General features: G+C 59.3%; 48 protein-coding genes, 1 tRNA gene and 2 pseudogenes. 26 read left to right on the top strand and 25 right to left on the bottom strand.

The window, feature by feature from the left end:
• A pseudogene (locus tag GOB86_RS09190) lies at positions 1 to 90 on the top strand (IS5/IS1182 family transposase); the annotation flags it as partial.
• Between the two features lie 78 nt (positions 91 to 168).
• Positions 169 to 4443 (top strand): autotransporter domain-containing protein, encoded by a 4275-nt coding sequence (locus tag GOB86_RS09185; RefSeq protein ID WP_165992037.1) that lies wholly within the window; start codon positions 169 to 171, stop codon positions 4441 to 4443.
• A gap of 64 nt (positions 4444 to 4507) precedes the next feature.
• Here GOB86_RS09185 and GOB86_RS09180 read toward each other — a convergent pair whose 3' ends face one another.
• Together GOB86_RS09180 and GOB86_RS09175 are read right to left on the bottom strand one after the other, a co-directional pair.
• A complete protein-coding gene (locus GOB86_RS09180; protein ID WP_165992036.1) occupies positions 4508 to 5020 on the bottom strand; it encodes a hypothetical protein in 513 nt (170 codons plus the stop codon).
• 137 nt (positions 5021 to 5157) lie between these two features.
• Positions 5158 to 6273: a THUMP domain-containing class I SAM-dependent RNA methyltransferase gene (locus GOB86_RS09175; RefSeq protein ID WP_165992035.1), complete on the bottom strand. Its 1116-nt coding sequence runs from the start codon at positions 6271 to 6273 to the stop codon at positions 5158 to 5160.
• Between the two features lie 144 nt (positions 6274 to 6417).
• Here GOB86_RS09175 and GOB86_RS09170 point away from each other — a divergent pair, with 144 nt between their 5' ends.
• A complete protein-coding gene (locus GOB86_RS09170; RefSeq protein ID WP_165992034.1) occupies positions 6418 to 6888 on the top strand; it encodes a c-type cytochrome in 471 nt (156 codons plus the stop codon).
• A 114-nt stretch (positions 6889 to 7002) separates the two neighbouring features.
• On the opposite strand, the gene GOB86_RS09165 is transcribed toward GOB86_RS09170, so the two are convergent.
• The 3 genes from GOB86_RS09165 to GOB86_RS09155 form a co-directional block, all read right to left on the bottom strand.
• Positions 7003 to 7764, bottom strand: a complete 762-nt coding sequence (locus GOB86_RS09165) for an SDR family oxidoreductase (protein WP_165992033.1) — start codon at positions 7762 to 7764, stop codon at positions 7003 to 7005.
• 178 nt (positions 7765 to 7942) lie between these two features.
• Entirely contained in the window at positions 7943 to 9358 is a 1416-nt protein-coding gene (locus GOB86_RS09160) for a cryptochrome/photolyase family protein (protein ID WP_165992032.1), read from the bottom strand.
• Between the two features lie 41 nt (positions 9359 to 9399).
• Positions 9400 to 9987, bottom strand: a complete 588-nt coding sequence (locus tag GOB86_RS09155) for a hypothetical protein (protein ID WP_165992031.1) — start codon at positions 9985 to 9987, stop codon at positions 9400 to 9402.
• A gap of 489 nt (positions 9988 to 10476) precedes the next feature.
• Here GOB86_RS09155 and GOB86_RS09150 point away from each other — a divergent pair, with 489 nt between their 5' ends.
• The 3 genes from GOB86_RS09150 to GOB86_RS09140 all read left to right on the top strand — a co-directional run bounded on the left by GOB86_RS09150 (position 10477) and on the right by GOB86_RS09140 (position 13761).
• Positions 10477 to 12084, top strand: coding sequence for a DUF4852 domain-containing protein (locus GOB86_RS09150; RefSeq protein WP_165992030.1), 1608 nt, complete (start codon positions 10477 to 10479; stop codon positions 12082 to 12084).
• 69 nt (positions 12085 to 12153) lie between these two features.
• Positions 12154 to 12507, top strand: coding sequence for a DUF4282 domain-containing protein (locus tag GOB86_RS09145; protein WP_165992029.1), 354 nt, complete (start codon positions 12154 to 12156; stop codon positions 12505 to 12507).
• Between the two features lie 9 nt (positions 12508 to 12516).
• Positions 12517 to 13761 carry a hypothetical protein gene (locus tag GOB86_RS09140; RefSeq protein WP_165992028.1) on the top strand — a complete coding sequence of 415 codons (1245 nt, stop codon included), beginning with the start codon at positions 12517 to 12519 and terminating at the stop codon, positions 13759 to 13761.
• Positions 13762 to 13830: 69 nt separating this feature from the next.
• On the opposite strand, the gene GOB86_RS09135 is transcribed toward GOB86_RS09140, so the two are convergent.
• Positions 13831 to 14358, bottom strand: coding sequence for a glycine zipper family protein (locus GOB86_RS09135; RefSeq protein WP_242012578.1), 528 nt, complete (start codon positions 14356 to 14358; stop codon positions 13831 to 13833).
• On the opposite strand from GOB86_RS09135, the gene GOB86_RS09130 reads away from it, so the two are divergent.
• Positions 14357 to 14575, top strand: coding sequence for a hypothetical protein (locus GOB86_RS09130; RefSeq protein ID WP_165991999.1), 219 nt, complete (start codon positions 14357 to 14359; stop codon positions 14573 to 14575). The genes GOB86_RS09135 and GOB86_RS09130 overlap by 2 nt on opposite strands.
• Before the next feature lie 199 nt (positions 14576 to 14774).
• Here the strand turns inward: GOB86_RS09130 and GOB86_RS09125 are convergent.
• Together GOB86_RS09125 and GOB86_RS09120 are read right to left on the bottom strand one after the other, a co-directional pair.
• Positions 14775 to 14851: transfer RNA gene (locus GOB86_RS09125), tRNA-Arg, on the bottom strand.
• 111 nt (positions 14852 to 14962) lie between these two features.
• On the bottom strand, positions 14963 to 16105 hold the full coding sequence (locus GOB86_RS09120; protein WP_165992027.1) for an alpha/beta fold hydrolase: 1143 nt from the start codon (positions 16103 to 16105) through the stop codon (positions 14963 to 14965).
• 58 nt (positions 16106 to 16163) lie between these two features.
• Here GOB86_RS09120 and GOB86_RS09115 point away from each other — a divergent pair, with 58 nt between their 5' ends.
• Together GOB86_RS09115 and GOB86_RS09110 are read left to right on the top strand one after the other, a co-directional pair.
• Entirely contained in the window at positions 16164 to 16379 is a 216-nt protein-coding gene (locus GOB86_RS09115; protein WP_165992026.1) for a zinc-finger domain-containing protein, read from the top strand.
• A 93-nt stretch (positions 16380 to 16472) separates the two neighbouring features.
• A complete protein-coding gene (locus GOB86_RS09110; RefSeq protein ID WP_242012577.1) occupies positions 16473 to 18869 on the top strand; it encodes a protein-disulfide reductase DsbD family protein in 2397 nt (798 codons plus the stop codon).
• Positions 18870 to 18952: 83 nt separating this feature from the next.
• Here the strand turns inward: GOB86_RS09110 and GOB86_RS09105 are convergent, their stop codons facing one another.
• From GOB86_RS09105 to GOB86_RS09065, 9 genes are all read right to left on the bottom strand, one after another.
• The gene (locus tag GOB86_RS09105) at positions 18953 to 19288 is read right to left on the bottom strand and encodes a DMT family transporter (protein ID WP_165992025.1); all 336 of its coding nucleotides are present in this window, start codon (positions 19286 to 19288) and stop codon (positions 18953 to 18955) included.
• Positions 19289 to 19324: 36 nt separating this feature from the next.
• Entirely contained in the window at positions 19325 to 20593 is a 1269-nt protein-coding gene (gene serS, locus GOB86_RS09100; protein WP_165992024.1) for a serine--tRNA ligase, read from the bottom strand.
• Between the two features lie 3 nt (positions 20594 to 20596).
• Complete coding sequence (gene tatC, locus GOB86_RS09095) at positions 20597 to 21430, bottom strand: twin-arginine translocase subunit TatC (protein WP_165992023.1); 834 nt, start codon at positions 21428 to 21430, stop codon at positions 20597 to 20599.
• A complete protein-coding gene (gene tatB / locus GOB86_RS09090) occupies positions 21427 to 22245 on the bottom strand; it encodes a Sec-independent protein translocase protein TatB (RefSeq protein WP_165992022.1) in 819 nt (272 codons plus the stop codon). Before tatB ends, tatC begins: the two co-directional genes overlap by 4 nt.
• Positions 22246 to 22319: 74 nt before the next feature.
• Positions 22320 to 23075 carry an SMC-Scp complex subunit ScpB gene (gene scpB, locus GOB86_RS09085; RefSeq protein WP_165992021.1) on the bottom strand — a complete coding sequence of 252 codons (756 nt, stop codon included), beginning with the start codon at positions 23073 to 23075 and terminating at the stop codon, positions 22320 to 22322.
• Positions 23072 to 24040, bottom strand: coding sequence for a segregation and condensation protein A (locus tag GOB86_RS09080; protein ID WP_165992020.1), 969 nt, complete (start codon positions 24038 to 24040; stop codon positions 23072 to 23074). The genes scpB and GOB86_RS09080 overlap by 4 nt, the downstream gene beginning before the upstream one ends.
• Before the next feature lie 22 nt (positions 24041 to 24062).
• Positions 24063 to 25070 carry an SPOR domain-containing protein gene (locus tag GOB86_RS09075; protein ID WP_165992019.1) on the bottom strand — a complete coding sequence of 336 codons (1008 nt, stop codon included), beginning with the start codon at positions 25068 to 25070 and terminating at the stop codon, positions 24063 to 24065.
• Positions 25070 to 26869 carry an arginine--tRNA ligase gene (gene argS, locus GOB86_RS09070; protein ID WP_165992018.1) on the bottom strand — a complete coding sequence of 600 codons (1800 nt, stop codon included), beginning with the start codon at positions 26867 to 26869 and terminating at the stop codon, positions 25070 to 25072. The genes GOB86_RS09075 and argS overlap by 1 nt, the downstream gene beginning before the upstream one ends.
• A 40-nt stretch (positions 26870 to 26909) precedes the next feature.
• Positions 26910 to 28100, bottom strand: coding sequence for a deoxyguanosinetriphosphate triphosphohydrolase (locus tag GOB86_RS09065; protein WP_165992017.1), 1191 nt, complete (start codon positions 28098 to 28100; stop codon positions 26910 to 26912).
• A 137-nt stretch (positions 28101 to 28237) separates the two neighbouring features.
• Between GOB86_RS09065 and GOB86_RS09060 the strand changes: the two genes are divergently transcribed.
• From GOB86_RS09060 to GOB86_RS09015, 10 genes are all read left to right on the top strand, one after another.
• The gene (locus tag GOB86_RS09060) at positions 28238 to 28609 is read left to right on the top strand and encodes a HesB/IscA family protein (protein WP_165992016.1); all 372 of its coding nucleotides are present in this window, start codon (positions 28238 to 28240) and stop codon (positions 28607 to 28609) included.
• Positions 28606 to 29391 (top strand): exodeoxyribonuclease III, encoded by a 786-nt coding sequence (locus GOB86_RS09055; RefSeq protein ID WP_165992015.1) that lies wholly within the window; start codon positions 28606 to 28608, stop codon positions 29389 to 29391. The genes GOB86_RS09060 and GOB86_RS09055 overlap by 4 nt, the downstream gene beginning before the upstream one ends.
• Entirely contained in the window at positions 29342 to 30091 is a 750-nt protein-coding gene (locus GOB86_RS09050; protein ID WP_242012576.1) for a GNAT family N-acetyltransferase, read from the top strand. Before GOB86_RS09055 ends, GOB86_RS09050 begins: the two co-directional genes overlap by 50 nt.
• A gap of 81 nt (positions 30092 to 30172) precedes the next feature.
• A complete protein-coding gene (pqqA, locus tag GOB86_RS09045; protein WP_035370857.1) occupies positions 30173 to 30253 on the top strand; it encodes a pyrroloquinoline quinone precursor peptide PqqA in 81 nt (26 codons plus the stop codon).
• Between the two features lie 87 nt (positions 30254 to 30340).
• Positions 30341 to 31252, top strand: a complete 912-nt coding sequence (gene pqqB / locus GOB86_RS09040; RefSeq protein ID WP_165992014.1) for a pyrroloquinoline quinone biosynthesis protein PqqB — start codon at positions 30341 to 30343, stop codon at positions 31250 to 31252.
• On the top strand, positions 31249 to 31989 hold the full coding sequence (pqqC, locus tag GOB86_RS09035) for a pyrroloquinoline-quinone synthase PqqC (protein ID WP_165992013.1): 741 nt from the start codon (positions 31249 to 31251) through the stop codon (positions 31987 to 31989). Before pqqB ends, pqqC begins: the two co-directional genes overlap by 4 nt.
• Positions 31986 to 32285, top strand: a complete 300-nt coding sequence (gene pqqD, locus GOB86_RS09030) for a pyrroloquinoline quinone biosynthesis peptide chaperone PqqD (RefSeq protein WP_242012575.1) — start codon at positions 31986 to 31988, stop codon at positions 32283 to 32285. Before pqqC ends, pqqD begins: the two co-directional genes overlap by 4 nt.
• On the top strand, positions 32282 to 33370 hold the full coding sequence (gene pqqE / locus GOB86_RS09025) for a pyrroloquinoline quinone biosynthesis protein PqqE (protein ID WP_165992012.1): 1089 nt from the start codon (positions 32282 to 32284) through the stop codon (positions 33368 to 33370). Before pqqD ends, pqqE begins: the two co-directional genes overlap by 4 nt.
• 198 nt (positions 33371 to 33568) lie before the next feature.
• Complete coding sequence (locus GOB86_RS09020) at positions 33569 to 34516, top strand: DMT family transporter (protein WP_165992011.1); 948 nt, start codon at positions 33569 to 33571, stop codon at positions 34514 to 34516.
• A 133-nt stretch (positions 34517 to 34649) separates the two neighbouring features.
• Positions 34650 to 35000: a zinc ribbon domain-containing protein YjdM gene (locus GOB86_RS09015; RefSeq protein WP_165992010.1), complete on the top strand. Its 351-nt coding sequence runs from the start codon at positions 34650 to 34652 to the stop codon at positions 34998 to 35000.
• A gap of 195 nt (positions 35001 to 35195) precedes the next feature.
• Here GOB86_RS09015 and yghU read toward each other — a convergent pair whose 3' ends face one another.
• The 3 genes from yghU to GOB86_RS09000 form a co-directional block, all read right to left on the bottom strand.
• Positions 35196 to 36065, bottom strand: a complete 870-nt coding sequence (gene yghU, locus GOB86_RS09010; protein WP_408737360.1) for a glutathione-dependent disulfide-bond oxidoreductase — start codon at positions 36063 to 36065, stop codon at positions 35196 to 35198.
• 222 nt (positions 36066 to 36287) lie between these two features.
• Positions 36288 to 37301, bottom strand: a complete 1014-nt coding sequence (locus GOB86_RS09005; protein ID WP_165992009.1) for a ferritin family protein — start codon at positions 37299 to 37301, stop codon at positions 36288 to 36290.
• Positions 37302 to 37431: 130 nt separating this feature from the next.
• The gene (locus GOB86_RS09000) at positions 37432 to 38115 is read right to left on the bottom strand and encodes an ATP-dependent Clp protease proteolytic subunit (protein WP_194301147.1); all 684 of its coding nucleotides are present in this window, start codon (positions 38113 to 38115) and stop codon (positions 37432 to 37434) included.
• A 95-nt stretch (positions 38116 to 38210) separates the two neighbouring features.
• Here GOB86_RS09000 and GOB86_RS08995 point away from each other — a divergent pair, with 95 nt between their 5' ends.
• The 5 genes from GOB86_RS08995 to recJ all read left to right on the top strand — a co-directional run bounded on the left by GOB86_RS08995 (position 38211) and on the right by recJ (position 44911).
• Entirely contained in the window at positions 38211 to 39320 is a 1110-nt protein-coding gene (locus GOB86_RS08995) for an OmpA family protein (RefSeq protein WP_194301146.1), read from the top strand.
• 124 nt (positions 39321 to 39444) lie between these two features.
• Positions 39445 to 40680 carry an LL-diaminopimelate aminotransferase gene (locus GOB86_RS08990; protein ID WP_165992008.1) on the top strand — a complete coding sequence of 412 codons (1236 nt, stop codon included), beginning with the start codon at positions 39445 to 39447 and terminating at the stop codon, positions 40678 to 40680.
• Entirely contained in the window at positions 40677 to 41990 is a 1314-nt protein-coding gene (locus GOB86_RS08985; protein ID WP_165992007.1) for a homoserine dehydrogenase, read from the top strand. The genes GOB86_RS08990 and GOB86_RS08985 overlap by 4 nt, the downstream gene beginning before the upstream one ends.
• 68 nt (positions 41991 to 42058) lie before the next feature.
• Positions 42059 to 43057 (top strand): class II fructose-bisphosphatase, encoded by a 999-nt coding sequence (glpX, locus tag GOB86_RS08980; protein ID WP_165992006.1) that lies wholly within the window; start codon positions 42059 to 42061, stop codon positions 43055 to 43057.
• An 18-nt stretch (positions 43058 to 43075) separates the two neighbouring features.
• Positions 43076 to 44911: a single-stranded-DNA-specific exonuclease RecJ gene (gene recJ / locus GOB86_RS08975; protein ID WP_165992005.1), complete on the top strand. Its 1836-nt coding sequence runs from the start codon at positions 43076 to 43078 to the stop codon at positions 44909 to 44911.
• A 163-nt stretch (positions 44912 to 45074) separates the two neighbouring features.
• Here recJ and rpoH read toward each other — a convergent pair whose 3' ends face one another.
• Together rpoH and GOB86_RS08965 are read right to left on the bottom strand one after the other, a co-directional pair.
• On the bottom strand, positions 45075 to 45959 hold the full coding sequence (gene rpoH, locus GOB86_RS08970) for an RNA polymerase sigma factor RpoH (RefSeq protein WP_165992004.1): 885 nt from the start codon (positions 45957 to 45959) through the stop codon (positions 45075 to 45077).
• Between the two features lie 321 nt (positions 45960 to 46280).
• Positions 46281 to 47234, bottom strand: coding sequence for an RluA family pseudouridine synthase (locus GOB86_RS08965; protein ID WP_165992038.1), 954 nt, complete (start codon positions 47232 to 47234; stop codon positions 46281 to 46283).
• A 272-nt stretch (positions 47235 to 47506) separates the two neighbouring features.
• On the opposite strand from GOB86_RS08965, the gene GOB86_RS08960 reads away from it, so the two are divergent.
• Positions 47507 to 48559, top strand: coding sequence for a FecCD family ABC transporter permease (locus GOB86_RS08960; RefSeq protein WP_165992003.1), 1053 nt, complete (start codon positions 47507 to 47509; stop codon positions 48557 to 48559).
• Positions 48556 to 49362: an ABC transporter ATP-binding protein gene (locus GOB86_RS08955; protein WP_165992002.1), complete on the top strand. Its 807-nt coding sequence runs from the start codon at positions 48556 to 48558 to the stop codon at positions 49360 to 49362. Before GOB86_RS08960 ends, GOB86_RS08955 begins: the two co-directional genes overlap by 4 nt.
• Before the next feature lie 14 nt (positions 49363 to 49376).
• Here GOB86_RS08955 and GOB86_RS08950 read toward each other — a convergent pair whose 3' ends face one another.
• The 3 genes and pseudogenes from GOB86_RS08950 to GOB86_RS08940 all read right to left on the bottom strand — a co-directional run.
• Positions 49377 to 50993: a hypothetical protein gene (locus GOB86_RS08950; protein ID WP_165992001.1), complete on the bottom strand. Its 1617-nt coding sequence runs from the start codon at positions 50991 to 50993 to the stop codon at positions 49377 to 49379.
• A gap of 16 nt (positions 50994 to 51009) precedes the next feature.
• On the bottom strand, positions 51010 to 52323 hold the full coding sequence (locus GOB86_RS08945) for an NAD(P)/FAD-dependent oxidoreductase (protein ID WP_165992000.1): 1314 nt from the start codon (positions 52321 to 52323) through the stop codon (positions 51010 to 51012).
• A gap of 49 nt (positions 52324 to 52372) precedes the next feature.
• Positions 52373 to 52473 (bottom strand): annotated as a pseudogene (locus GOB86_RS08940) (IS5/IS1182 family transposase); the annotation flags it as partial.

The raw sequence follows: 52473 nt of genomic DNA, 5'->3' as shown, positions 1-52473 counted from the left end.
AAGGACTACGAACAGCGGATCGACGTCGCAGAGGCCATGATCCACATCGCCATGGGAAGCCTCATGCTACGCCGAAACGCTCATCCGTGAATTTCCAAAAGGGCTCTTACCACGGGAACAATCCGTAGTACATTTGGGAATACTGGAGACATTACAAACTCCGGTTCCATGACGCTGGCAGGTACATCCACCCTGAATGTTACAAACCAGCAGGGTGGCACATTCTCAAGCCTGTCTGGCTCTATTGCCGGAGATTTTGATAATTCTGGCACTGCCAAAATTTCATCATCTCCAATTTCTGATGGTGTTATAAACCGCGCAACTGGTAATTTTACAACCAGTTCAACAATAGGTAGCACGGTCGATAACTCCGGCATATTCAACCTGAACGGTGCGGCCATGGTGCAGGGGGATGTTGTAAATAATGCAGGCACCCTCACGCTCTCGGGGATGGGAGTTTATATTGTGGGCACCCTGGATGCCAAAGGGGGCACGTTTCATGTTATTAATGGGATGGTCAATTCCCTGTCCGGCACGGCAAATGGAACCCTGAGCGGCACTCTCACTATCAACCGGGCCGCAAATACTGTTTATTCAGGTGTTATGTCCGGGACTGGTGGGATTTCCATCAGCAGCGGGGTCCAGACCTTTTCGGGGCAGAATACATATACTGGCACCACCACCGTAAATTCGGGTGGCGCTCTACATTTATCAGGCTCAATTGCAGGTAGTCTGACAAACAACTCCAATGCAGCCAACCCGACCATCATCTCCAGCGGGGGCGAGGTCTATGGGAACGTGCTCAACACCGGGCATCTCAGTGTTAACGGGACCGTTGGTGGGCAGGTTAACAATACGAATTCGGGAGTTATTGACGCATCGGGTAACGCGGTCTTTGACCAGTCCTTTATAAACTCAGGCACAGCGACTCTCAGCAATTCTTCGGTTATAAAAGGGGATTTGGACAATGCGTCCCAATCAACTTTCAATCTGGCCAGTTCTTCCCAGATCATGGGGAACGTCAACAATGCTGGCACAACAAACATGACTACAAACTCTGAAGTTTTGGGGAATTTTACCAATTCGACTACGTTAAACATGGATTCAGCAACCATACAGGGCGCAGTCTCCAACATTGGGGTCATGAACATCCAAAATGGTTCTACGGTTAACAGTCTGGAAAACAAAAGTGGCACCGCTACTTTTTCCGATAGTAAAATCAGTAATGCTGCGGTTAATGATTCTGGCGGCACGCTTACAGTCAACGGCGGCACCATAGGCAGTGCAACCAATGCTGGCATAATGACATTAGCAAAAAACAATACTGTCCTGAACAATGTCACCAACACCTCCGGATCTCTGACACTGGATGGCAACACCATAGATGGGCAGCTTCTGGCCAATGGTGGCACGTTTACCGTTACCTCAAATGGAACAACCATTGGCACCTTGAACGGTTCGGCCAACGGAACCTTGAATGGTCTGCTGGACCTGACTGCGGCAGATAATACCTATTCCGGCATACTTTCCGGTTCAGGCGGTGTGCTTATTAATACAACGGGGACACAGCTTTTTACTGGCGATAATACGTATACCGGAACAACTCAGGTCAATTCAGGCACCCTTGCTGTTAATGGCGACCAGAGCAGTGCCGCCGGAGATACACAGGTAAACGCCTCCGCCAATCTGTCTGGCACCGGCACCTTGGGGGGGAATACAACCATAGAACAAGGGGGCACCCTGACCCCGGGCGATATTGCAAGCCGTGTTGGCACCCTGAACATTGCACAGAACCTGACCTTGACGAGCGGATCATCGCAGAACTTTTATCTGGGGCAGACCGATGTGTCCGGGGGGGCGTATAACTCCCTTGTAGCGGTTGCGGGAGACTTACAGCTTGGCGGTACGCTGGATATTACCCCCAATACGGCAGGGCCAAATGTGCATAACAACACTCTGGACCCCGGCCTTTACCGTTTGTACACATATGGTGGAACATTGAGCGGTGTTGCAGACCAGACCATGGGCACAACAAGTGTAGCCCCCGGCGCGACCGTGTCCTTGCAAACATCCATTGCAAATCAGGTTAATCTGATTGTTAATTACGGCAGCCTGACTTTTTGGGATGGTGGAAATACAAGTAACCAGAACAACAAGACCGTTGATGGTGGTTCGGGCACATGGACCGCACAAACGGGTGCTAGCGACCTGAACTGGACCGATAAAACAGGGGATGTGAATGGCCCGTGGGTTAACGGGCAGTTTGTTGTTTATGCAGGCAACGCCGGAACGGTAACCGTGCAGGACACAAGCAACGGCCAGAGCTACAATGTGATTACCAGCGGCATGCAGTTTGCCAATAATGACGGTAAAATATACCAGATTACGGGGGATGATCTTTACGCGGCAAGTTCCTCCACCACCATTCGTGTGGGGGATGGCACCACAACGGGGGCCTCCATTACCGCTGTGCTGGATACCGTGTTGAATGACCAACTGGTTTCTGGCGGCACGTCCCTTGTCAAAACTGATCTGGGTACCCTGATCATTACCAAGGACCAGACGTATCAGGGTTCAACCACCATTAATGATGGCGTCTTGCAGTTGGGTAATGGCGGCACGGCGGGGACCCTTGCGGCGGGCACAGCCATACACAACAACGCCACGCTCGCCATAGACCACAGCGGCACGTTTACGCTGGCACAAAGCATAGATGGCACAGGCGGTCTGACCCAGAATGGTTCTGGCACAACAATACTCAGTGCCAACAATACTTACACGGGGGATACCAACGTAACCCAGGGCACGCTGGAAGTGGACGGCTCCATTGCCAGCTCAACCGTGATAATCGGAGATGGTGGCACCCTGACCGGCTCCGGATTTGTAGGGAACACCGTTGTTGAGCAAGGTGGCACCCTTGCCGCCCCCGGTGTGCAGAACAGTGTGACCGTTCAGGGCAATTTGCAGACAAACCAGAACTCCACCCTTACGCTGGACGGCACGGACCAATTCTCTGGCAAAACAATGACCCTTCAGGGCTCGCAGTACCAGCAGTTACAATCCAATACGATCAACGTTACGGGGAGTGCGGCACTTTCTGGCACGGTGGTGTTGAATGTTACACCCTCCATTCAGCTAAAACTGAATGAATATTATACCATTATGACAACTGGTAGCGGGTTTACGCAAAAGACCCAATCCTTGCAAACTGACCTGACCAGCCCTTACACTTTTATCACCCCATCGCTGTTCTATAACGGGAATGACCTTGATGTGCTTCTGGCGCGCAACAGCATGGCCTTTGCCTCCGTCACCAATAGCCGCAATGAGCGCGAAACCGCGCAGATGCTGGACCGCATGCCACAAGACAACGCCATTGTCGGGGCTATGGGACTGTTAAACCCGGCAGAGGCGCGCAGGGGTATGAACACGCTCTCGGGGGAGGTGCATGCCTCCGCCCGCACTGCACTTGTTCAGGATAGTCTGTTTGTGCGCCAAGCGGTCATGGACCGGCTTGATACAGCCGAATGTGGCAGCGGACATGTAGACGGCACCCTGCACACAGCATCGCTCAAAACCGGGCGTAAGGACGAAGGTTGCCTTGATCAGCAGGCTGTTCTGTGGGGGCAGGCCTATGGCAGCCTTGGCCATAACGGGGGCGATGGCAATGCCGCCGCACTGCACCACTCCTCAACCGGTTTTATTATGGGGGTGGATACGCCCATAAAAGACAACACATGGCGCATTGGCGGCGTGCTCAGCTATGGCCGCTCCATGTTTGATGTGCAGAGCGGACGCAATTCATCGGGGCATAGCAATAATGTCAGCGTTGGTGGGTACGCGGGAACGCACTGGGGTGCATTAAACCTCAAACTGGGGGCTGCCTATACGTGGAACATGCTGAGCATGCAACGCAATGTTGCTTTTCCCGGTTACGCGGACCGTCTTTCCAGCAGCTATCTGGCAGGCACCGCGCAGGGGTTTGGCGAGTTGGGCTACCGGCTCCATGTAGGGCAGGCCATAGCCGAACCCTTTGCCAATGTGGCGTATGTGAACCTGCACACCAATGGCTACCATGAACAGGGTGGGGCTGCGGCACTCCACGGGCATGGGACGGATACGGGAATGACTTTTTCCACCTTTGGGGTCAAGGCATCCTCCGCCTTCCATGCGGGAAAGCTGCTGTTGATTCCGCATGGTTCCGTGGCATACCGGCATACATTCGGGCTGGCGACACCCACAACGCATATGGTGTTTTCCGCAGGGGGCAACGGGTCCATGGATATTGCGGGGGTGCCACTTTCGGTCAATGCCGCAGTGCTGGATGCGGGGCTGACGGCCAGACTGACCGACCGCATAAAAATCGGGCTTTCCTATACTGGCCAGTATGGCAACCAGTCTGTTGAAAGCAGCATCAAAGCCGATATGCAGTGGAAGTTCTAAAGTAATCCACCCCTGACCTACAAAAAGGTCCGGGGTGGAGCACTATTGTTTCAAGTTAAGGTGTCTAAAGATGCAAGCGCATGTGGGTGCGCAGATCGTTGCACCGTTTGGCATACTGGGACGCCTTGGATGCGGTGAAGTAATTGATCAAAAACGCCCCCAGAAGGGAGCCGAACGAGATAACGGTCAGCAACTCACCGGTAAACAGGATGGGTGCATCATAATGCAGGGCGGAGTACCACAGCAGGCCAATGCTCAGCACCGCGCCACAAAAGCCGAGCACTCCGGTTGATTTGAGCAAGGAGTCCTCAATACTTTCAAAGGCTGATGTCTCACGCCACAGGTCAAACAGTTTGCGGTCCACCTCGTCCACTGCTGCCGTGTGTTCCTTAATTTCGGCTTCGGTGCGTTTGTGTGGGTTTTTACGATGGATATCGAGCTCCTGCCGCGCTTTGGCAAAAACCCGACGCCGCTCCTTGATGGCGGGCAGGCTGATATCCACAAAGCTGAGAATAGCCACGTTAAGACCGGCCGATAACTGCACAACGGCCTGAAAGTCACCCCACGTCACGCTCATTCTTTTGGCACCTCAACCTGAACATATCTGCTGATCAGCCCTCTTCTTATAAAGCAGGCAGAGCGAAATAAAGAGGGAGTGCGGCATGCCCGGCATGCCACGGTGCCTGTGCCAGCCTGCGCGCCAGCCTGCTGCCTCTATGGCAGCGGCGCGGTCTGATACAGCGAAACACGCAACCCACCATGGGGCACCGGCGCTTCTGGCGGCAAAAACGGCAGGCCGGTTGCATGGGCCAGCTTGACCTCGGTGGTGACAATACCCACGCGCCAGCCGGTAAAATGGGTCAGCACGGTCTGCCCCAACGCACGGTAAAGGAGGATCAGGCTCTGTTTGTCCCCTATACGGGTGCCATAGGGGGGATTGGCGATCACCAGCCCCGCGGGCCCCGGTGGTGGCCGCAACTCGCTGATTGTGCCCTGCGTGAAGGTCACGTAGTCCTGCACACCCGCACGCTCAGCGTTGGCGCGGCTCATGGTTATGGCCCCTTCGTCCCGGTCGCTCCCGTAAAAGCGGACCTGTGGCGTGCGCTCACTTTTGACTGCACGCATGGTCTGCCACGCCTGTGCATCAAACGTAGCCAGCAGTTCAAACGCAAAATGGCGGGCACGGCCGGGGTTAAGGCGGGCCGCTATTTCGGCCGCCTCAATCACAAACGTGCCGGAACCACACATGGGGTCCAGCACAGGCTCCTGCCCGTTATAGCCACACTGGCGCAGGAACAGAGCAGCCATTGTCTCACGCAATGGGGCGCGGTTAATGGCCTGTTTGTAACCACGCCGGTGCAGCAGGTCGCCCGATGTATCCACGCTCAGGGTGCAAATATTCTGCTCAATGCGCGCACGCACCAGCACGGGGGCATCCTCCGCCTGCGTGGCACCCAGCGTTTGGGTAATGGCCTTGCCAATACGCTCGGCCGCAGCCCCGGCATGGTACACGCGTGAGGCCGTGCAGCTTGCCTCCACCCGAAAAGCCACATCCGGCCGCAGGATATCCCCCCAAGGTACGCGGCATGCGCGCTTGTCGAGTTGGGAAAGATGCACCACGGGAAAAGACGCAATGCGGGCAAGGACCCGGCTGGTCCCGCGCACCCACAGATTGGCACGCCAGACCTCTGGCCAGCCACCGCGAATAACCACCCCGCCGGGCACGGCCACGGGCTGTTTGAACCCCTTAAGCCGCACCTCCGCGCACAACACGGATTCCAGCCCCGGCACGGTAGCCAGAAAAATCTCAAAGTCCTTGTCTTTCGTCATGACGCCTGAATGACAGGAAGCCAGCCGGACGGCAACTTTATCCTCTGCCCCACCCATATGCGGGCCTGCGCTCAAGGGGAGTTGAGGTACTGCCAAAGCCGTGTATAATTGTTGCCAAACCGAACGATTAAGCAGGAGCTTTTCATGAAAAAAACCATTCTGGCTGTGCTGGCAGCGACTGCGGGCCTGTCTGGCCTGGCAGGGAATGCACACGCAGCAGCCGATGGTGCGCAACTGTTCGCAACACACTGCGCCATGTGCCACCAGAGCACCGGCGGCGGCGTGCCCGGGCAGTTCCCTCCGCTTAAAGGGCGTATCAACCAGATTGCCACAACCCCCGAGGGCAAAACCTACGTCATGCACGTCCTGCTCAACGGACTGGCTGGTAGCCTGAAGGCGGGCGGCATGTCCTACATGGGCTACATGCCCTCCATGGCCGCCATGTCGGACGAAGACCTTGCCGCCCTGCTCACCTATGTTTCCGCCCTGTCGGGCGATGCCTCGGCCCCGGCCTTTACGGCGGATGAGGTCAAGAGCGCACGCGCAACGCCCTTGCAGCCGGGTCAGGTTCTGGAAGAGCGCAACACGCTGAACGCAGCCCACCCGCTGCCATAAGCCCCGCCCCCACTCACCGGGCCAGAACGTAAAAAAGCCTCCCGCACCATTCTGCGGGAGGCTTTTTTTGTAACGCTACCCCGGCACGTACCATGCCGGGGCCGACTGCAACGCTTACTGCGCGGTGTAACCACCATCAATCACCAGTTCGCTGCCGGTCATGAACTTGGATTCGTCAGACGCCAGATACAGAATACCGTAAGCAATATCGTTCGGTTCCCCCAGATGGCCCAGCGGGTGCAGGTCCACCAGCTTCTGCCGTGCCTCTGCCGCATCCTTGGTCAGGCCCTGCACCATGGGGGTCCAGATATAGCCCGGATGCACGGAGTTGACCCGGATCTTGTAGCCCGACTTGGCACAATGCAGTGCCGCGGATTTGGTGAACAGGCGCACACCGCCCTTACTGGCGTTATAGGCGGCCAGTGTGGGGTCCCCGACCAGCCCTTCTATGGAAGAGAGGTTGATAATGGAGCCACTGCCGACTTTTTTCATGGCTTCAACCGCGTATTTGGTGCCCAGAAACACGCTGCTGAGGTTAATGGACTGCACACGCTGCCAGTCTTCCAGACTGGTGCTTTCCACTGTGCCATTATAAGCAATACCGGCATTGTTGACCGCAACATCAAGCTTGCCAAAGGTCTTTTCCGCCGCGGCTACGGCGTTCTGCCAGTCTGCTTCCTGTGTCACGTTGAGTTTGACAAACAGGGCATCCCCCCCGGCGGCCTTGATCTCGGCAACCGTGTTCTGTCCGGCCTCTTCCTGCAGATCGGCCACAACAACCTTGGCGCCTTCCTTGGCCAGCAAAATTGCCGTGGCCTTGCCAATACCATTGGCTGCCCCTGTAACAATGGCTACTTTTCCTGCAACGCGGGTCATATTTTTGCTTCCATGTTTGTTCTGTCCTGTAATTACAAACGCAAACCGCAGCCGTTAGCTTTGATACCCGTCAAAAAAATTGATTTCTTCTCCAAATTTTCAAAAAAATCAGGCATTTGCTTACCTTCTGGTACAGGTTTGCCCCCTCCGCACAAGGCATACCCTGGCAAGCCCCGGCCTATGCCCCGGTTTCCCCACCATTTTTTTGCGCTTTCCATGCAGCCAGAGCCCGCGCGCGCGCAACCGTGTGTTCCACAATAGGGCTGGGGTAGCCAGTCGGCTGCAACAGGCTCGCCTGCCATGGGGTGTGAATGTCCGGGCCAGACAGCCCCGCCAACTCTGGCACCCATGTGCGGATATAGGCCCCATCGGGGTCGAACTTCTGTGATTGCAGGATGGGGTTCATAATCCGGAAAAAAGGTGCGGATTCCACCCCCGTGCCCGCATTCCACTGCCAGTTCATGGGGTTACTGGCCGGGTCGTAATCCACCAGAGTGTGGGCAAACCAGCGCTCGCCCTCGCGCCAGTCGATCAGCAGGTGTTTGACCAGAAAAGACGCCACCACCATGCGCACCCTGTTGTGCATAAGCCCCGTCTGCCAGAGCTGGCGCATGCCTGCATCCACCAACGGGTAGCCTGTGCGCCCCTGCTGCCAGCGCGCCAGCCCTTTGGGGTCAACCCGCCAGGGCATTGTGTCAAACTCGGGCTTGAGGTTGCGTGTGTTCAGGTCCGGATGTTCCCACAACAAGGACCATGCAAATTCCCGCCATCCGATTTCGGACAGGAATTTAACACCCCCACCCTGCACGCCCGCTGCTGCCACGGCATGCCATATCTGCCCCGGTGTAATCTGCCCCGTGCGCAAAAAGGGCGAGAGTTCGGATGTTGCGTCTTTATCGGGAAAATCCCTGTCCTGCGTGTAGGTTTGCAGGGCGTGGGCAATAAAGTCCTGCAACTGGGCGTGCGCATCCTGCTCCGTAAAAGCATGGTAGGGCTGCATGGCTTTTGCCCAGCACGGCAGCTCCCCGACCTCCACATCGGGTAGAACCTGTGCTGCGGGCTGGGCCGTACAGGGGGCAAACACCATACCCGCCGGTGCCGCCAGAGGTGCCGGGTAATGAGCCGCAGCACAGGCCGCCCGCCAGAACGCGCCAAAAACCTGAAAAGGCTGCCCGGTTTTGCTCCGCACGGTCCACGGCTCATGCAGCAAATTGCCGGGGGTGCTGTGTACCTCCACGCCCATCTGTTTAAGCTGGGCCTTGATCTGGGTATCCGTGGCTTTGCCTGCCGGGTCGTAACGGCGGTTCCAGAACACCTGCGTGCATCCGCTGTAGCGCACCAGTTCGGGCACAAGCTGCTCCGCATGGGCCGCAAACACATGCAGGCGGCCACCACGCGCACACAGGGCCTGATCCAGTGCTTGAACGCTCTGGAGCCGCCACCAGTCCAGCGCGGTTGTGCAGGCCGGACCGGCAGGCCGCACATACACGCACATAAGCGGCTGACCGCTGCGGACGGCATTGGTCAGGGCAAGGTTGTCGGCCAGTCGCAGGTCATCACGGAACCAGACCAGAACGGGGGGAGGACTGGTCATGTCAGCACCCGTCTGTTTGTATTACGCACCCGCTCAGCGCGTTAGTTCACCGGCCCATCGGACAGACGGACAAGCACCTTGACCGGGTTGCCGTTATCATCCGGCCCTACATAAAAATCACGCCATGTATTGCGCGCAAATATCCATGTTTTGGACAGGTTGACCCCGAGGGAACTGCTCTTGCATGCACCTCCTCCATCTCCGGGTTGGCTGTTGGCGCACTGGGCAGCGTTACCACCTTTGGTTGGCAGGTAAACGTTGGTTTCCAGCACAGCCGTGCGACCATTCAGGCGGATTGTGCCTTCCACCCCCACTTTTTTGCTGACTTCAAGCGGAGCGCCAGCCTGTGGCGGCGGCCCCTGCACCACCACATCGGAAAAATTGGCCGGATTGACCGAACAGACTTCAGACGCGGCGGTGCTGATTGTGTGCTCCACGTCGTTCACTGTCACAACCACATGCACATCAATAATATAAACCGGGCCGGACACGCATAGCGTGCTTTCACCATCATTGGCGGCATAGGGGGAACGGGGCGTGGAAGCCGCCTGCGCCGTGGCGGCGGACAGGAACAGAGCGGCCGACGCAACAAACAGGCAGGACGCCACACCAAAAAGTCTCTGCTTCATCACCACTACCGCACCCTTTTATCCGTCGTTTGTAAAAAGCCGTCCTTAATACCGCATCCAATCTGGCATGAATGGCTAAAAATAAACAGCCTGTCCGCACCACACGGAGCAGGGGCGTAAGGGCGACGGTTGTTACCGGCGGCGGGGGGGCGGCACATGCATGGCACCACAACCCGCAATCCATAACGCGCATACTGTCTGGGGCATGCTCTGGCTCCGGCACGCCCCCCTGTTTTAACTTTGCGCAGTATTCCAGCACCCGCGTAAAACACAGTCTTTAGCACAACCAATCCACGCGATTATTTTCCGTTTTCCTCCTTGACTGTGCAAGCCTATCAGTGAAAGGTATTCAATATGTTGGAATGATTTCTGGATTGAAGCGAGAGACATTTTTATTCTCCCCTGCACATTTGAGAGCGATATTCACGCAGTATTCTTACTTTTGTGCTTTATCCACGTATTATAGTCCGCAAGGTATTGGAGCATTGGATGGCAAGGTTCTCGGGGTCTTTTTTGGCATGGCGGATTCTGGCCCATGCTGGCGTGGTGAGCCTTGCCGGTCTGCCCTTTGTTGCTGAACATGCCGTAGCGGCCGAACCCGCAGTTTTTGCGCATTCCCGGCACCATAATGTTGAGATCGACTTTGCAGACCCGTCGTCGCAATGTGCCGCGACCGATCTGCACCTGACAATGCAGATTACTCCGCAAAGTCTGGAAATGGACACACCGGAACAGCAGATCAAGCTGGCAAACGCATTGGGTGGCAAACTCTCAACAGACAGCCAGTGTGCGGCGGTTCAGTCGGTTGATGTTGCCATTCTGCAAAACGGTGCGGATATCCGCCACCTGCATGCAAAGCGCGATGCAAACTGGCAGTTTAGCGTAGCCGCCCCTCCAGCAGTGGCCGCAACCCCTGCTCCGGAATCCCCCTCCACAGCAGCACCTGCCCAGCCCGTAGCAATGCAGCCCGTTGCCATACCTGAAGGCTATATGGGCCTGCTGGCCTATCTGGCCCACCAGAACCCGACGCTACTGGACAATCCGGCGGTGCAGGCCTGCTGGGCAAGGCACTTCATGGGCCGCGAATTCAATGCCGCATACGGCAATGAATTCCGCATGCATGATGTGGAGCAGCAGGCAAAAACCGATCTGGCACATGTCAGCCAGCAGATGGAGGCTGGCAATCTGCTGGCTAACCTGATCCTGCGTCTGGGTGAGTATGATTTTGCCCAATCCTCCTTCCCCATCGTTCTGAGCGGCAACGTCCTGACCGTTTCCAGCCAGTGCGATATGTCCGCAGCACAACTGCCTGATCGCGTGTCCTTCAATCTGGGGGACAACAACCAGACCTTCCGGGTCGCCATGACAAGCGCTCAGGCCGAGCAGTTTCTCAAACAGCGCACACGCTACGGATATATCGACCGGGCTGTTCCGGTCAGCATGACATTCCATGTCGCTCCCGAACTGCTCACCGGGTTGACGACCACAAGCTCCACCCCCCTGCCCGCCGAACTGAGCGATATTAAAATCTACGCAGCGCCCGACAAGGCAACCCTGCTGGCCGATATTGGGCCAGAAGCGCTGGCCGCCATGCGCAAGGCGCAGGAAGCGGAAAAAGCTGCCCGGATTGCCAGGGAAGCCGCACAAAAAAGAGCGGAAAGCCTGCGCATGCTGGCCGAACATGTGCAAAGCGCCAACCGCTCGGAAAAGCTTGCCATGTGGGTTGGGCAAGGCACGGGCGACTTCGGTCTGCCGGAGCTTGATACAATGCGTAATGTGCGCATGCGCATAGCCATCAACAAACAGCCCGCACAGACCATCCTGCTTGTGCAGGCTGATGGCAGCGGGCGCAAACAGGTGCCGACCAAATGGCCGGGCCAACTCAACCTGACTGTGCCCGAAGACCAGCCTGCCCTGTCTTCTGGCACATGGTACGTTGTGCGCGGATTGGTGAATATTCCCAACGCGGGCAACTTTCCTCCAGCGGAGATGTCCGTCCAGTTTATCCATGCCTGCACTCAGGACGAATGCCACGACGCGGAAGACCCGCAGGCCCTGCTTAGCGCGCTGCAAACGGAAATGACCCACAAACCCTAACAGGTGGGTCTTTAACAGTCAGTTTTCTTTAACTCTTCAGGCCATACCTTTACTTTCAGGATCAGGACCATGAAATCCCTTTTGACATTTGACTCCTTGATTACGCCAAAATTCATCAAATTCTTCTTTTATGTTGGCGTGTTTTTCTGTTTTTTGAGTGGCTTTGGCATTTTCCTGACCATTTTAAACAGATCCGTTGCCATTGCGCAGATTACGGGATCCTCCCCCACCCTTGCCACCCTTGGCGGTCTGATTGCCGGCTCGCTCGCGGGGCTGATCGTGACCGTGGTTGGTATAGTTTTTGCACGCGTATCCAGCGAACTGACACTGGTTGTTTTCATGATCAGGGACGAACTGGCATGGCAGCGTGAGAATACCATTTCCGCCGCGCGCTCTTCCTCCCCTTCCTCTTCCGCATCCTGAGGGCAGGTCATGCAGTCTGGCAAACACGGCACAGCGCCACTGGCGCGCGGAAAGCCGGACCCCAAACTTTTGCTCCCACCTTTGTCCACACTTGCTCCTCCGGGCAAGCTGGCGCAGGCGGATGGCAGTGTGCCTTCGGCAACGCCGGGCATGGGCACCGCCACAAATGCCGAGCAGAGCGTGCAGCAGATGGCCAGCGCCCTGTGGGCGGAACATGGTCCACGCCTCAAGGCTTCGGGCGCAGTTGCTGCCGGGCAGGTCAGCCAGTTTGCGGGCCGGGTGCTACACCATGGCGCAGACACCCTGCACGAAGCAGGAGCCACCATGGCAGACCCCGCAAAGCGGTCTGGCCTGTGGGCGCGCTATCGCACCCTGATCGTGGCTTCGGGCGCGGGTGTGGTTATTCTGGCGGGCATTGGCTGGGTAGCGGGCTGCCACGAGGCCAGCCGTATTGCAAACCAGAAACTGCATGATTTTCTGGAACTGGCGGAACTGGCACCCTACGTAAAGTATGGTTCAGTCAGCGCATCCCCCTTTGGCAATGTCACGATATATGACGTGAATATTCGCCTTTCCGACAATGATACACAGCCCATCAAAGTTGCCTCTATTGCCATTGGTGGTTTGTCTTCATCGCAGACATTACCCAGCGCACTCAGTCTTTCCGCCAGCCATATTGAATGTTCTACGGAACAAGCTGGCGCGTTAACGGCTGCTGGCCTGTCTGACACAAGACTCAGAGGGTTGGGGTATTCCACGATCACGGGCGATCTTGCGTTGTCCTACAACCTGTCGGATCGGAAACTTGCGGTTAAATCCAGCGCTGATTTTGTTCAGTTGGGCGGATGGAATGTCAGTTTTGATCTGGCGGATGTGCCCAGTACATTCCTCAACGGCATGACATCCGTTGTGCAGGGTGGTGGTTTCAATCTGGTTTCGCTCATGCAGATGGCGCAACAGTTTGCGAGCATCAAATTGCAGAGTGCGAACATTCAGTTCGACGATAAAGGCATTGCCCAGCGTTTGCAGGCCATTCCCGATTCACCGTTCCCACAAAATCGGACACTGCCTGATAACGCAACGCCCTTTACACGGTGGGGCGAGCAAGGTGGTACTTTGAAGATTGTCACGCAACTGGAAGAGCCCTTGCCCATCATGCAAGCACGCTTTCCTTATAGTTCGCTATTCAATCCGGCATTTTCCAGTCTGGATAGTTTTATTGCGCGCACCCATGCAACCGTTACGGTTGACTGAACACTGCGCCAAGTTACAGCACATGGGGGCAGGCCTAATAACAGGCCTGCCCCCATGTGCGTTCTGGAGCTAGTCCAGCTCAATCGGGGCAGAGGCCTGACCAGCCGGAGCCGTTGGCTGTGCCGTTGTATTATGCGGTGCCGCCTGAGTATGATGAACAGCCCTACGTTTGGCTGTACCATGCCCGGAGCCCTGCTGCGGGTTATTATAACCGGGCAATACGTTATGGTACGTAATCATACATTGAACATACGCGTTATCATACTGGGTCTGTATGCCACCCTGCTGGCTCTGGGAATAAAGCCCCCCGCCTCCCGCACCACCTAGTGCGCCAGCCGCGGCACCAATGCCTGCACCTGTGCCACCACCAGCAGCAGCACCCAGACCAGCACCCAGCGCTGTTGTTGCCAGAGCGCCATAAATAGCCTTGTGGTTCTGGTGTTCCGCCTGCCCGTTAACGGCGGCGGCGGCCTGTGTGCGACAGAACTGCTGTTCTTGCACAAAAACATTATAATCCTTGCCCGGAGCGGGCAGGACCTGAACTGTCGGGCCCATAGGTGTTTCGGCACAAGCGGACAAAGACAGAAGTCCTGTCATGGCAATTGCTGCTTTAGTATTTATTTGCATAAATATCTCCAGATCAAATCACTGCAAAAAATATTCTATGATAATATTTTGGGAAGATGAAGAGGGCTATACAAAATTACCATATTCAGCACAGGTCATTTTTTTAACGGTAAAAAATGACAATGCACTGCACGACGGCCTTTTTTTGCGCGCCCGGCCAGCAAAAAATACGACACCCACAATGTAACAGACAAAAGCCGAGCACATTACGCCTGACCAGAGCCAGCACCATGGAAATCAGGACTCGTGGCCATGCATGCTCCGCCGCCACCACAATGAACAAACGGGGGTATGGCAAAGCGGGAGGCAAACCCTGCAACCACAGAGAGGGGAGCCAACCTCAAGCGCAAAGCCGCAGAAAATCTGCTTTGAATTATAAATTGGATTGGTGGACCCGACGCGATTCGAACGCGTGACCTTTGCCTTCGGAGGGCAACGCTCTATCCAGCTGAGCTACGGGTCCGTTGGCCCTTCTCCTAACCTAAAGCAGGGGGCGTTGCCAAGCCTTTATCTTTCATACCCATCCCAAGCCGCCAGCACAGGGCCAGACCGCCCGATACGGGGGCATACGCACCTATGGCGGAGCAGCACCATCCAGTCGGGCGGGCAGGAACCATGCCGGGTCATTATGGCCCAGCCCGCGCGCACCACTGTGCTGCGCCAGCCACACGGCGGATGCCACATCCCCCCCAGATGGCAAAAAACGCTCGGGCTGGGTGATCCAGCTTGCAATGTCATTCAGGGCAAGAGCGCCACGCCGGTCTCGCAGCAAAAGGTGGTGCCCCCCGGTTATAAGATCCAGCCGGACATTGGGTGGGACCTCCTGCCATACACGCACCATGGCCTGTGGCGGCACAAGCTGGTCCTGATCGCCATAAAGGCACAGAACCGGGCCATGCAGGTCCGCTCCAACGCGGGCTGCGCGGCGCATGAGCATGACCAGCCCGCGCAGGGCCTCCAGCCGGGTCTGGCGCAAGGTCAGCGGGTTATAATACAGGCGGATCAGGGCTGCGGGGTTATCGCTCGCCACCACATGCACCGGTAGTTCCCGCCCGGTAACCAGATATTGGGGGAAAAACGTTGCCAGAATATCCAGCGGAATATCCGCCCCACCCCCAAGGTCCCACACAGCGGGAGCGAGCAGTATGGTCCCCGCCACACTTGGAGCATCCGGCCCGGCCATAAGCAGCATAAGAACAGAACCGCCCATGCTCTCCCCCATAAGGTACAGCGGCACGCCGGGGTGGTCGCGCCGTATCTGGGCGATCTCCTCCCGCGCATCGGCCACCAGTTGGGTAGCACCTGCCCAGCCACCCCGCATGGGGGCACCACCAAACCCGCGTATGTCCGGGGCAATGAGCGTAATCCCCTGCCCTGCCAACGTGGGAGCGGAATATTCCCATGCGTCACGGCTGTCATTAAACCCATGCAGGGCCAGCACCACGGCCCGCTCCTGCCCCTGAGCCTGCCAGATGCGGACAGGCATGGCCGCGCCGTCACGCAACGTCAGCACCCCATCGGGCGGGATAAGGCGGGCTGCAGCAGCATAGCGTGGAGGAGGCACGGGGGCTGGCGGAGGCCTGCTGGCACAGCCTGCAAGCACCACCAGCGCACACCCGAACAGGGGCAAAACCCTGCTCCAGCGGCGGCGTAAGCCTTTGCTCACGCGTATGGGAAAAGATGCCTGCTGCACAACCACGGTGACAATGCGTATCATCCCCCCAGACTTTGCGCCATATCCGTGCATGCCAACCTGATACAAGGCTTTTGAACCCATGCTTATCCAACCGGCAAATCCCATCCCCCGTCCCCGTCTGGGCCATGTGGAAACCATTCTGGTGGACCAGCGTAAAATTGCGTGTGATGGCGGGCTGGGCCAGTTGGGGCACCCGCGCGTCTGGCTGAAAATTGGTGACCACCAGACGGTCTGCCCTTACTGCTCGCGCCTGTTTGTGCTCCAGCCCGGTGCACAGGCCGACTCCGGGCATTAAAACTGGTACGGGGCACACGATCCATTTCCCTCATACGCGGGCTTTGCGTATGCTGCTGCTTTTAGCCCTGCCCCGTGTTGAAAGCTGACATTGATGCGCCGCCCTGCCCGCTCCGCCTCCCTGCCACCCAGCCCCACGGGCCAGCAACCCCCTGTCCGCCTATTGTCCGCCCATGCGCACAGGACCATGCTACCACGCGGACCCGGGCTGGGCTGGCTACTGGCCGGGGTCATGGCCTGCGCAACCGTGCCGCTCCATGGGGCGAGTGCTGCGGAAAGCGCGCCGCTGGTCAGCCCCCACAGCACTGCCAGCCTGATAACGGATTCCAGCACCGCCAGCGCCAGCACACCCCTGCACGTTGCCCTGCGCCTGCAACTCCGGCCCGGCTGGCACACATACTGGCTCAACCCCGGAGATGCGGGAGACCCCGCCAGCCTGAGCGTAACGGCATCTGGCGCGCTACAGGGCACCGCCGGAGCCATTACGTGGCCCACACCGCAACGCATAAGGGACGCCTCCCTTATGTCTTACGCCTATACGGGTGATGTTGTGCTGCCGGTTACGGTGCACCTGCAACCCGGCACGCCAGACGCGCATGGGCAGGTCAGCCTTAACGCACAGGCCAGTTGGCTTGTCTGCGAGCAGTCCTGCATTCCAGAGGACGGCACCTTTACCCTGACCCTGCCCACAGGAGCACCGCTGGCCTCCGCTCAGGCATCCCTGTTTGTGCAGGCGGCACAGCATACACCTGTGCCCTCACCCTACCCGATCACACTCACCCCGGCGGGGGTGCTGCATGTGCAGGCCCCCGAACTGAACAGGCAATCCGTAGCCAATGCGTGGTTCATGCCCGAAGCACGCGGCCAGATTGCCGAAGCCGCACCACAGGCACTGACATTTGATGCTGATGGCCTGTCTCTACGCCTTCAGCCCATGGCGGATTTTGCCCCGAACAAACCAGTTGACGGTATTCTGGTCCTGCGTGACCCCGATGGGGCCGAGCGCGCCCTGAGCGTGCACACCACCCCGCAACCAGCCCCCACTGCTGCTGCATCTGGCAAGGCATCTGGCCAAGCATCTGACCGGGAGCCAGTTCCCTCCGCCGCCGCGGCCTTGCCCGTGGCAACGCCCCAAACCACCACAGCGCCTACCACAGAGCAGAACGCGCTCGCAGGCACCATGACCGCCACCCCTGAACCGGACGGGCCTGCCACAGACACAAGCGCAGATCGCGCCACGGCAGGAGGAACCAGTCGCACAGCGGATCTGCTGCGCTTTATTGCACTCGGTCTGCTTGGCGGACTGGTGCTGAACCTGATGCCCTGTGTTTTTCCCATTCTGGCCATGAAAGCCCTTGCCGTGGCCCGCATGGGACTGAGCGAACGCAAACACCAAAAACACAGCGCAATAGCCTACGCAGGCGGGGTTATTGTGGGCTTTACGGCTCTTGGCGCGCTGGTCATGGGGTTGCGGCTTGGGGGGAGTGCTACGGGCTGGGGGTTCCAGTTCCAGTCCACCGTGTTTGTGAGCATGATCACGTGGCTACTGTTTGCCATGGCGCTTAACCTGCTGGACGTGTTTGCTTTTTTGCCTCCAGCACTTGGGGCAGGCAGCCCCCAGAAGCACGGGCTTGCGCATGATGTGCTGACCGGCCTGCTGGCGGTGGCCGTGGCCTCCCCCTGTACCGCGCCGTTCATGGGGGTAGCCATTGCCGGGGCACTGGCTGGCCCGCCACTGACCGGGCTGGTGGTTTTTGCAGCCCTTGGCGTTGGGCTGGCAGCCCCTTACGTTGTTCTGGCTTTTAGCCCCGCACTGGCCAGCCGCCTGCCACGGCCCGGCGCATGGATGGATTATTTACGCCAGTTTCTGGCCTTCCCCCTGCTGGGCACCTGTGTGTGGCTGCTCTGGGTTGCCACGGTGGAAGGCGGGGCCACCACGGCGCTACTGCTCTGCTCGGGCATGGTGTTTCTGGCTTTTGCCGCGTGGGTTTACGGTATTGCCCAAAAGCGCCAGCGCCTTGCGGGCCACAGCCGGAGTTGCACGGCCCTGTATGGCGTGGCCCTGCTCGGGCTGTTGGGGGCAATGGCGCTGCTGCCCGCCCTGCGGCAACAAGCAGCACAGCAGCCAGACACACATACGGACCTGCCCGCCGGGACCGAGGTTTTCTCACTTCAGCGGCTGAACACCCTACACGCTCAAGGCAAACCCGTATTTGTGGATATGACGGCGGCATGGTGCATTACCTGCCTTGTAAACGAACGCGTAGCCCTGAACACCGCGCCAACGCAGGCCGCCATGGCCCGTTATGGTGTGACCACCCTGCGCGGGGACTGGACGCGCCGCGACCCGGCCATAACCGCGTTTTTGCATGCGCACGGGCGTGATGGCGTGCCGTTTTATCTGTTTGTACCCGCAAAAGGGGACGCCGTGGTGCTCCCCCAGATTCTGACATCGGGGCTGGTGATCAGCACCATAACCCCCACACCATAAAGCGGTTTGCGCTGGCTCCACCTGCATGGGCCTAATACCCCGCGACCTCATAACCGCACGGGGGCAGGCCCAATGGAGGCCCCTTAATGCGTGGCGGAAGAGAACAGGTTAATCACCAGAACCCCGGCCAGAATAAGGGCAATACCCGCAATGGCCGGGGCATCGAGCGTCTGCTTTAAAAACACCGCGCCGATAAGCGAGATCAGCACAATGCCAACCCCCGACCACAACGCGTAAACCACACCCGCTGGCATGGTTTTGAGCGGAATGGACAAAAGGTAAAACGCGCACCCATACGCCAGCAGGCTGATCGCAGCAGGCACCCAACGCGCAAACCCCTGCGAGGCCGCAAGGCAGGCCGTGCCAATAACCTCCGCCACAATGGCAATGCCCAGTAACAGCAATGGCTGCTGGGTCATGCCCCCATGCCCCGGCCGGGGGCTGCGCGCCAGAGCTTAAGCAATGCGCGCAAGACCACCCATATACGGGCGCAGGACCTCCGGCACGGTTATGGAGCCATCCTCGTTCTGGTAGTTTTCCATGACCGCAATCAGGGTCCGGCCCACAGCCAGACCCGACCCGTTAAGAGTATGCACAAAGGCCGGATTCCCCCCTGCCTGCGCACGGTAACGCGCGTTCATACGCCGGGCCTGAAAGTCACGCGTGTTGGAGCATGATGAAATTTCACGCCATGCATCCTGCCCCGGCAGCCATGCCTCAAGATCGAATGTTTTGGCAGCCCCAAAGCCCGTATCCCCGGCACACAGCAGCATACGACGGTAGGGAATGTTCAGTTTTTCCAGCACGGCCTCGGCACAGCGGGTCATGCGCTCGTGCTCGGCATCGCTCTCCTCGGGGGCGATGACACTCACCATTTCCACTTTTTCAAACTGGTGCTGGCGCAACATGCCGCGCACATCCCGCCCCGATGCCCCGGCCTCGCTACGGAAGCACTGGCTGAGTGCTGTCATACGCATGGGCAAGGCCGCACCGTCCACAATATCCCCCGCAACAGAGGCCGTCAGCGGCACCTCGGCTGTGGGCACAAGCCAGCGGCCATCCTCGGTTCTAAAGGACTGGTCGGCAAATTTAGGCAGTTTGTCCGTGCCATACATGGCGTCATCATTCACCAGCACGGGCACCTGCATTTCCACATAGCCATGCTCGGTCCCGTGCAGGTCGAGCATGAACTGGCCCAGAGCGCGTTCCAGCCGTGCCAGCCCGCCACGCAGCACCACAAAACGCGAACCGGACAGCTTGGCCGCCGTGGCAAAATCCATCTGGCCCAGTGCCTCGCCCAGCTCAAAATGCTGTTTGGGGGTAAAGGCAAAAACAGGTTGGGTGCCCCATGTGTGCACCACCACATTTGCACTCTCGTCCGGTCCATCGGGCACGGTTGCATCCAGCCTGTTGGGCAGGGTGGCCAGCAGGGTTGTGGTCTGGTTACCCAGAGTGTCCACTTTTTCCTTCAGCCCTTCCATGTCCATGCGCAGGCAGGTCCCCTCGGCTTCCAGCCCTGCGGTGTCTCCTCCTGTGCGTTTAAGGGTCCCGATCTCACGCGCCAGCGTTTTGCTGCGGGTCTGCTTGTCCTGCAACTGGGTCTGGGCCTGCCGTTTTTCCTCATCCCATGCGAGCAACTGCGCAGATACGGGGGCCATGCCCCTGCGGGCCAGATCGGCATCAAACGCGGTGGGGTCGGCTCTTAGGGCGCGGATGTCATGCATGGATCAGGGAACCTCCTGCTCGGGGTTGGTCGTAGGGTCTGGCGTATCCGCCACCGGCCGTTTGGGCTCGATTACGCGGGCGCACAGAATGGAAATTTCGTAAAGCAGCACAAGCGGCACAGCCAGACCAAACTGAGTAATGGGGTCGGGCGGCATAAAAATAGCCCCCAGCACAAAGGCCCCCACAATGGCGTAGCGGCGGAACTTGCGCAGCATGGCGGAAGTTACAATACCCACACGCGCCAGCAGGCTGAGCACCACAGGCAGCTCAAAGGCAATGCCAAACGCCATGATCATCTTCATGACCAGAGACAGATATTCCGACACCTTGGCCTGAAGTTCGATCTGCACCTGATCGCCCCCCGCACCCGGTGTCTGGAACGACACGAAAAACCGCCATGCCACGGGAAAAATAAAGTAATACGCCAAAGCAGCCCCGGCCACGAACAGCACGGGCGTTGCCACAAGGAACGGTGCAAACGCCCGCTTTTCCGACCTGTACAGCCCCGGCGCAATAAACATCCACGCCTGAATGGCCACAATGGGGAAGGACAGGAACGCAGCCCCAAACAACGCCACACGGATATAGGTAAAAAATGCCTCGTACAGAGCCGTGTAGATCAGGTGGGGCTGCTCGCCGCGCTGGCGCATGATCTCGCCTAAAGGCCGGGCTAAAAACAGGTAAATATCGCCCGCGTAATGGTAGCACAGGGCAAAGCACACAATAAACGCAGCCCCCGACCATAGCAGGCGGCGGCGCAGCTCCAGCAGATGCTCCAGCAACGGCATGGGCTGGTCGTGGATCGGGTCTTCCTGATTAGGTGCGTTATCGCTCATGCCTGCTGGTCCGCCGCCGTGCTGCCTGTTCCATGTGTGGTCGTGCCGGGTTGTGCTGCGTTATCCGCTCCCTCGGGCAAAGCTGGCGCACTGGCCGGGTCGGTCTGCGCTGGAGCGGGCGTGCTTTGCTCCACCTCTGGCTCCACACGGTCCGCTGGAACGGGGGATAAGGGCTGGGTGGCCGGAGGCATGCCGTTCCCCCCATTGCCAACCACCCCGCCCGGAGCGGGAATAACACCCGGAGCCACACGATGGCCCGCATGCATAAGCCGCACAGGCGGCACAATGGCGGGGGGGTGGAGCCGGTCCTGCTCACGCAGGATACGACGGACGATAACGGGGGGGAGTTCGGGGGGAGCGCTCTCCACCTGCCGATCCAGTGTGTCATCCTGCCACGCGGGGGCGGAACCGTAAGATGTGCTCCCCATATGTCCGGCGGCATAATCTGGCGTTGTTGGCGCAGGGCTGGATGAGCGGGGCATGGCATCAAGCGCTCTGGGGCCGGACGGTACAAACCGTTCGGCCACCGGAGGGGCGGATACGGCCTTGCTCAGGCTGCCATCCCCATCCAGCGCCTTCATGATCCGGCCGCGCACGTTCAGATTTTTCAGGTCACGCACATGCTCGCTGACCTCCGACAGGTCAGCCTCACGCACCACCTCATCAAGGTGGGACTGGAACTCACTGGCCAGTGCGCGGGCTTTTTTAATGCCTTTTGCAAGCCCGCGAATAGCCACCGGCAAATCCTTGGGGCCAATAACAATGAGGGCCACCGCGCCGATCAGGGCGAATTCCGACCATGCAAAATCAAACATAACAAGCCCCGTTCACGCCCACTCCGTGCAACCCACCACACAGCCCTGCAACACAGGTAGCGCGTGCATCTCTATCACGGACCATCGGGGGCGGGAACCGCAACCTGTGCAACCAGCCCATCCGCCGGGCTGCCGGGAGCGTGCGCATCGGGCGTGGGTTCGGCTACATCGGGGGCATGGGGTTGGGTATCCTCGCCCTCTTCCTCGGCAGCCTTGAAGGTTATGGCCGACTGCACGCCCCCAAGTTCGGCCGGGTTTTGGGGAATATCAACCATCAGTTCTTCCCGGCGCGGCATGTCGGACAAAGCGCGCAGGCCAAAATGGCGTAAAAAATCGGGGGTTGTGCCCCACAGCACCGGCCTGCCCGGCACTTCCTTGCGGCCATGCGGGGCAATAAGCTCGGCCTCGATCAAGGTATCCAGCACGTTCTGGCCAAGGCTGACACCGCGGATTTCCTCTATTTCCACACGGGTGCAGGGCTGATGGTAGGCAATAATGGCCAGTGTTTCCATGACCGCGCGGGGGAGGCGCCGGGGGCGTTCGAGCACACGGGTCAGCAAGGGCGCCAGATCGGGTGCGGTACGGAACTGCCAGCCCCCCGCCACCTCCACGGGAAAAACCCCCCTGCCCTCATAACGGCGGACAAGATCTGCCAGCACCGCCGCGACAAAAGCCCCCAGATCGTCCTCACCCGTGGGCATGATCTGGCGGTCTTCCAGCAGGTCCGCCAGACGGCGCGCACTCACCGGTTCGGTAGAGGCAAAAATAAGGGCTTCGGCCAGCCTTACGGCCTCATCTGGCACGGGTATGGGGGCTGGAGTGCTGGTCACGCGTTGTTGTCCTGCCTTTTTTCTGTCCTGGGTCGGGCCACGCTGCCATCCGCCTGGGGCTGCACGGTGTTGTCCGCCTCCTGCTGCGGTTGGTCCGTATCGTGCGTCTGCTCATGCGGGCGGAGCATGATCTGGCCAAAGATTTCGTCCTGCCGGAGTTCCAGCCGCCCGGTCTTGGCCAGTTCCAGCCCTGCGATCAGGGTACCCGCCATGGCTGCACGGCGTTGGCGCTGGGCATCCTCGCCCTCCATCTGTCCGGGCAGGCTGTCGGGCAGAAAAGCGTCCAGCGTGCTCCAGCCCGGCGGGGTTTCGCCCAGCAGGCGGGTCAGTCTGCTCAGCGCGTCCTGCACGGTCCAGAACCGGATGGTGCGGGGGGCATAAATGCGCCTGCGCGCGGTGCGCCTTACGGCGGCAAGGTATGCCCGCATGAGCTGGGGCATATCCAGCGCCAGACCGGAGCGGTCCACCTCCACCAGATTTTCGGGCAGGCCACGGGCAAACACATCCCGCCCCAGCCGGGGCCGGGCCTCCAGCCAGCGGGCAAGCTCCCCCATGCAGGAAAGCTCGATCAGCCGCTCCTGCAACAGTTCGGCGGCTTCCTCCCCCTCCATGGCCAGTTCATCATCAGCAGGCAGCAGCAGGCGGGACTTGAGCCACGCCAGCCACGCCGCCATGACCAGCCAGTCTGCTGCCAGTTCCAGCCTTACGCGGCGGGCACTTTCCACCACCGCCAGATACTGTTCCACCAGTTGCAGGATGGAAATACGCGCAAGATCCACCTTTTGCGCCCGCGCCAGATCGAGCAGAAGGTCCATCGGCCCTTCAAACCCCTCCAGCCGCAAAAGCGGCACGCGCGGCACATGGTCCTCCGCATCATCCCGTGGTAGGGGGGCGGTCTGGTCTGTGGGTGTGGCGGGGAGTGGCTGCGTGCCCGCCCCCGCCGGACGTGTTAGTTCAGCTTCCATCAGGCGTTCCACTGGCGGGGCGTCAGGGACGCACCACCATGCAGGCCATGCCGCGCTCACGCACGGAGGAGCAGAAGTCCTTTGCATCCGCCACAGCGCCAAAGCCCAGCACCCGCAGGCGGTAGAATGTGGCGTTGTTCTGCTCGGTGCGGACAAAGGCCGGGGTCACATCGCCAAACAGAGTTGGGTAACGGGTTTTCAGCCGTGCCCATTCCTTTTGCGCTTCCGCCTCGGTTTGCAGGGCGGCAAGCTGGACCTGATATTTGCCCGCTGTGCCCCGTGGTGCCGTGGCGGCTTTTTTGGCTGCGGCCTTGGGGGCCGGTGCGGCTTCCTCCTCCCCATCGGAAGCATCATCCGTGGGAATGGGGGCTTCCTTCAGCGGTTCGGGTGCTGTGGCATCCGCTGGTGCAGTTGCCTGCGCGGGCAGGGCGTCGGAAGGCACGGGTTTGAGGGCCGCGCCATCGGCCTGTGCCACGTCCTGCGTGGTGGGGGCCGGTGTGGCGGCTGCGGGAGCGGCGGCACCTGTGGCAGGGAGCGGCCCCGGGGCATCGCCCGTAGCAGGGCCACCAGCCCCAGCGGGTGCGGGCTGGCCGCCATACTGGGCGGCAAGGGCGGCGGGGTTGGGTTTTTCGGGCGCGGGTACGGGGTGGCCCTGCTGGTTTGCATCCGCCTCGGGTAGGGCCAGCGTATCAAGCTGCATGCCGCCCGGATCAACCGGCTTGGTGCGCATGGCAACAGGCGGCGGCCCCATAACGGGAATACCGCTCTGGTGGTGCCCCAGCACCGCCCAGCCGCCAATACCCAGCACCAGCAGACCACCCAACCCGGCGGCACCATAGGCCAGCCGCCGCGTACCGGACTCACTCCCCAAAAAGCTGGTGAGCAGGTCCATCAGCTTATTACCAGCCGCCAGTTTGTTGCCCGTTGTGGAGCGTGGCGCGGGTTTGTCGTCATAATCCATGCTCATGCGCTCACGCGCACGGCTGATACGCTCTTCTACCGTGGAACTGGGGCGATCATCTTCGCTCATCAGCGCATTTCCTCCACCGGGTCCACACCCATGACCGCAAGGCCGGAGCGGATAACGGTTGCCGTGGCCGCAACAAGGGCCAGACGCGCCCGCGTGGCCTCCACCGCGCCAGATTGTAAGAACCTCAGGGACGCATCATCGCGCCCACGGTTCCATAGCGCATGAAAATCGCCCGCCAGTTCGGCCAGATAGAACGCAATACGGTGCGGCTCACGCGCAAGGGCTGCGGCCTCCACCATACGGGGCCATTCGGCCAGACGGCGCACCAGAGCCATTTCCGCGTCCGAGTTCAGGCTGTCCAGCGTGGCACTGGCAAGACCTGCGTTATCCACAGCACCATATGCCCCTTCCTCCGCCGCACTCCGTAACACGGAGCGGCAGCGGGCATGGGCGTACTGCACGTAAAACACGGGATTGTCGCGCTGCTGGGCCACGACCAGATCGAGGTCAAACTCCATCTGGGCGTCGCTTTTGCGGGTGAGCATGGTAAAGCGCACTGCATCCCGCCCGACTTCGTCAATCAGGTCACGCAGGGTGACAAACGTCCCAGCTCGCTTGGACATTTTGACCGGCTGGCCATCACGCAGAATATGCACAATCTGGCAGAGCAGCACTTCCAGCGGCACGGTATCGCCCGTAAGGGCCTTTACGGCGGCCTTCATGCGTTTGACGTAACCGCCGTGGTCTGCCCCCCACACATCAATCATGACCTGCGCGCCACGGGCCACCTTGTCCATGTGGTAACCAATGTCGTTGGCAAAATAGGTGTTTGTGCCGTCTGACTTACGCAGCGGGCGGTCCACGTCATCCCCAAAGCTGGTGGAGCGGAACAGGAGCTGTTCGCGCTCTTCCCAGTCATCTGGCAGTTTGCCTTTGGGGGGTTCCAGCACGCCATTGTAGAGCAGGTCGGCCTTGGCAAGCTGGTCTATGGCCGCATCGGTCACGCCACGGGCCAGCACGTCCGCCTCGGACGAGAATACATCATGGTGTACGCCAAGGGCTGCAAGGTCTTCCTTGATCGCACTGAGCATGTGGGTCACGGCAAAGCCGCGCACGGTCTCCAGCCATGTGGCGTCCGGGGCGGGCATGGGGGTGCCATCCACACCCACCTCGGCCAGTTTGTTGCCAAACTCCGCCGCCAGCGCCTCGCCCACGGGAATAAGGTATTCACCCTGATACTGTAGACCACCGGGGGCCAGGCCCGAAAAGTCGTCCTGCGCCATTGTGGTGCCCAGCACCTGCAGGTAACGCCAGTAAGCCGCCCATGCCAGCGCCTTGACCTGATTACCCGCGTCGTTGATGTAGAATTCCTTGGTCACATCAAACCCGGCCTTGGCCATAAGGTTGGCCAGAGCATCGCCCACCACGGCGCCACGGCAATGGCCGACATGCATGGGGCCAGTGGGGTTGGCGGACACATATTCCACATTCACCCGCACACCACGGCCCGCCTGCGACTGGCCATAGGTCTCGCCCACACTCAGCACCACGGGCAGCACGGCACGCAGTACGCCGGGGTGCAGGGTAATGTTGACAAAACCCGGCCCGGCAGCGGCCACGGCGGCTATGCCTTCCACCTTCTGCAAGGCAGCCACAAGGTCGGCGGCAATATCGGCCGGTTTGCGGCGCGCGGCCTTGGCCAGCAGCAGGGCCGCATTTGTGGCCATATCCCCATGGGCGGGGTCACGCGTGGGGGTCAACTCCACGCGGGCCAGCGTTTCTTCCGCCACGTCGGGCAACAGTTCCCGCACAACGGCCAGAACATGATGACGATAACGCTGGAAAACACACTCGGACATGGACCACTCAACCCCGTAATTGGTGCAGCAAACGCGTTTATCAGCCTGCAACGGACAGGTCCGTCAACCGCCTATGTTCTTCCATGGCGTAGCGATCGGTCATGGAAGCCACGTAATCCGCCACGGTGCGGTGCACGGCCGCCTTATCTTTATCCCCCAGATGCTGCTGCCATTCGGCTGGCAACAGGTTGGGCGACTCCGTAAGGGTGGTGAACAGTTCCCCCGTTACGTGGCGGGCCTTGTGGGTCATGCGGTTGACCCGCCAGTGCCTGTAAAGCTTGGCGAACAGGAATTTGCGAATACCCTTGTTGGCCTCCTCCATGGCCGGGCCAAAGGCCACGACCGGAGCATTGGCTGCACGAATATCCTCCACACTGCGTGGGGCCAGATCAGCCAGCCGTGCGCGCGTGCAGACCAGCACGTCGGTTACCAGCGCATGAATGACGCGGCGCACCATTTCGTGGCGGATACGCTGGTGGGTGCGGGTGTCCGATGTGGGCAGGTCGGCTGCCAGTGCGCGGGCTTCGGCCAGTGCCTGCCCCACTAGGGGCACATCCACCAGATCATCCAGTGCGAGCAGGCCGGATTTAACCCCATCGTCCAGATCATGCCCGTGGTAGGCAATATCGTCCGCCAAAGCGGCCACCTGCGCCTCGGCCGAGGCATAGCCCCCCAGATCCAGCGGAAACAATGCGTCCACCTCCGCCAGACGGGCCGATGGCCTGCGCACGGGGCCGTTGTGCTTGGCCAGACCTTCCAGTGTTTCCCATGTCAGGTTCAGCCCATCAAAGGCAAGGTAGCGCCGCTCCAGCAGCATGACCTGCCGCAGAGCCTGCGCGTTGTGGTCAAACCCGCCGTAATCGTGCATGCGCGCGGCAAGGGCGTCCTCCCCCGCATGGCCAAAAGGGGTGTGGCCAAGATCGTGCGCCAAAGCCACGGCCTCGGTCAGGTCCTCGTCCAGCCGCAGGTAGCGCGCCATGGAGCGGGCCACCTGTGCGACTTCGAGCGAATGGGTCAGCCGCGTACGAAAAAAATCGCCCTCGTGGTTGATGAACACCTGCGTCTTATACTGCAACCGCCTGAAACCGGAGGAATGAACCACCCGGTCCCGGTCACGCTGCCAGGGCGAGCGGGTCAGGGATTCCGGCTCCGCGTGCAGCCGTCTGCCCCGGCCCTCGGCGGGCTGCACGGCATAGGGCATCAGCTCATCGCGTTGTGTGGCTTGCAGCATTACGCACCTCTTGGCTTGTCCGGGTGGCACAATGCCCACGGACCATGCACCCCCGATCTTAGGCTATTGGTGGAAAGTTGACCATTGGAAGCGTCTTGCCCCTTCAAACCGGCACGCGGGCGGATTATCTATGAGGGATGACACAGCCAGCCCCCACTTTTTCCGTCTCCGATTCCGCGGCCAGCCGCATTGCCAGCGTGGTTGCCAAAAAACAGGCCAGCGTCCCCACCCCGCAGGAGGCCCCGGTTGCCCTGCGCGTAGCGGTGGAGGCCGGGGGGTGCAACGGGTTCCAGTACCAGTTCATCCTCACCCCCCCAGACGGTCTGGCACCCGATGACGTGCGGATTGAAAAAAACGGCGCTCTGGTGGTGGTGGACCCCACAAGCCTTGACCTGCTGGCCGGTGCCCAACTGGAGTTCGAGGACAAGCTGATGGGGGCGCATTTTGCCATTACCAACCCCAACGCCGCCTCCTCCTGCGGATGTGGCACGAGCTTTTCCCTCGCATGAAAATCGCGACATGGAACATCAACTCGGTGCGTCTGCGGCAAGGTCTGGTGCTGGACTGGCTGGCGCGCGAACAGCCCGATGTGCTGATGTTGCAGGAAATCAAATGCGAAACGCATCTGTTCCCCACCGAGGTTTTTGAGCAAGCAGGCTATGGCAGCGCTGTTGTGGGGCAAAAGTCCTACAATGGTGTTGCCACACTGGTGCGTGGGGACTTTGAGGTCACAACCGAGCTCCTGCCCGGCTTTACCGACCCCGCCGCCCGGTATGTGGAGCTGCGCACCCAAGGGTTGGCACTGGGCAACCTGTACCTGCCCAACGGCAATTCCGGGGCGGAGCAGGGCTACGCTACCAAGCTGGAATTTCTGGCCGCCCTGACCGCGCGCGCGCAGAGCTTTTTGGATCAGGATACGGATTTTGTGCTCGCGGGGGATTACAACATCTGCCCAACACCCGAGGACTGCGCCCCCGGTGCCCTTGGCCCCGATGATGCCCTTGTGCGCCCGCAAAGCCGCGCGGCATGGCGGCGTTTGTGCTGGCTGGGCCTGACCGACGCCCTGCGCGCCCTGCACCCCACAGGGGCTGCCTACACGTTCTGGGACTATCAGGCCGGAGCGTGGCCGCGTGATAACGGGTTGCGGATCGACCACATGCTACTCTCCCCCCGTGTGGCCGAGCGCCTGCAAACCGCCCGACCTGACCGCGACGAACGCGGCATGGAGCGCCCATCCGACCATGTGCCGCTCATTGTCACGCTGGATTCCAGCGCCCCCACCCCTGCCTGAACCGGCAGGGCGCGGAGCAGGTACTACGCACACGGGCAGCCTTGCCCTGCACATCCGCCGTACCCGCGTGGCCGATGCCGCTTACCTGCCAGCACTGGAGCGGGACGCGGCACAGGCCTTTTGCGCCATACCGGGGCTGGAATGGCTGGCGGAGGGGGACGTGCTGCCCCCATCCGTGCATCTGGCCAGCATTGCCACGCAGACCTGCTGGGTTGGGGCCAATGCAAAGGGGCAGTTACGCGGTTTTTTAAGCGCGACCCCCTACGGGAATGACCTGCATATACAGGAAATGTCGGTCGCACTGGCAGCGCAGGGCCAAGGGCTGGGCCGCCGCCTGCTCCATGCCGCGTGCAAAGCCGGGCAATTGCTTGGCCTGCGGCGTGTCACACTGACCACATTTGCAAACGTGCCGTGGAACGCCCCGTTTTATGCCTCCGCCGGGTTTTGTATTGTGCCGCCCAATGCGCTGGATGCGCGGCTGGCCAGCGTGCTGGCACTTGAGGAATCCACAGTGGACTGGCCACCTCCGCGCGCTGCGCCATGCAGCGCGATCTGGCATCCACCGTTCAATGTGTTTCAAAATGAAACAGTCGTGCCAGTTAAGAATGACTCCCGGCATCACACTGCCGTGATAACGGAGCGCCTACCCCCCTTATACGGGTGCTGGCCCTTGCACGTTTGTTATTTTTCATCACACTGAAGCCGCTCTGACGCACCGCACGTACCTGCGATGTGTGGCTGCGTTTTGTGCACACCACACCCAATGCCAAGGAGAACCATCATGGCCTGGAACGCACCAAAAGTGACGGAAATTCCGTTGGGCGCAGAAATCAACAGCTATGTCTGCGGTCAGAAAAAGTAAGAGAGGGCTCTCCCTCTCTCAGCCGTCAGGCGGGTTGGTGCCTAACCGGCTTTCCCCCTGACGGCTTTTTTGTTTAGAAAGCGTCTTATGCTTGATATTGTTGTCCTTGGCGCAGCCGCCGGTGGCGGTTTTCCGCAATGGAACTCCAACGCCCCTGCCTGCCGCCGCGCCCGCGCGGGCGACCCCGCAGCCCCCGCCCGCACTCAGGCTTCCATAGCTGTTAGCGGAGATGGCACGTCCTGGTACGTGCTCAACGCCTCCCCCGACCTGCGGACCCAGATCAACCAGACCCCCGACCTGCACCCACGCACGGGCCTGCGCTCCACCCCCATTGCCGGGGTTGTGCTGACCAGTGGCGAAATTGACGCCATTACCGGCCTGCTGACCCTGCGCGAACGACAGGCGTTTGAGCTGTATGCAACGCAGCCAGTGCTGGACCAGTTGGACGCCAACCCCATTTTTACCGCACTGGACCGCACGCTGGTGCCCCGCCTGCCCATGGTGCTGGACCGCCCGATTGCCCTTGACCCACCGGGCTTTTGCATCACCCCGTTTTCGGTTCCCGGCAAGGTGCCACTCTACGCCGAAAAAGCGGAAAACCCTGCCGAGATCATGAATAATGGCGAAACCATCGGGCTGGAAATAACAGACGGCAAATCCCGCGCCCTGTTCATTCCCGGCTGCGCGATGATGACGGACGCCCTGCGCGCCCACATTAGCGGAGCGGACGCCGTGTTCTTTGACGGCACCTTATGGACCGATGATGAAATGGTGCGCGCAGGCCTTGGCAGCAAAACCGGCCACCGCATGGGCCATATGTCCCTCGCGGACCAGCCCGATGGCACGTTTTCCGCCTTTGCGGACCTGAACGTGGACCGCAAGATCCTCATCCACATCAACAATTCCAACCCGGTTCTGCTGGCCGACAGCCCCGAACGCCAGCAGGCCGAGGCCGCAGGCTGGGACGTGGCCTTTGATGGCATGAAGGTAAGATTATGACCGACCGCATTCTAACCCCCGATGAACTCGAAGCCGCCCTGCGCGCCATTGGGGCAACCCGCTACCACAACCTGCACCCCTTCCACCGTGCGCTGCATGACGGCAAGCTGAACAAGGGGCAGGTGCAGGCATGGGCGCTGAACCGCTATTATTATCAGGCCAGTATTCCCGCCAAGGATGCCTCCCTGCTGGCACGCCTGCCCACCACGGAACTGCGGCGCGAATGGCGGCGCAGGCTGGAAGACCACGACGGCACACAACCCGGTACAGGCGGTGTGGCCCGCTGGCTTAAACTGACCAGTGGCCTTGGGCTGGACAGCTCTTATGTGGAATCGCTCGACGGGCTGCTGCCGGGCACACGCTTTGCGGTGGAAGCCTACGTGCAGTTCGTGCGCGAACGCTCCATTCTGGAAGCCATTGCCTCCTCCCTGACCGAGCTGTTCTCCCCCACCATTATCAGCGAACGGGTTGCGGGCATGCTCAGCAACTATGATTTTGTAACCGAGGAAACACTCGCCTACTTCAAACCCCGGCTGACGCAGGCCCCGCAGGATTCCGCCTTTGCTCTGGCCTATGTGCGCAAACACGCCCGCACGGCGGAACAGCAGACAGCGGTGCTGGACGCGCTGAAGTTCAAATGCAACGTGCTGTGGTCCATGCTGGACGCGCTGGATTACGCCTATGTGGTGCCCGGCCGCGTGCCACCCGGCGCGTTCCACCCGGACCCGCAGGCATGAGTGAGGCCACAGGCCCCGCAGTCATGACCGAGACCACGGTGCCACGCTTTGCGCGTGGCACCCGCCTGCAATACGACCGCGTGCGGGAAGTCTGGTTTATTCAGGCCCCCGAACGCGCTTTTCATGCCGACCCGGTTGCCGCCGAAGTGCTGCAACTGGTGGATGGCACACGCACGCTGGGCGCGGTCATAGACCTGCTGGCCGAAAAGTTTGCCGCCCCCCGCACGGTTATTGCGCATGACGTGCTGGCCATGGTGGCCGAACTGGCCGAAAAGCAGGTTCTGCTGCACGCATGAGCACGCCCCCACCCCCCATGAGCCTGCTGGCGGAACTGACCCACCGCTGCCCCCTGCAATGCCCCTACTGCTCCAACCCGCTTATGCTGGACCCCAGAACGCAGGAACTGGGCACAACGGAGTGGCAGCGCGTGCTGGACGAGGCGGCATCCATGGGCGTGTTGCAGGTGCATTTTTCGGGCGGGGAGCCCATGGCCCGCCCCGACCTGCCCGAGCTTGTACGCCACGCCGCCAAGGCGGGCCTGTATTCCAACCTGATTACATCGGGCGTGCTCATCCGCCCCGAGAGCCTGCGCGCACTGGCCGATGCCGAGCTGGACCATATCCAGTTGTCTTTTCAGGACGTGGACCCCACCAGCGCGGACCGCATTGCCAACATGGCCGGTGCCCACGCCAAAAAGCTGGAAGCCGCGCGCCTGATTGCCGCCGAGGGCATTCCGCTCACGCTCAACTTTGTCATCCACCGCCAGAACGCCGAACACGTGCCCGCTATGCTGGAACTGGCAGAACAGCTAGGTGCAAGGCGGGTGGAAATTGCCCATACCCAATACTATGGCTGGGGCCTGCTCAACCGCGATGCCCTGCTACCAGACCGCGCCCAGATTGATGCCACAACCGAGGCCGTAACTGCCGCGCGCGCAAGGCTTGCCGGGCGCATGAGCATAGATTTTGTAACCCCCGATTATTACGAGGACCGGCCCAAACCCTGCATGGGCGGGTGGGGCCAGCGGTTTTTGAACATCACCCCCACAGGCAAGGTGCTGCCCTGCCACGCGGCAGAAACCATACCCAACATCACCTTCCCCACTGTGCGCGAGGCCAGCCTTGCCGCCATATGGGAAGACGCCCCCATTTTTAACCTGTTCCGTGGCACGGACTGGATGCCCCAACCCTGCCAGTCCTGCGCGTTCAAGGAGGAGGACTGGGGAGGATGCCGCTGTCAGGCGCTAGCCCTTGCAGGCAAGGCGGATGCCGCGGACCCCGTGTGCCATAAAGCCCCCGATCACGGGCAGGTCATGCAGGCCATTGCCCAGCGCCCGCAAACACCGCCCCCCTTCCGTTACAGACGTTTTGGAAACGCCTGATACAAAAAGGCTGTTTTTCAAACCCCAATCCAACTGGCATACGCCACACCCTGCATACCCCATGCAAAAGCCCCCCGGCTGGCAAATTGCATAGTTGGCGCATTTGTGGCTAAGAGACGCACACAATAACACGCGCCCCAGACACTCCACCTCCAATGGAGCCAACTGGCCCACATCCGACCCAAGGCGGCACACCCCATGCACAACCCAGCCGAACACCATAACCTTGGCAAAGGCATTGCCTGTGGTGTTGGGGCCGGGGCTTTGTGGGGACTGGTCTTTTTAGCCCCGGAACTGATCCGCAGCTTTACCCCGCAGGAAATGGCCTGTGGCCGCTACGTTCTGTACGGCCTGTTTGCCGTCGCCATGGTGGCCCCACGCTGGGGGGTGTTAAGCCACACCATAAACCTGCGTACATGGTGGACACTCAACTGGCTCTCCTTCGCGGGCAATACGGCCTATTATATTCTGCTCTCCAGTGCGGTCAAAAACGGGGGCATAACCACCACCACGCTTGTTATTGGCTTTTTGCCCGTACTGGTCACGCTGGTCGGTAGCCGGGACAAGGATGCACTTCCCCTACGCAAGCTTTTGCCCTCCCTTATGCTCTGCATGACCGGGGCGGCCTGCATTGGCTGGCAGGCCATGCACACCCACACGCATACCACGGCTCGCGCTCCCCTTTTTGGCCTGCTCTGCGCCGTGGCAGCCCTTGGGTCATGGACACTCTATGCCGTGGGCAACAGTCGCGCACTTGCACGCCAGAGACATTTTTCCGCCCATGACTGGAACCTGCTGACCGGGCTTGCAACTGGTGCGCAAAGCGTGGCCCTGCTCCCCTTGGCTCTGCTACTGGACAGCACACAGCACGGGCTGGACCAGTGGCGCAACTTTGCGCTGGTCAGTGCGGGCGTGGCTCTGCTGGCGTCCATTACCGGCAATGCGTTGTGGAACAGAATGAACCAGCTTCTCCCGCTCACGCTGGTGGGGCAGATGATTCTGTTCGAAACCCTGTTTTCCCTCTGCTACGGTTTTATATGGGAGCAACGCCTGCCTACCGGCACGGAAACACTGGCGTTTGGCTGCGTAGTTATCAGTGTACTGCTGTGCGTAAGCGCGCACCGCAAGCCCGCTGGCCCCGCGTAAGCGACGTATAAGATCCGCCACCACCACAGCACGAATGGAGCGGCCACGCATTGGCCTGCTCTTTTGCCCCGCTATTTCTATTACCGGGCGCATGTATTAGGTTGCCCCGCATTGCAACCACGGGGGGATAACCATGAGCGACGAACACAAATGTCCGCAATGCGGCTGTGAGCATATTTATCAGGATGGTGGACTGTGGGTCTGCCCCGAATGCGCGCATGAATGGAACGAACTGTCCACCACAGCCACGGACACAGACGGTTCAGATGCCATCCACGACGCCAACGGCAATGTTCTGGCCGATGGTGACACCATTACCGTAACCAAGGACCTTAAGGTCAAAGGGTCTTCGCTGGTGGTTAAAAGCGGCACCAAGGTCAAAAATATCAAGCTGGTGGAGGGATCGGACGGGCACAATATTGCGTGCAAGATAAATGGCATCGGGGCCATGAACCTGAAGTCCGAATTTGTAAAAAAATCCTGACCTTCTGGGCACCCTCCCCGACAAGCCGGCAATAAAAAGTGCAAGCTGTTGGGGAGTGTTTTTGACAACATACCTACCAAGCCGTTCAGGTTGAACCATAGAGGGACCTGAACGGCACCGCCGCCAGAGCGTAAACACCCGGTCTGGCGGCGGGATTATTATTTTCCAAAAACTCCTGTAATTGCAAAGAATTTTTTAGACCTTCCCCTCCCCCATCTTGTCCTGCGTTTTGGTAGCGAAGTCGCTGGCGTCATGCCGTTCATGCAACTGGCTGGCGGGGTCTCCAAATGTGCGGTTGACCATACGCCCACGCCGCACGGCGGGCCGTGCCAGAAGCTCTGTGGCCCAGCGTTGCACATGCTGGTATTCCTGCACCTGCAAAAACTCGGCGGCATTGTACAGCCAGCCTTCCACCAGCCAGCCATACCACGGAAAAATGGCCATATCGGCAATGGTGTAATCATCCCCCGCAATATAGCGGCTCTGGGCCAGCCTGCGGTTGAGCACATCAAGCTGGCGTTTGGTCTCCATGGCAAAGCGATCAATGGCGTATTCTATTTTGTGCGGCGCATAGGCGTAAAAATGCCCAAAGCCACCGCCCACATACGGAGCGCTTCCCATCTGCCAGAACAGCCAGTTCAGGCATTCGGTCCGGCCCTTGATATCCTTTGGAATGAACGCCCCAAACTTTTCAGCCAGATACAGCAAAATAGAGCCGGATTCAAAAACACGGATCGGCTCTGGCCCACTACGGTCCACCATGGCGGGAATTTTGGAGTTGGGGTTAATCTCCACAAACCCGCTGCCAAACTGATCCCCATCACCAATACGGATCAGCCACGCATCATATTCGGCCCCAGCATGGCCCAGCGCTAAAAGCTCTTCGAGCATGGTGGTCACCTTGACCCCATTAGGCGTGGCAAGGGAGTATAATTGCAACGGATGCTTGCCCACGGGCAAAGCCTGATCGTGCGTAGGGCCAGCCACGGGGCGGTTGGTGCTTGCAAACGCACCTCCTGCCCCTCTGCTCCAGACCCACACCCGTGGAGGGGAATACTCGGTCATTGCACACATTGCTCCTGTGTTCTTTGCGTCCATGCCCCGATCAGGGTTCATGCCCTGCCGGGGTATGCTCTGCCTTGGGGCAAGCTTACGCGGGCATGGTGGTTTTTACACCTCCATTATGGCGCACGACCTGAGCGGCGTAACAGGCACACACCAAAGCAAAACAGCCTGCCCCCATAACGGAGCAGGCTGCCAGCAAAAACGCATAGGGACAAATAAAGCTCAGGCGGCTTTTTTGCCGTTCGCCTTGAAAATACCCGAAGCAAACTCCCACACCCGACCAGCATTGCGGATAACGCGGGCAATGGCGGGGGTTGTGGTCGGGCGCAGCAGGCGGGGGTCATACCCGGCAAAGCGGCGGTCATCTTCCTCCAGACACAGTTCCATAAAGTCTGGCAGGCTGATCTGGATGTTGGTGACTTCCTTGGTGCCGGTCACGGTAAAGTTGTTGTCCTGCGTATGGACCTCTCCGCTGTCATCCACCGTGCGGGCAAGGCTCATGCGTTCGTAGGCCAAAAAGCCCCACACAGCCCATACCTTGGCTTCAAAGAACGGGCGGCGCCACCAGGGCATAACCGCGCGGTACCAGGCCAGCCAGTTGGCAAACAGCAGGATATGGCGGCATTCTTCCTGCATGATCGGCTCAAACGTATCGGTCAGCGCTTCGGGGAAGTAGCCTGAACGCTTGGCCAGTTCGAACATGCCAAAGGCAAAAAAGCTATCCACGCATTCCGAAAAACCGGTGACCAGATAGGCCCATTCCACGTCCTTCGGTTCAATGTACGGGGGCTCGGGCGCCATGGGAATGTTGTAGGCCGCCACCATTTTGGACAGCACTTCCTTGTGCCGGTTTTCTTCCCACGCATTGCGTGAAATGGCGTCTTTTACATCCGGGTCCGTGACAAGGCGGGCATAGGCGGCCATGCGCAGGCGGGCCTTGCCCTCGGTCTGCACGGCAATATCCCAGATCGGCAGGGAAGTTACGCGGTGCAGGGTTTCGGGGTCCAGTTTGGGCCAGTCAATGACCGACGGCTTGTACGGATTAAACGTCTCGCGGAACATTTCCGCCAGTGCGCGCTTGTGCTCATCCGACCCCGGTTTGAGCGGCCCGCGAATGGGGCTCAGCCAATGGCGCGCGCGAAAATCCGCCTCAGCCACAGCCTCGGCATTAGGGGGTGCAGGAAGGTCATCCATACTTTCCGGCAGGCGGGAATAAATATCGCTCAGAGAACCCATGTGAGGAACCCGTTATCTGGGGACCTCCCCTTTTTGCAACCGGCCCTGACTGGCTGGAACGTCGGAAGGTCCAATAAACCTGAAACATGCCGCCATTCCCATTGCCGGAAATGGCGGCGGACGCCCCGTGTTAGTGCAGATCAGCCAGCTTAGAAATGATCTTGGTCACTAAACCGTAATCTATCGCCTCTTTTGCGGACATCCAGTAGTTGCGGTCCGTATCCTTGACGACTTTTTCGTAGGACTGCCCGGTTTCACGCGCGAACAGGTGGTTCAGGCGTTCACGCATTTTAATGATCTCGCGCGCTTCGATATCAATATCGGTTGCCGGGCCCCGCACGCCACCCATGGGCTGGTGGAGCAGAAAACGCGTGTTGGGCAGGCAGAATCGGCGGTCCTTATGGCCTGCGGCAAAAATAAGCGCGCCAGCCGAGGCCACCCAGCCTGTGCCAATCATGTTGACCGGAGCTACCGAATCGACAAAGCGGATCATGTCATGGATCGTGTCGCCACTTTCCACGTGCCCGCCGGGGGAGTTGACGTACACATCAATCGGCTTGTCGGATTCACCGGCCAGCGCCAGCAGACGACCGGTTACGTCGCGCGCAACCTTGTCGTTTATCCCACCAAAAATAAGCACCTTACGCTGTTTGAACAGCTTGTGCTCCAGCTCGCCCTGTGGGGCGGCAGAGGCTTTGCCTTCCTCTTTTTCAGGGGTTTCCGGGGTTTCCGGCTCATCGTCCAGCCTGATGGCGTTACGGGAGAAAATGCCCGTCATTGCTGTCTCCGCACATTGTTCCGTATCAGTGTTCATTCTCTTATCCTGCGCTGCCCGAACGTGCCTGCCAAGGGGCAATCATGCGCTCTCTCGCCACGGGGGAGGGAAAAGGGTAAGGTGCGGCGCAATTTATGTCAGGTTTTCGGAGCATTCACCCCGCCATGCAGCAGCCCACTCTGGAGCAGAAGCCGACCAGCCGGATACCCACCTCCCGGCCCGCCCGCTTTATGCAGGCAGCCTGCATGGCCGCTCTTCTTGCCTCGGGTGCCGCCATAACCGGCTGCCAGCATCGCGATGCGATCGATACAACCTTGGACTGGACACGCAGCATGCGCGGCGGGGCCATTGCCCAGCAGCGCCCGCCACCGCCGGGCCGCTACGACCCGTACCCCAAAGTGGGCCTGACCCCCACGGAGGTGCCCGAGGTGCCCTCGCCTCAGGCGCGTGACCTGCTGAGCGAACAGCTGACCCGTGACCGAAACCTGACTTACCGGACCGTAGCCGCCAACGGGTCGATGATCCCCGATATTCCGCCACCACCCAATGCGAGCGGCAAAGCAGGCGCCAAAAAAGCCCAGACCACCCTGCCCGAAGGTGTAAGCGGGGCGATCATGGACGCAGCAGACACCTCCCCCCAGCAGAGCGTACGCGCCCCCCTGCGCCATGCCGTAACCAACCTGCCCACCGACACAAAAACAACCGCCACGGCACCGGAAGAGGCGGAAGTAGCCATGCCCGAAGTGCACAGAAAAGCGGACATACCCGAACTGCGCCCCGACCAAATACCGCAAAGCCCGCCTACGGCGCCCACCTTCCCCGGTTTTGACGTCCCCACGGATGCGCATCTCCCCGATGCCGTGCGGCCCAATTATGACCTGACAGACATTAAAGGCACGGCCTTCCACTTTATTCCCCAGTCCGACCAGCTCTCCAACGGGCAGGAGCCAGCACTGGACAAAATTGTGCAAAAATGGCCACACGGCCCCCTGACCATTCGCGGGTTTGGAGATGCCGCCTCCATGAGTGCTCAGGACCAGTCCGATGCCGTGCGCCTTGGACTCCTGCGTGCCCAGCGCCTTGCAACGGAACTGGAGCAGCGCGGCGTACCCACCAGCGCCATAACCGTGCGCGGCGATGCATTTGGAACAGGGGCCAAGGTGGTCACCCCACCGCCACCCCCCAAATCCCACCCCGCAGATCAGCCAGCAGACCTGCCCGACGATCAACCCGACGACAGGTAAAAACGCACCCGCACGGCGGTTTTGCATCCAGAGGAGTTGCCTGTTCCATTTTGGCGATTACTATGCTCTCTCCCTTCATCCTACAGGGGCCATGTTCCCTGTCCTTTCAGAGCACCCAAAGTCCATGACCGAAGAGTTCCATCGCATCCGCCGCCTGCCGCCTTACGTGTTTGCCTCTGTCAATCAGGCCAAGGCAGCAGCGCGCGCACGGGGCGAGGACATTATTGACCTTGGCATGGGCAACCCGGACACCCCCACCCCGCCGCATATTGTAAGCAAACTGATTGAGACGGTAAACGACCCACGCTCGCACCGTTATTCGGTCAGCCGCGGCATTCCCGGCCTACGCAAGGCCGTGGCGGGGTATTATGACCGACGTTTTAACGTAAAGCTCAACCCCGATAGCGAGGTCATTGTTACCCTCGGCTCCAAGGAAGGGCTGGCCAATCTGGCCTCCGCCATTACCAGCCCGGGGGACACCATTCTGGTGCCCAACCCTTCCTACCCCATTCACCAGTTCGGCTTTATTATTGCGGGGGCGTCCGTACGCTCCATCCCAGCCACCCCGAACGAGGACATGCTGCGCGCCCTCCACCGTGCGGTGCGCCACTCCGTGCCCAAGCCCACGGCGCTGATTGTCAACTTCCCCTCCAACCCCACGGCGTATCTGGCTGATCTGGATTTTTACAAGGAACTGGTCGCCTTTGCCCGGCGCGAGGAAATCTGGATTCTCTCCGACCTTGCCTACGCGGAAATCTATTTTGGCGATCTGGTTCCCCCCTCCATTCTGGCCGTACCCGGTGCGCGTGACATTGCTGTGGAATTTACATCGCTGTCCAAGACCTACTCCATGGCAGGCTGGCGCGTGGGCTTTGCCGCAGGTAACGAACGGCTGATCGCAGCCCTGACCCGCATTAAATCCTACCTGGATTACGGGGCTTTCACCCCCATTCAGGTTGCCGCCGTAACCGCGCTTAACGGTCCGCAGGACTGTGTGGCCGACCTGCGCAACCTATACAAGGACCGGCGCGACGTGCTGATCAAGGGCCTGCATTCCGCCGGGTGGGACGTTCCTTCCCCCGAAGGCTCCATGTTCGCATGGGCTCCCATTCCCGAACCCTTCCGCGAGATGGGGAGTGTTGCCTTCTCCAAGCTGCTGCTTGAAGAGGCAGGCGTTGCCGTAGCACCCGGCCTTGGCTTTGGTGAATATGGCGATGACCATGTCCGGATCGGACTGGTGGAAAACACACACCGCCTGCGTCAGGCCCTGCGCTCCATCAAGGGCTTTATGGCCGCCCACGGCGTTAAGGCCCCTCCCTCCTCCAACCCAGCCCCCAAACCGGAGTCTGTTGCACCGTGACATCCTGTTCCTCTTCTTCCCCTCTTCGTCTTGGTATTGCAGGGCTTGGCACGGTTGGCGCGGGTGTTATCCGCCTGTTGCGCGCCAATGCGGACCTGCTGAGCGCGCGCGCTGGCCGCCCGCTGGAGGTTGTGGCCGTCAGTGCCCGTGAGCGCACGCGCGACCGTGGAGTGGATGTGTCCGCCCTGCGCTGGTACGACAACGCCGCCGATCTGGTGAACGACCCGGATGTGGACGTGGTGGTGGAACTGATTGGCGGGGCCGAAGGCACAGCCCGCGCACTGGTTGAAGCCGCCCTTAAGGCTGGCAAGCCGGTCGTAACCGCCAACAAGGCCCTTCTGGCGCTGCATGGTTCCACCCTTGCCCGCCTGAGTGCGGACAACAACGCCCCCCTGTTGTTTGAGGCCGCGGTTGCAGGTGGCATTCCCGCCATTAAAACCGTGCGCGAGGGACTGGCGGCGGACCGCCTGTTGCGCGTGGGCGGTATTCTCAACGGCACATGCAACTATATCCTCACCGTCATGCGTGAGACGGGCAAGGACTTTGCCACCGTGCTCAAGGACGCACAGGACCTTGGCTACGCGGAGGCCGACCCCTCCACCGATGTGGACGGGCTGGACGCGGCCCACAAGCTGACCATTCTGGCAGGTCTTGCCTTTGGCCAGCCCGTGGCGTTTGACAGCGTGCATGTGGAGGGTATCCGCCGTATTGGTGCTGTGGACCAGACCTTTGCGCGCGCCCTTGGCTACCGGATCAAGCTGCTCGGCCTTGCCAGCATAAGCGATGCCGGGCTGCACGCACGCGTAACACCCTGCCTTGTGCCCCAGCATGCCCCCCTTGCGCAGGTGGACGGGGTGTTCAACGCCGTGGTGGCGGAAGGCGAATTTGTTGGCCGGATCATGATCGAAGGACGCGGCGCTGGTGCTGGCCCCACGGCCAGTGCGGTCACGGCCGATCTGGTGGACATTGCACGCGGCAACACCATTGCCGTGTGGGGCGTGCAGAGCAGCACCCTGCCCCCGCTACGGGCCTGCCCCATTTCCAGCGGTGAAGGTGCGTTCTACCTGCGCCTGATGGTGGAAGACCGCCCCGGTGTTATTGCCGACATTACCGCCATATTGCGTGACTGTGGCGTATCGCTGCGCAGCATGCTCCAGCACCCGGCGGAAAATGACAGCACGCCTTATGTTCCCCTTGTTCTGGTCACACATCGGACATCCGAAGCCGCTATGCAGGACGCCGTTACCCGGATTGACGCCCTGAATGTTGTGACAGACTCCACAGTCGTGATCCGGATCGAGGCCGCCTGAGAAGCCCCTCAGGCCCAGCCTTGCCCCTGCCTTACGATCGATTGTGCAATTAAGGATCCCGCTTTCTCATGTCTGATTCCATTGGCCCCTCTCCCTTCGTTGTTTCCGACCGCAATCTGGCTCTTGAGCTGGTGCGTGTGACCGAAGCAGCGGCCCTTGCCTCTGCCCGCTGGACGGGTCGTGGCCGCAAGAACGACGCAGATGGTGCAGCGGTGGAAGCCATGCGCATTGCCTTTGACACCGTGGCCATAGACGGCACCGTGGTCATTGGCGAGGGCGAAATGGACGAAGCGCCCATGCTCTACATTGGCGAAAAAGTTGGTGCGGGCGGCCCGGCCATGGACATTGCCGTGGACCCGCTTGAAGGCACCAACCTGTGCGCCAAGGACATGCCAAACGCCATTACCGTGGTGGCGCTGGCCGAACGCGGCAACTTTTTGCACGCGCCAGACGTGTACATGGACAAGATTGTGGTTGGCCCCAACCTGCCCGCAGGCGTTGTGGACCTTGAAAACACGATTGAAACCAACCTGAAGAACCTTGCCAAAGCGCGGGGCAAAAGTGTGCAGGACCTGCTGCTCTGCACGCTCGACCGCGAACGGCACGAGGAAATGATTGCCCGCGCCCGCGCCGCTGGTGCCCGCGTGCGCCTGCTGAGCGATGGTGATGTGGCCGGTGGCATTGCCGCCTGTCTGGACAGCAGCCAGGTCGATATTTACGTCGGCTCCGGTGGTGCGCCCGAAGGGGTGCTGACCGCTGCGGCCGTGCGCTGTGTGGAAGGTCAGATGCAGGGTCGCCTTTTGTTTGAGGACGACGCCCAGCGCGAACGGGCCCAGAAGATGAACCCCGGCAAAAACCCCGACCGCAAGCTGGACCTGCACGATATGGCCGCAGGCTCCGTGCTGTTCTCCGCCACGGGTGTCACCACGGGTGCGCTGCTGCGTGGTGTGCGGCAGTACCCGCATCAGGCGGTCACGCACTCGCTGGTCATGCGTTCCAAGTCCGGTACGTCCCGCTTTATTGAGGGGCACCACAACTTCAAAACCAAAACATGGACGCCACAATAACAGGCGTTTTTTAACCCCATGCTCCCCACCACCATGCCAGAGGGCACAGCCGTGCCCGCCCCCACCGCAACGCCCGCCGTGCTCAATGTGGAGCACAGCGTAAACGCGCGGCGCTGGTCATGGCGGGAGGGGGCGGACAACCCCACCATCAACCGGCTGGGGGCCGCACTGGCCCAGCAGCTTGGCATACCCGAAATTGTGGGCCGCCTGCTGGCCATGCGCGGGGTTAGCCCCGAACACGCGCCCCATTTTCTGGCCCCCACCCTGCGTGCCCTTATGCCCGACCCGTCCTCCCTGACGGATATGGACAAGGCCGCGGCCCGCATGGCGCAAGCCGTGCAGGCGGGGGAAACCATCGGTATTTTTGGTGATTACGACGTAGATGGCGCTTGTGCGAGTGCTGTGCTAGCCGCTTTTTTTGAACAGCTTGGCTGCTCCGTTCTCACTCACATTCCAGACCGCATGACCGAGGGCTACGGCCCCAACCTGCCTGCGCTGGAGGCTCTGGTGGCCCAAGGGGCCACGCTACTGGTCTGCGTGGACTGTGGCACGGCGTCTGCCGCCATTCTCAACCAGCTTGTGGGTAAAGCGGATGTGGTGGTACTTGACCACCACAAGTCCGAGGATGCGCTGCCCGATATTCTGGCCACAGTAAACCCCAACCGGGCGGACTGTTCCTCCGGCCTTGGGCATATCTGTGCCGCAGCCCTGAGCTTTCTGGCAACCGTTGCCACCAGACGCGCCTTACGTGAGAACGGTTTTTTTACCGCAACCCACCCCCAGCCAGACCTGCGCCCCCTGCTGGACCTTGTAGCCCTTGCCACGGTGTGTGACGTCATGCCCCTTCAGGGCGTCAACCGCCTGTTTGTGGCCGAAGGGCTCAAAATTATGGCGGCCCGCCAGCGCGTGGGGGTTGCAGCCCTGCTCGAAATTGCCGGGGTCACCAAAGCGCCCGATGCGTTCTCATGCGGGTTTGCACTGGGGCCACGCATCAATGCTGGGGGCCGCATAGCCGAGGCAGCCCTTGGCCTACGCCTGCTCCGCTGCCCCGACGCGCATGAGGCCAAGCAAATGGCCGAACGGCTGGATGCGGTCAACCGCCGCAGGCAGGACGTGGAAGCCGACATTCTGGACCGCGCCATGGAACAGGCGGCCGAACAGAAGGACGCTGGCCACGGCGTTATTCTGCTGGCAGGCAAGGACTGGCACCCCGGCGTTGTGGGCATTGTGGCAGGCCGCATAAAAGAGCGCTTTAACCGCCCCGCCCTTGTTGGCGCGCAGCAGGAGGACGGGAGCATAAAAGGCTCTGGTCGCTCCGTGGCGGGTCTGGACCTTGGCACCGTTATTATTGCGGCCCGTCAGGCGGGGCTGCTCAAAACCGGGGGCGGGCACGCCATGGCGGCCGGGTTCTCGCTCGAGGCAGACAAACTGAGCGAGTTCCACGCCTTCCTTAACGCCCGTCTGCCACAGGCAGCCGAACTCCCCCCGACCGTGGACCTGACCATAGACGCGGTGGTGGCCGTAACCGGAGCCACGGCAGAACTGGCAACCGACATGGCAGCCCTTGCCCCCTTTGGCGCGGGTAACCCCGAACCACTTATTGCCCTGCCCAATGTGCATATTGTGCGCACCGACCGCATAGGCCGGGACGCCAACACCCTGCGGGTGCAGATCCGGGCCAGTAATGGCAGCAGGCTCAAGGCCCTTTTGTTCAAGGCGGACAACAACCCGCTGGCACTGGTGCTGGAAGATGCAACGCGCCCGCCCGTGCATCTGGCGGGCTACCTGCGGGCAGAAAGCTGGAACGGGCGCACGGACGCCACATTTTTTGTGCAGGACGTCGCTCACGCCTGAGTAAGCCAGCGCGGGACAGCGGGGGCTGATCAGAAGATTATAAGCTTCCCCAAGCCACCAGACGCCCCGGCCCACAACGACAGGAGCTACGGGCTACCGACGTATCCGTGCCCGGCACAGATGACAAACCAGCAGCAGGCCCGGGCACGCACAAAGGGGGGGATTATTCCCCCAGTGTGGCGTTGCGGCGGGCCGCGACTTCCTTCTTCATGGCTTCCTGTACTTTTTCAAACGCACGCACTTCAATCTGGCGCACCCGCTCGCGGGAAATGCCGTAATCATGGGCGAGTTCTTCCAGCGTGGCCGGGTCGTCCTTGAGGCGGCGTTCGGTAAAAATGCGGCGCTCACGCTCGTTCAGGGTTTCGAGTGCGGTGGCGAGCAGCGCCTTGCGGCCCGACATTTCCTCATTCTCGGCGTAAACCTCTTCCTGATTGACGTGGTCGTCCACCAACCGGTCCTGCCACTCGCTATCCTGATCTGCCTTGAGTGGTGCGTTCAGGCTGTGGTCGGGGGCAGCCATGCGGCGGTTCATGTCCACCACATCCTGCTCGGACACACCTAAGGTTGTGGCAATCTTGTTGACCTGTTCGGGCTTGAGGTCACCATCCTCGATCGCCTGCATCTGGCCCTTGAGGCGACGCAGGTTGAAGAACAGCTTTTTCTGGGCAGCAGTTGTGCCCATTTTGACCAAAGACCAGCTATGCAGAATGTATTCCTGAATGGCCGCACGGATCCACCACATGGCGTACGTGGCCAGACGGAATCCTTTTTCGGGGTCAAAGCGGCGTACGGCCTGCATCATCCCCACATTGCCTTCGCTGATCAGTTCATTGATCGGCAGGCCATAGCCGCGGTACCCCATGGCAATCTTGGCGACCAGACGCAGGTGGGAGGTCACCAGCCGGTGGGCGGCCTTGACATCCCCCTTGTCCCGCCATTTGCGCGAAAGGGTGAGTTCTTCTTCTGGTGTAAGCAGAGGATATTTACGAATTTCCTGAAGGTACCTTGAAAGATTGCCTTCAGGCCCAACATCAATGACTGAGGCCATGATTTGAGTACTCCTTCCTGAGCTGGAAACTCCCTTGGGTGCGTTTGGTTCCTGTTCCGTCAACAGGCGCACCCACAACTACAGAGGCAAGTTCCAGTACCCGATGGAAAAATATGACAGCCCCTGTCCCTGCCCTCGGCATGAGCAGCAGGAACCAAAGGCCCCTTCCCGCCTTACGGAAAAGTGAGCGGTATAGACCAAGAGGGTGCGCCAGAAAAATGTACCCTGTCAAGAAAACAGGTGCGCATGGTAGCAAAACTGCCACAGTTAGCGGACCTATGCGGTCCCCTTTACCCCGGAATCGGGGTTATTGCCGTGTCATTACGAGTCGCTCAATGCCTGTTCGAGTTCAAGCATGTCGGGCGGCATGGGCGTTTCAAACAGCAGTTTTTCACCCGTTCTGGGGTGGGTAAAGCCCAACCGGGCCGCATGGAGCGCCTGACGGGGGAAGTCCAGCCCCGCAGCCTTTGCCACCGGTGGCAGGCCACGGGCGGCGGCCGGCACGCGCCGCAGGTAGAGCGGGTCCCCCATAAGCGGGTGGCCATTGGCCGAAAAATGCACCCGAATCTGGTGGGTGCGCCCCGTTGCCAGCTTGCACGCAACAAGGGCTGCCGATGCGCTGAACACTTTGAGCGTGCGGTAATGGGTTAATGCCCATTTACCGCCATGGGTGACCAGCGCCATGCGTTTGCGGTCACGCTTGTCGCGGCCTATCGCGCCCTCGTAATCCCCCTCCGCAGGTGTTGGCACACCCCAGCAGAAAGCCAGATAGGCGCGGTCTATGCGGCGGGCGGCAAAATCGTCCGAGAGGGCCAGATGGGTTTTTTCCGTTTTGGCCACCACCATAACGCCAGACGTATCCTTATCCAGCCGGTGCACAATGCCGGGGCGGCGCTCCCCGCCAATACCTTTCAGGCTCTCCCCGCAATGGGCGATCAGGCCATTGACCAGCGTGCCTGTCTCGTTCCCCGGTGCGGGGTGGACCACCAGCCCGGCGGGCTTGTCCAGTACGATCAGGTCGTCATCCTCATACAGGATGTTAAAATCCATGGCCTCGCCCTGCGGGGTGGCAGGGGCTGCGGCTGGCAGGTCCAGCACCACCACCATGCCGGGTTTGACCGGCATGGCGGGTTCGCGCAGGACCACGCCGTTGCACAGCAGGCACCCGGCCTCGATCAGTCCTTTTATGCGTGAGCGGGAGGGGGCTCCGGGGCAGGTGGACAAAAACCGGTCTACCCGCTCGCCCGCCTGTGCCGCATCCACAGTAAAGGCCAGAGTGGTCCCGTGGGTGGGGGCAAATTCGGGTTCTACCCCGCCTTGTGCTGGAACTGTGTGTGCCAAACCCGTCCGTCTCACTCACGCTGCTGGGGTGGAATGTGCGCGTACAAAGCCCGCTTGCACGCTGTGCGTCAAGCAGTGGAATGGGGCTGGCGGCCCGTGTGCAGGCACCGTCCACCCCTGTGACCCATGGGGTTTTGCATTTTTGCTGACAACCGTGGCCCATGCCCTCTTGCCCTGCGCCATATACGGCGGGATAGTGTGCAACCATGCCCAACCACCACCCCACCATTGCGCAGACCTACCGGACCGCCATGCACCACCGTAGCCTTGTGCTGGGCGGGCTGGTGGGGGTGCTGGTTCTGTCCGTTCTGGTGGATTGCGCGGTGGGGCCTGCGGCACTCTCCCCCACCACATTACTGCGAGCCATGTTTGCTCCTGCGGGAGTGGACGAGCAGACCAGCCTGATCGTCTGGCAGATCCGCCTGCCCTACGCGCTTATGGCCGCATGCGTGGGGGCAGCACTGGGGCTGGCGGGCGCGGAAATGCAGACCATTCTGGCCAACCCGCTGGCCAGCCCGTTCACACTTGGCCTGTCTGCCGCGGGGGCGTTTGGCGCATCGCTTGCCATTGTTCTGGGCTGGCACATTAACCCTGTGCCCGATATGTGGCTAACTGCGGGGAGCGCCTTTGTCTGCTCCGCCCTGTCCGTATGGATTCTGGATACGCTGGTGCGGCTGCGGCAGGGCGGCACGGGCACGGTTATTCTGTGCGGGGTCGCACTTGTTTTTTCGTTTCAGGCGCTGGTGGCACTGATGCAGTTTGTGGCGAACGAGGACGCACTGCAAAATCTGGTGTTCTGGACCCTTGGCAGCCTGACCCGCGCAACATGGAGTACTCTTGGCCTGCTGGGGGGCGCTCTGGCCTGCATTTTTCCGTTTTCGCTCCGGGCGGCGTGGCCCTTGACCACCCTGCGCATGGGGGAAGACCGGGCAGCGAGCCTTGGGGTGGATGTGCCCCGCCTGCGCCGTGCGTCCTTGCTGCGTATTAGCCTGTTATGCGCACTGGCCGTGGCCTTTGTGGGGGTTATTGGCTTTATCGGGCTGGTGGCCCCCCATATTGCCCGCCGCCTTGTGGGGGAAGACCACCGCTTTTACCTACCTGCCAGCATGTTGAGCGGGGCATTCATTCTCTCCCTCGCAGCTCTTGTTGCGCGTGTGCTCGTGCCCGGCGTGGTGGTGCCGACCGGCATTGTAACAGCACTGGTGGGCATACCGTTTTTTCTGGTTATTGTGCTGCGCCGGGGGGAAGGCACGCCATGACCCACACCCGGCCCGATGAAGGGCTGATAGTGCGCAATCTGAGTGTCCGGTATGGCCGCAGGCCCGTGCTGGCGGATGTGCAGGCCGGGCCGTTCCCCCACGGAGCGGTCTGCGCGGTACTTGGCCCCAATGGCAGCGGCAAGTCCACCCTGCTGCGCGCCATGGGCGGGCTGCTCCGCGCCACGGGTACACTAACGCTGGATGGGGTGGACCTGACCCCCATGCCGCTGGCCCTGCGCGCCCGGCATTGCCTGTACCTGCCACAAGCCCTGCCAGAACCCGTGCGCCTGAGCGTGCTGGACGCCATGCTGGCCGCCCGCCACGCCACGGGGCGGCAGAGCAGCGCCAGCACAGCGGAGGACATAGACGCCGCCATGGCCTGCCTGCATGACGTGGGCATAGCCCACCTTGCCACGCGGAGCCTGCACGAACTCTCGGGCGGGCAGCGCCAGCTTGCAGGGCTGGCCCAAGCCCTCGGCCGCAAACCCCGCGCCCTGCTGCTGGATGAACCACTGAGCGCGCTGGACCCGTATTACCAGCAGACCGTTATGGCCCTGCTCCGGCGCGAGACGGCACAGCGCAATCTGGTCACCATAATTGTCCTGCATGACCTGAACATAGCGCTCAACCAGTGCGATCTGGCCTGCCTTTTGCACAATGGGCGGATTCTGGCCTACGGCCGCCCGGCAGACGTTCTGACCCCCGAACATTTGCGCACCGTGTACCACATAGATGCACGGGTGGATGAGGGGGCGAACGGGCAACGTTTCATCAGCACATCAGGGGTTATATGTGGTGAATAAGCCTCAATGAAAAATTAGGGCGATCCTGCGCGTTTAAAAACCAGAAGGACTTTTTTCCCCTGTTTTAACTCAGCATCCTGCACATACCCTGATGATGCCTCCGACAGACATGGTGTTAAATACTCACTCGGTGTAACCGCAATGAGTGTTGGGCCATTTTCTTTTATAAGCTGACAATATTGTTCACCATTGCTCACCACATAAAAATGGGAGCTTCTGAATTTAAGTTTTTCCCACCAACCAAAAAACACATGTCGCGTATTAGCTGCATGAAGAAAATGATGTCTCGGCTCATCTAAAATCCAATGCGCCTTTATATCTTCAGGAAATAAGAAATCCGGCCTTTTAGATCGATAATTTTTATTAACATATTCTGCAAAAAACTCTGCCTTCCAATCCTTTCGTGTAGCTTGAGCTACTTTTATGTCATAATAATCTTTGTTTTTGTTTTTTATGTCTCTTTTAATCATATCTACTGGCGGTATTATTAATAAAGATACTAGAGAAATTGGTAAAATTTTCTTACCAACAATATCACCATACCGTGCATATAACATGGCAGGCAATTTACACTCACTTTGCCATACCAAAAATGCCATTACGCAAATACAAAAGTTCCCCATAAAAAGTTGTATGTAATGTTCCCAGTAATGTTGGCTTATGATAAAAAATAGTAGAGCCACTCCAGAAAGAAAAGAAATAGAAAAAATCTTTATCTCTAATCTGGAGAAATTTCTTTTATCTACGACCAATCCGGATACGACTAAAATTCCCATTAAACTCCATGACCCCCAAAAAAATAAATCAGGAGTTTTTCTGGCAAACATAAAAAACGACTCCGGCCCAGAAATTGGATTAATAGGCGAAGCCAACATGGCAAGACCATCAAGAAAAGATGCAAATTGCCCCGTTACCACATAAGGAAAAGCATTCAGAAAAAAGCCCCACACAGCTATTGCCATTACCCACATAGATATTTTTCCAAACATCCAAAGGTAATTTTTAATGGTTTTGTTTTCCTGACTTAACAAAACAGATAAAATAAGAATGACACCATAAGATGGCAAATAATATGGACGGATAGATATTGCCATGGCAGCCAGCATGCTCCCCAACAGCAATGTAGAAATCTGTATTACTTTCTTTTCATCAACCAGAAAATTTTCTTTGATCAACAACAGAAAAGACAAAACATAAAAACTGACTCCAATACAATTTATAGTGGCGAACGAATTGTATGAAAAACACAACAAAAATGGATAGAGAGCCGTGCAAAAATAATAAATGCTGTTAGATATTTTGTAATTTTGGTATAATTTTTCAAATATATTTTTCATGAAAATGGACGTTGAAAATATCAGTCCCATGGAAATTATCTGAAAAACATCTATGCTTTTGAAATATGCTGGAATGATAAAAAGAAAAGGTACGAACGGTAGTTTATCATGGAACTCGCTTGTCCACACCAACTCCCCATGAAGCAAGCGAGCACCATAATACATTTCATGGTCAAGGTCCCAAGCATACACATGCGCGACAAAGGCTTCCACGCAAAGTAAAACCATAACAACAAAATAAAATACATAGAAATTGAACATTTTTTGTCCAATTTTAAAAACAGATTCCAGCATAATGCATCTCCGAAATTTATTTATTTATTAACCGTGCTGCAATTTTCCGACCTTCACGAATAGCATAATTCGTTCCCCTATCTTCAGGATAAATCTGAGCCATGGAACAAAGATGAAGACCCGGATATGGGCTGTCCTGATCAGGAATAAGGCTGGAATAATGTTTTTCCACTACGGGTTGGGACCACCGTGCTTTCCATACGTTATACTGACGTATCCATGACCGACTGAAAGCGGGAAACATCTTCTGGATATATGGCAAAGAAAACTCCAGAATATCCTGATCATTCATTTGGTAAAGTGCATCTGTATGCGGCAGGTATTTAGACAGGTAAACAATGTGGTTGCCGCCATAACTGGATGCATTTTCAAAATTTGTATGTTCAATAACGCCGACAAATGGAAAACTCGGGTCATTAACATTCAGCCAGTACGTGGAAGAAAGAGACCGGTCCAACTGTAAAACCAAACAGACATTGGCAAGGTAATCAATACGACGCAGACTGGAGAGATATTCTGGCGCTGCCCAATTTTCGAGCATATCAGCGACAAGAGGAAGCGCCGTGGTGGCAATCACCTTGTCACTGTCCAACTCCCCCCATGGACCAGCAACCCGCCACCGTCCATCTTCCAATTGAGTAATCTGTGTAACGGGAGCATTGCACATGACTTTGCCCCCGGCTTTTTCAATACCCGCAGCAGTTGCCTCGGCAAGTCGCGCAAAACTGCCTTTCATGTAAACAAGCCGTTCTTCGCCTCCCTTGCCACGACTTCCTCCTCGCAGTTTCAGTTTATTCCAGAACCACACAGCAGAAATTTTTTCTGCATAGGGTCCGAACTTGCCTGCCAAAAGCGGTTCCCATACAACTCGAAAAACATTTTTTCCGCCGAGCTTGCGCAACCAGTCAGCCGCAGTCTCGTTTTCGAGCGCCTTCCAGTCCTTTACGTGCCGTGCGCGCAGGGTCAGCACCCCAAGACGAATACGGTCAATAAAGGGCAGTGCTGTAAATTTGAGAAGATCAAGAGGTGTCGAGAGTTTAAAAAAATGGCCTGCGTAGTACACGCCTGTATTAGTTGGCTGTACGACCACATCATCAGTTAACCCGGTATCTTTGATCAGCCCCATGACATCCAGATCGTTTGTGAACCAATGGTGATAAAAACGGTCCAGCCTCTCTCCATCCGTATCGAAGGCCCCTGCGAGCCCCCCCAGATAGCGATCCGCTTCAAGAACGGTCACCTTGTGCCCAGCACGAGCAAGATCATAAGCAGCACTTAAACCAGAAAAACCACCACCTATGATCGTAAAGGAAGAAAGAGTTTGGGTCATTCAGATTTTTTATCTCGTAAGTAATGAAAAAATTTTCTTAGAGCCTGAATCAGAAAGGGGTTTGATTGATTTTTCGCAGAACTCTGCGGATATGGGCAATCATCAACCACGCGTGGGATGACGAGATTGTTGCCTCGACATCCTTCGTGA

The organism is Acetobacter lambici (assembly GCF_011516885.1).
In the GTDB taxonomy this organism is placed as follows: domain Bacteria; phylum Pseudomonadota; class Alphaproteobacteria; order Acetobacterales; family Acetobacteraceae; genus Acetobacter; species Acetobacter lambici.
This window is presented reverse-complemented; position numbering and strand designations above follow the sequence as displayed.

Excerpts from the sequence above, each read along its gene's own strand:
- GOB86_RS09020 (WP_165992011.1), top strand. The coding sequence starts at position 33,569 with ATGCACAACCCAGCCGAACACCATAACCTTGGCAAAGGCATTGCCTGT.
- GOB86_RS08990 (WP_165992008.1), top strand. The coding sequence starts at position 39,445 with ATGACCGAAGAGTTCCATCGCATCCGCCGCCTGCCGCCTTACGTGTTT.
- GOB86_RS09055 (WP_165992015.1), top strand. The coding sequence starts at position 28,606 with ATGAAAATCGCGACATGGAACATCAACTCGGTGCGTCTGCGGCAAGGT.
- GOB86_RS08995 (WP_194301146.1), top strand. The coding sequence starts at position 38,211 with ATGTCAGGTTTTCGGAGCATTCACCCCGCCATGCAGCAGCCCACTCTG.
- GOB86_RS09140 (WP_165992028.1), top strand. The coding sequence starts at position 12,517 with ATGCAGTCTGGCAAACACGGCACAGCGCCACTGGCGCGCGGAAAGCCG.
- recJ (WP_165992005.1), top strand. The coding sequence starts at position 43,076 with ATGCTCCCCACCACCATGCCAGAGGGCACAGCCGTGCCCGCCCCCACC.
- GOB86_RS09170 (WP_165992034.1), top strand. The coding sequence starts at position 6,418 with ATGAAAAAAACCATTCTGGCTGTGCTGGCAGCGACTGCGGGCCTGTCT.
- glpX (WP_165992006.1), top strand. The coding sequence starts at position 42,059 with ATGTCTGATTCCATTGGCCCCTCTCCCTTCGTTGTTTCCGACCGCAAT.
- pqqC (WP_165992013.1), top strand. The coding sequence starts at position 31,249 with ATGACCGACCGCATTCTAACCCCCGATGAACTCGAAGCCGCCCTGCGC.
- GOB86_RS09150 (WP_165992030.1), top strand. The coding sequence starts at position 10,477 with ATGGCAAGGTTCTCGGGGTCTTTTTTGGCATGGCGGATTCTGGCCCAT.
- GOB86_RS09130 (WP_165991999.1), top strand. The coding sequence starts at position 14,357 with ATGGCAATTGCTGCTTTAGTATTTATTTGCATAAATATCTCCAGATCA.
- GOB86_RS09065 (WP_165992017.1), bottom strand. The coding sequence starts at position 28,100 with ATGCTGCAAGCCACACAACGCGATGAGCTGATGCCCTATGCCGTGCAG.
- pqqA (WP_035370857.1), top strand. The coding sequence starts at position 30,173 with ATGGCCTGGAACGCACCAAAAGTGACGGAAATTCCGTTGGGCGCAGAA.
- argS (WP_165992018.1), bottom strand. The coding sequence starts at position 26,869 with ATGTCCGAGTGTGTTTTCCAGCGTTATCGTCATCATGTTCTGGCCGTT.
- pqqB (WP_165992014.1), top strand. The coding sequence starts at position 30,341 with ATGCTTGATATTGTTGTCCTTGGCGCAGCCGCCGGTGGCGGTTTTCCG.
- pqqE (WP_165992012.1), top strand. The coding sequence starts at position 32,282 with ATGAGCACGCCCCCACCCCCCATGAGCCTGCTGGCGGAACTGACCCAC.
- GOB86_RS09015 (WP_165992010.1), top strand. The coding sequence starts at position 34,650 with ATGAGCGACGAACACAAATGTCCGCAATGCGGCTGTGAGCATATTTAT.
- GOB86_RS09105 (WP_165992025.1), bottom strand. The coding sequence starts at position 19,288 with ATGACCCAGCAGCCATTGCTGTTACTGGGCATTGCCATTGTGGCGGAG.
- GOB86_RS09155 (WP_165992031.1), bottom strand. The coding sequence starts at position 9,987 with ATGAAGCAGAGACTTTTTGGTGTGGCGTCCTGCCTGTTTGTTGCGTCG.
- GOB86_RS09135 (WP_242012578.1), bottom strand. The coding sequence starts at position 14,358 with ATGACAGGACTTCTGTCTTTGTCCGCTTGTGCCGAAACACCTATGGGC.
- GOB86_RS09180 (WP_165992036.1), bottom strand. The coding sequence starts at position 5,020 with ATGAGCGTGACGTGGGGTGACTTTCAGGCCGTTGTGCAGTTATCGGCC.
- GOB86_RS08960 (WP_165992003.1), top strand. The coding sequence starts at position 47,507 with ATGCCCAACCACCACCCCACCATTGCGCAGACCTACCGGACCGCCATG.
- GOB86_RS09175 (WP_165992035.1), bottom strand. The coding sequence starts at position 6,273 with ATGACGAAAGACAAGGACTTTGAGATTTTTCTGGCTACCGTGCCGGGG.
- GOB86_RS08955 (WP_165992002.1), top strand. The coding sequence starts at position 48,556 with ATGACCCACACCCGGCCCGATGAAGGGCTGATAGTGCGCAATCTGAGT.
- GOB86_RS09120 (WP_165992027.1), bottom strand. The coding sequence starts at position 16,105 with ATGATACGCATTGTCACCGTGGTTGTGCAGCAGGCATCTTTTCCCATA.
- GOB86_RS08950 (WP_165992001.1), bottom strand. The coding sequence starts at position 50,993 with ATGCTGGAATCTGTTTTTAAAATTGGACAAAAAATGTTCAATTTCTAT.
- tatB (WP_165992022.1), bottom strand. The coding sequence starts at position 22,245 with ATGTTTGATTTTGCATGGTCGGAATTCGCCCTGATCGGCGCGGTGGCC.
- GOB86_RS09050 (WP_242012576.1), top strand. The coding sequence starts at position 29,342 with ATGTGCCGCTCATTGTCACGCTGGATTCCAGCGCCCCCACCCCTGCCT.
- rpoH (WP_165992004.1), bottom strand. The coding sequence starts at position 45,959 with ATGGCCTCAGTCATTGATGTTGGGCCTGAAGGCAATCTTTCAAGGTAC.
- GOB86_RS09165 (WP_165992033.1), bottom strand. The coding sequence starts at position 7,764 with ATGACCCGCGTTGCAGGAAAAGTAGCCATTGTTACAGGGGCAGCCAAT.
- GOB86_RS09080 (WP_165992020.1), bottom strand. The coding sequence starts at position 24,040 with ATGGAAGCTGAACTAACACGTCCGGCGGGGGCGGGCACGCAGCCACTC.
- pqqD (WP_242012575.1), top strand. The coding sequence starts at position 31,986 with ATGAGTGAGGCCACAGGCCCCGCAGTCATGACCGAGACCACGGTGCCA.
- serS (WP_165992024.1), bottom strand. The coding sequence starts at position 20,593 with ATGCATGACATCCGCGCCCTAAGAGCCGACCCCACCGCGTTTGATGCC.
- GOB86_RS09060 (WP_165992016.1), top strand. The coding sequence starts at position 28,238 with ATGACACAGCCAGCCCCCACTTTTTCCGTCTCCGATTCCGCGGCCAGC.
- GOB86_RS09160 (WP_165992032.1), bottom strand. The coding sequence starts at position 9,358 with ATGACCAGTCCTCCCCCCGTTCTGGTCTGGTTCCGTGATGACCTGCGA.
- tatC (WP_165992023.1), bottom strand. The coding sequence starts at position 21,430 with ATGAGCGATAACGCACCTAATCAGGAAGACCCGATCCACGACCAGCCC.
- GOB86_RS09075 (WP_165992019.1), bottom strand. The coding sequence starts at position 25,070 with ATGAGCGAAGATGATCGCCCCAGTTCCACGGTAGAAGAGCGTATCAGC.
- GOB86_RS09145 (WP_165992029.1), top strand. The coding sequence starts at position 12,154 with ATGAAATCCCTTTTGACATTTGACTCCTTGATTACGCCAAAATTCATC.
- GOB86_RS09005 (WP_165992009.1), bottom strand. The coding sequence starts at position 37,301 with ATGGGTTCTCTGAGCGATATTTATTCCCGCCTGCCGGAAAGTATGGAT.
- GOB86_RS09000 (WP_194301147.1), bottom strand. The coding sequence starts at position 38,115 with ATGAACACTGATACGGAACAATGTGCGGAGACAGCAATGACGGGCATT.
- GOB86_RS09110 (WP_242012577.1), top strand. The coding sequence starts at position 16,473 with ATGCGCCGCCCTGCCCGCTCCGCCTCCCTGCCACCCAGCCCCACGGGC.
- GOB86_RS08945 (WP_165992000.1), bottom strand. The coding sequence starts at position 52,323 with ATGACCCAAACTCTTTCTTCCTTTACGATCATAGGTGGTGGTTTTTCT.
- GOB86_RS09185 (WP_165992037.1), top strand. The coding sequence starts at position 169 with ATGACGCTGGCAGGTACATCCACCCTGAATGTTACAAACCAGCAGGGT.
- GOB86_RS09115 (WP_165992026.1), top strand. The coding sequence starts at position 16,164 with ATGCTTATCCAACCGGCAAATCCCATCCCCCGTCCCCGTCTGGGCCAT.
- yghU (WP_408737360.1), bottom strand. The coding sequence starts at position 36,065 with ATGACCGAGTATTCCCCTCCACGGGTGTGGGTCTGGAGCAGAGGGGCA.